Origin of the sequence: Streptomyces cellostaticus (genome assembly GCF_023630175.1) — a bacterium.
In the GTDB taxonomy this organism is placed as follows: Bacteria; Actinomycetota; Actinomycetes; order Streptomycetales; family Streptomycetaceae; genus Streptomyces; species Streptomyces cellostaticus_A.
In genome coordinates, this window is record NZ_JALLIN010000054.1 from 1 (window position 1) to 46,952 (window position 46,952).

Genomic DNA, 46,952 nt, shown 5'->3' on the forward strand with positions numbered 1-46,952 from the left:
TGAGGCGGCCGGCATCAAGAGTTGGATCCAGCGCGCGTTCGACCAGGCGATGGGGCAGAGCGGCCACACCTTCAATGGCTCCGCCGTCGGCGACATCGAGGTGTACGAAGCCCACGAAGCCAAGCAGTACGCGAACCAGATCCTGGACGGCGACAAGCTTCAAGGCGATGACCTGAAGGAGTGGCAGCGCCTCATGCGCGACAACGCCCATGACAAGGCCTTCAGCCAGACCCTCCTCAACTCCCTCGGCGCGGACAGGACCCTCAAGCTCACCAACAAGATCGACGACTTGGCGTACTACGACGACACCAAGGGCAAGAACGCCTATCTGCAGATCAACGGAGGCCTGGCCGACTCGCTGGCGACCGCCACCCGTGTCCCGGACTTCAAGGACCCGAACGGCAAGCACCTGTCCTTCGGCTCGAAGGGGTACAACGACGCCTTCGACAACTGGCTGCGGACCAAGGACGCCCAGTTCTACATCAAGTTCGGCAACGACCTGAGGGAACACGGCACCGACGAGTACGACCTCAAGGCTGCTGGGGAAGTCAACAGGGTTGCCAAGGAACACGGCCAGCAGGTGCGGGGCTACCAGAGCCTGGTCACCCTGATGCAGCAGGGACACGGCAGCTACTCACCGCAGTTCCTCTCCGATGTCACCGACGGCGCGATCGCCGCGGAGAAGGACCACCCGAACGCCTGGGACCTTTATGGCAATTTCGACGGCAAGAACGGTGACGGCTGGTTCGCCAATGACCCGGTTGACGGCGCCCTGGGTATCATGGCCCGTGATCCGGAGGCGTCCGCCGGCTATCTCGATCCGCACGCCGATGGCAGCAACGACCGCCTCCACTACCTCCTCAAGGACCGGGACTGGAACGTCGTCAATACCACCGAATGGCGGGGTGAGCGTGAAAGCGTCGGGCCCGATGCCCTGGACGTGGACGGTCGCGAGGGACTGGGCGACGCCCTGACCGCGGCGGCCACGGGGGTCGACCCGCATGGGTCCCGCCCGGTGGGACCGACGTCGCACACGGACGCCAACGACAGGGTGTTCGTGCACGCGCTGGACCTCCTGTCCCAACAGGGAGAGGACATGCCGTCGTCCCTGCGCGACGACATGGCGAAGATCATGACCAATCACGGTCACGAGACGTATGTGGCGATGAGCGATCCGAGCGGCGATCGGCACCCCGCCGACGGCCCGAACCTGAGCCGTGACCAGGTGCTGGAGATGACGAAGTAGATATCGCGAAGCGAGAACTCCTACAACCTGCTTCATACGGGCATGAACTACGCCATCATGGACGACATTCACGACCCTTTGCGACGCCCGGAAGACACCCTCCACGCGGCCGGCAGCGCGGTCGGCTTCATGGAGGAGGGCAGGTACCTCGCGCTCAAGGGTAACCAGCACGACTACACGTGGGACAAGGCATGGAGTTACCACCTCACCGGTGGGATGCTGAACTTCGTCCCCGTCTACGGCGACGCCTTGCAGCGTGGAGCCGACGCGATCACCAGTGCCTGGATCATGGACGAACAGCAACATCAGGCGGACAAGCTGACCAGCGACAGTCAGGCGACCTTCCATCATCGCCAAAACCAGCTGAACGCCATTGCCCACCAGTGGTACGCGACCAACTCCCAATGGGCCGACACCCACACCGACTACTCTCACGACCAGGGTATGTACGACCAGATCAACGGGTCGGCCAATGACGGCAACGCACGGGCCCGCGGACGGGCAGGAGCTCAGTAGTGACGAATCCGAGGCGTAAGATGGCGGCCCTGTTGTGCGGCGCCGTCATGGCGTCGGCGGCGGGCTGCAGCACCCACGCCAGCGTCCCCGCGGACTTCTGCAAGGTCCCTGTGTCGAAGGCGGCCTTGTCACCACTCATCCCGGACAACGGATCCGTGAAGCAGACGCACACCGCCTTGGAATCTCAGCAGGGTTCGGCCTGCGCTCTGAGCGCCGGCGGTCAACGGGTGCTGTACGTCGACATCACCCGCTGGGACCGGGCCCCGGACCCAGCGGACTGGAAGGCCTCGGCAGCACCGTACAAATACGCCGCTGAGCGAGCCGTGTCATTCCCGGGACGTGCGGCGATCGGAAGCAACGGCGCCGTGGTCCAGGCCACCTGCACCTCTCGGGCCGCATACATGTCCTTCGGGGTCGATTTCTTCGGAGACCGCGTCGAGAATACTCCCACCGGCTACAGGAAACTCCAACGATTCGTCAACGACTTCGTCCCTCGCGCAACGAAGAAGTTCCACTGCACCGATTAGGCGGCAGGGGTGAAGTCCAGCAGGGTCATGCTGGCGAGCAAGGAGAGAGATGGCCGTGAATGAGCGAAGCCAGGCGCCGCCGCCAGGAATTCCGCGCGGCGAGCAAATCCTGCGAGATGTCGACCGAATAGAAAAGTGGTCGATTGTGTGGACGCTCGCGGCGATTGGTATGTGGTGTTGGTTTCTCTGTCTAATGCTTATCGGGTACGAGGCCGGCGGAGTCGAATGCCGAGCGCCACTGTTCCATGCCGAGCAGGACTACAGCCCCTGTGACAGCGGCATGCGCCAGTGGCCTGTGCTTCTTGGTGTGCTCGCACTGGCGGTGATTCCGACTGTCATTGCCGCGATCACAACACTGTACGCAAAGCTTCTTTGCCGTATCGCAAGTTCACCGAAACAGAACGCACATCCCTCTGCGGGATCGCCTCTGTGAACTCCCGGGCGACTGCTTGAAAGTGGACCGATCGCGCGACGGTCGGTCGAGTCGTGACTACGTCTGAGCGAGCCTGGGCGGCGAGGCGGTTGGCGACAACGGTGTCGCCCCGGGGAGGGAGGTGTGGAACTGGTGGACCACACAAGCGTCCTCCCCGCGTGTTTGCGAAGTCCATGGCATCGCGGTGGCTCTGCCGGCGTAAAGCCCGACTCGTCTGCCGCTGTCTTCGACTTTGCTTCGGAAAGGGCCTCCGGCTTGCGCCGGAGGTCGTTCTGCTGACCGGGCGGAGTCAGGGATGGGCCGGGCGCGATCAACCGCGCACCACTTGGAACGGCGAGGCGGGGAAGCCCGCGCTCGCCGAAGGGGGAGCCGTCCTTGACTCGTCCTGCCGCTGCCCGAGCGACAGCCGGTGAGAGGCCGTCGCGTGTGCGGGAGCCGAGCCGCGAGCAAAAGGGAATGCGGGTGTCCGAGCCGCTGGGATACGTTCCTCCCTGTTCGAAGGGGGAGCCGAAGTGGCGAAACTGAACCAGATCATCGCTGTCGAAAAGGGCGTCAAGAGCAAGTCGCTCCAGGACATCACCACCGCGCACCACAAGGTGCAGAAGCCGGCTCTGCTGGCCGGTATCTCGCGCACCTACCAGCCGAAGGACGAGGAGGGCGAGCAGCTCCCACCCGAGTCCACCCGCGTCCAGGTGCAGGGCGAGGACGTGCTGCGGGAGATGTCCGCTTCACTCACCCGGCTCTTCGACGTGACCGCCACCAAGGACTGGGCGAACTGCGCAGCCCGCGCGGACGTCACGGTCGACGGCCGCACCGTTGTCGCCGACGTCCCGGTCGGCTACCTCCTCTTCCTGGAGAAGCAGCTCGCGGACCTGCACACGTTCGTCAGGAAGCTCCCCACCCTGGACGCCGCCGAGTCCTGGTCCCACGACCCGTCGACGGACTGGTGGAAGACGGACCCGGTCCGCACGATCCGGACGAAGAAGGTCCCGCGCAACCACGTCAAGGCGGAAGCGACCGAGAAGCACCCGGCGCAGGTCGAGGTGTATTACGAGGACGTACCCATCGGGTACTGGACGACCGTGAAGTTCTCCGGTGCGCTGCCGGCGCGGCGGGTGAACGAGTTGGTGGACCGGGTGGAGAAGCTCCAGCAGGCGGTGAAGTTCGCCCGTGAGGAGGCCAACGGCACCGAGGTCACCGACCAGCGGGTTGGTGACGCGGTGTTCGGCTACCTGTTCGGCTGAGAAGGGCCGACGCGTAGCATTCATGATCGCCCCCGCGTGCGAGCGCGGGGGTGCGCGACGGGCGCGGGCCGGAGTGAGGACCGGTTCGCGCGAAGAGCGCAAGCTGACACTGAAGTTCAGCCTGAAAAACGCGGTGACAGTGAAGGTTCGAGTCCTTCCCCCGGCACAGCATCACCTACGGGCCGGGGTAGCCCAACACGGCAGAGGCAGCCGCGCTCAATCTCAGACTCTCGCTCCAGTCTCAGCATCGCCGCCGATCGCCGGATCGAACGGGGCCGGACGAACGCCGTCGGATGCGAGTTCGAATCTCGCCTGCAGCTCTCACGTGCTGCGGTAGTTCAAAGGAAGAACACGACCGCATGATGACTGATCCGTCCTCTTAAACGCCGCCGGCGTGCGCAATTGGGTGGCATCCCCAGGGGCCCGGGAGCTGGATACGACTCCCGGGCTCCGCCACGTTCCGCGGCCCGGCGAAGGACGGCATCGTACAGAGGGCACGACCAGGTCACCGAAGCCGGACAGCGCGTCGTTCCGAGCGTCGACCCTGCTCGCCGGCGGTGCCTGCCGCGGCGTCGCCGACGCCGATTGGCGGGTCCGAGGGGAGCCGGAGGGCCGGCTCACGCCGGTGGAGCCGGCGGGCGCTCCCGTACGCGCTCCAGATGCCGTTCGAAGACCCCCTGCGCCTCCGGTGTCAGGGTGCGCAGGGCGACCAGCGCGGTGATGGCCACGTCGCAGAGTTCCGACTGGACGTCGTCCCACGTGTGGGTGACGCCCTTGCGGGGGTTCTGGCCGGTAGCGCCGATGACCGCCTCGGCCACCTCCCCGACCTCCTCGGAGAGTTTGAGGATGCGCAGCAGCACGCCCTCCGGGCCGGAGTGTTCACGAAGGGCCTCCAGGCGGGCCCAGAGTTCGTCCACGGCAGGCCAGAGGCCGGGGTCGGGCTCGGTGGTGCCGCTCGTGCCGGCCATGTTCTCAGAGGTCATGCCGCGCAGACTGCCATGCCGCGCGGACCGCCGTGCCACGGGACTGACATCGCGCGCGTACGACCGTGCCGCCGGCCGGTGTCGCCCCGCCGCCTGTCGAGCAGGTTCCCGGTACCCGGGCAGGTCCCCGCGTCCGGGCAGGTTCCCGGTACCCGCGCAGGTCCCCGCGTCCGAGCAGGTCCCGACGTCCCGAACGCCGAACGGGCCGCCGGTCCTCGGACAGGCGCGCGCCCCTACTCCTCGAACAGGGCCTCCTGCTCGCCCTCCTTCCGCTGCCGCAGTCGCCGGTTCCGGGCGCCCACCACCACGGCCGTGGCCGCCGCCGTCACACCGAGGGCCACCGGCACCATCCAGCCGCGGTCGACGACGTGGCGGAAGGCGTGGTCGAGGGAGAGGCGGCCGGGGCCGGTGACGGCCAGACCGGCCGCGGTCAGGCCCAGGGAGGCCGCGTGCTCGTAGCCGCCCTCCTGGGCGAAGAAGCCGTTGGGTGTGTGCACCGCCGACGCCCCCGCCATCGCGCCGGCCGCCGCCGCGCCCGCCGCCGGGGTCGCCAGGCCAAGCGCCAGCAGAGCGCCGCCGCCCGCCTCCGCAGCGCCCGCCGCCATCGCGCTCGCCTTGCCCGGCGCGTAGCCGATGGACTCCATGAACTGGCCCGTGCCCTCCAGGCCGTGCCCGCCGAACCAGCCGAACAGCTTCTGCGCGCCGTGCGCGGCCAGCACCCCGCCGGTCCCCAGCCTCAGCAGCAGCAGGCCCACGTCGCGTCGGTCGTAACAGGTCACGGTGACTCTCCATCAGCAGGCGACAGGTCCCCCTCCGCGTTCCCACCGTCGCACCCCTCACCCCACCGGGCCCGTCCTGGAGGGCGTTCGGGTGGCGGGGGCGGGGGACCGGTGTGAGCCTGGCGCCATGAGCATTCAGCCAGCCAAGCTGCGCGATCCTGCGGTCCGTGCGTTCGTCCACGCCGTCAACGCCCACGACCGCGAGAGCTTCCTGTCGCTCCTCGCGCCCGACGCGACGATGGCCGACGACGGCTCGGACCGCGACCTCGCCGACTGGATCGACCGGGAGATCTTCTCCTCGCACGGTCACATGGAGGTCGACAACGAGTCCAACGGCGGCCACACCCTCCTCGCCCGCTACCGCAACGACACCTGGGGCGAGATGCGCACCAGGTGGACCTTCACCGTCGGGGACGACGGGCGGATCTCGCGGTTCGAGACCGGGCAGGCGTAACCGGCGCGAGAACACGGGGCGTCGCCGAGAAGGCGGGTGGCTCACCGGATTCTCATGGGACGGCAAATTCCGGCCGTCTCCCCGGCTCCTGTGGGCAAACCCCTGTTCGACCCGGTGTACGGTCCCGGGGTGCGTGATTGTTCCCGGCTCAGCCGGCGTGCCGTCCTCGGGCTGACGGCCGCCGCCCTTCCCCTTTCGGCGGCCGCCCCGGCCGCCGCCACGACCGTCGTGGGCGGTGAGCGGCTGGCGCACGGCGGGGTCCAGGTGCGCGGTGCCTCGGCCCTGCCCAGGAAGCTCGACGCCCGCGCGTGGCTCGTCGCCGACGGCGAGAGCGGCGAGGTGCTCGCCTCGTTCAACGCGCACCGGCGCCTCGCTCCCGCCTCCACGCTGAAGATGCTCTTCGCGGACACCGTGCTGGGGAAGTTCGACCGCGGCGAGCGGTACAAGGTCACCGACGAGGACCTGGCCGACGTCCCGGCCGGTTCCAGCCTCGTCGGTATCAAGCCCGGCATCACCTACACCGTCGAGCAGTTGTGGCAGGGCGTGTTCCTGCGCTCCGGCAACGACGCGGTGCACGTGCTGTCGCACATGAACGGCGGCATCGCGAAGACGGTCGCCGAGATGCAGGCCAGAGCACAGGACCTGCAGGCCCTGGACACCCGGGTGGTCAGCCCCGACGGCTTCGACCACAAGGGGCAGCTCTCCTCGGCGTACGACCTCACCCTGTTCGCGCGGAGCGGCCTGAAGGGCGCCGACTTCCGGGGCTACTGCGGCACCCGGACCGCCGACTTCCCGGCGGGCGGCAGGAAGACCTTCCAGATCCAGAACACCGACCGCCTGCTCACCGGGGCTTGGGGCCTCGACGTGTACGAGGGCCTGATCGGTGTGAAGAACGGATACACCAGCCACGCCGGGAACACCTTCACCGGTGCGGCCACCCGGGGCGGTCGCACCCTGCTGGTCACCGTGATGCATCCCCACGCCGGCGGCAACGCGGTCTACGAGCAGACCGCCAAGCTGCTCGACTGGGGCTTCGAGCAGGGCAGTTCGGCACGGGCGGTGGGCGCGCTGGTCGAGCCGCTCAGCGCGGGCGGGGCGAGCGCGAGCCCGGCGCCGGGCGCGGACGGGAAGGCGGCCAGGGCCGCGGCCGGAGCCCCCGGCCCCGGGCACCCCTCGTCGTGGCGGCTGCTGGAGGGCGCCGCCGGTTCCGCGGCCCTGCTGGGCGCGGGAGCCTGGGCGCTGCGCCGACGGCTGACCCGGGGGCTGGCGGCCGCGGCCGAGGACCGGCCGGAGAGCGGAACCGGCGGGCGCCGCCGGACCTGAGCCGCCGTGAGCCGAAGGGGCCCGGAAGGCGGTCTGCGGCAGCCGTTCCGCCGTCCGGTGCACATCCCGCGGTCGTCCGCGGGGTCCACCCCCCAACCTGCGGCCGGTGGAACGGCTGCCGTCTCCCCCCTCGGTATGGCTACGGAACCCCAGCACTCCAAGTGTGAAGCTCTTGTGGAGAAGTTGAGCACAGGCGACCGATCGGCCGCAATGCCGCGGATGTTCGAACTCCGCTTGCCCGGCGGGCCTCAGCCGCGCCCGATGTAGGGCATCGCGGTCGCCAGCACCGTCGCGAACTGCACGTTCGCCTCCAGTGGCAGCTCGGCCATGTGCCGCACGGTGCGCGCCACGTCCGCCACGTCCATCACGGGCTCCGGAGCGGTCTGGCCGTTGGCCTGGAGCGCGCCGGTCTCCATCCGGGCCGTCATCTCGGTGGCCGCGTTGCCGATGTCGATCTGGCCCACGGCGATGCGGTACGGCCGCCCGTCCAGTGACAGCGACTTGGTCAGGCCGGTCAGCGCGTGCTTGGTCGCGGTGTAGGCGACCGACATCGGCCGGGGCGCATGGGCGGAGACCGAGCCGTTGTTGATGATCCGGCCGCCCTGCGGCTCCTGCCGCTTCATCCGGCGGTACGCCGCCTGCGCGCACAGGAACGCCCCGTTGAGGTTGGTGTCCACCACGTGCCGCCAGGCTTCGTAGGGCAGGTCCTCGACCGGCACCCCGCCCGGCCCGAAGGTGCCCGCGTTGTTGAACAGCAGGTCAACCCGGCCGAACCGCTCGACGGCCGCGGTGAAGAGCGCGTCCACGTCCTCGGGCCGGGACACGTCGGTGCGCACCGCGAGCCACGGCCCTCCCGGCACCAGTCCGGCCGTCTCCTCCAGTGTCTCCGGGGGCCGGCCGGCCAGGACCACCGACCAGCCGGCGCGCAGCAGTTCCACGGCGACGGCCCGCCCGATGCCGGAACCGGCGCCGGTCACCACCGCGATCTTCGATTCCCTGTCAGTCATGGCTCCGCAGCGTAGGCGGAGAGTCCGCCATGCGGAATCGACCGTCCGCCATACGGTCGCAACGGCAACGGCAACGGCAACGGCAACGGCAACAGCAACGGCAACGGCAACGGCGACGTCAGCAGCAGCGGCAGCAGCAGCGGCAGTCGCAGCCGGGGACGGGCCGGGCCGTGGCCTGGGGCAGGCCCGGCCGGTGTCAATCCGCTCGTGCTCAATACACCTGGGCCGCGCCCGCGGCCGCGGGCGCGGCCGTCTCCGCGGGATACCGCACGCCGATCCGCTCCCGGATCGCGTCCAGCGTGCGCATCACCGCGAGACTGCCGTCCAGCGGCACGAGCGGCGACTCCCGCTCGCCCGCCCGCAGCGCCCGCATCACCTCGGCCGCCTCGTGCCGCAGGCTGGTGCGCGGCCCGTCGGCCGGGTCCGCGGTGAACTCCTCGGCGTCGCGGCCGTCCCGGTGCAGCACGAAGCGCTCGGGGTGGAAGAAGCCGGCGGGGACGTCGATCCGGCCGAGGGAGCCGGTGACCGAGGCGGTGGTCCCGGTGCCTCCCGCGATGGAGCAGTGCAGCGCGGCCAGCGCGCCGCTCTCCCAGGTCAGCAGGGCGCCGGTCTGCAGGTCGACGCCCTCCGCCGAGAGCACCGCGCTCGCGGTGACGGCGTCCGGCTCGCCGAGCAGCAGCTGCGCGAACGACACCGGGTAGACCCCGAGGTCCAGCAGCGATCCGCCGCCGAGCGCCGGGTCCCGCAGCCGGTGCGCCGCCGGGAACGGGCCGGCGAGACCGAAGTCGGCCCGCACGGTGCGCACTTCACCGATCGCCCCGTCGTCCACCAGCGCCTTCAGCCGCCGCACCAGCGGGTTGCAGTACATCCACATCGCCTCCATCAGGAAGCGGTCGTGCTCCTTGGCCAGCGCCACCAGCTCCCCGGCCTCGCGGGCGTTGAGCGTGAACGCCTTCTCGCACAGCACGTTCCGCCCGGCCGTCAGGCACAGCCCGGCCGCGGCCCGGTGCGCCGAGTGCGGGGTGGCGACGTACACGACATCGATGTCCGGGTCCGCGGCCAGCGACTCCCAGTCGCCGTGGGCCCGGGTCGCCCCGAAGCGCTCGGCGAACGCCTCGGCGGACTCCGGCCGGCGCGAGGCCACCGCCGCGATCTCGGCGTCCGGCAGATCCACCAGGTCCGCAGCGAAGGCCGCCGCGATCCCGCCCGTCGCCAGGATCCCCCACCGCACGCTCCGCTGCCCCATCCCGTCCCGCCCTCGCTCGTGTGTGCCTCGGCAGTGTGTACGAGCTGAGAGCATAGGTGCCGGGACGGAACGAGAGGGAGGGACGCATGCACGAGGACACGGCGGCATCGGCACCGGAAACGGAGCACCCGGCCGGTACCGCGCCGCACACGCCCGCCCGGCCCGGCCTGCTCCTCGTCCTCCTCCTCGGCGGCCTCACCGCCACCACCCCGCTGGCGATGGACATGTACCTCCCCTCGCTGCCGGAGGTCACCCGGACACTGCGCGCCCCCGCCGCCACCGTTCAGCTCACCCTCACCGCCTGCCTGGCCGGCATGGCCCTCGGGCAACTGGTCGTGGGGCCGATGAGCGACCGCTGGGGACGCCGCCGGCCGCTGCTGACCGGCCTCGCCGTCTACCTCGTCGCCACCGCCCTGTGCGCGCTCGCGCCGGACATCGGGACCCTGGTGGGTCTCCGGCTGGTGCAGGGACTCGCCGGCTCGGCCGGGATCGTGATCGCCCGGGCCGTCGTGCGCGACCTCTACGACGGACTGGCCATGGCCCGCTTCTTCTCCAGCCTGATGCTGGTCTCCGGGGCCGCCCCGATCCTGGCGCCGCTGATCGGCGGTCAGGTCCTGCGGGTGACGGACTGGCGGGGTGTGTTCGTCGTCCTCACCGCCGCCGGAGCCGCGCTCACCGCCCTGGTCTGGGCACGGCTGCCGGAGACCCTGCCGCCCGCCCGCCGGCACCGGGGCGGAGTGGGCGAGGCGCTGCGCGCGATGCGCGGCCTGCTCGCCGACGCGCCGTTCAGCGGCTACCTGCTGGCCGGCGGCTTCGCCTTCGCCGCGCTGTTCGCCTACGTCAGCGCCTCGCCGTTCGTCGTCCAGGAGATCTACGGCGCCTCCCCGCAGACCTTCAGCCTGCTCTTCGGCCTCAACGCGGTCGGGCTGATGGTCACCGGCCAGATCAACGGCAAGCTGCTGGTCGGCCGGGTCGCCCTGGACAAGGTGCTCGCGGCCGGCCTCGCCGTGACCGTGCTCGCGGCGTCCGCCCTGCTGCTGATGTCCGCCGGGGCCTTCGGTGAGGTCGGCCTGGTCCCGGTCGCCGCCGCGCTCTTCGTACTCATGTCGGCGATGGGCGTCACCCTGCCCAACGCCCAGTCCCTCGCCCTGCTGCGCACCCGGCACGCCGCCGGCTCCGCCTCCGCGCTGCTCGGCACCTCCTCCTTCCTGATCGGCGCGGTCGCCTCCCCGCTGGTCGGCGTCGCGGGGGAGCACACCGCCGTGCCGATGGCGGTCGTCCAACTGGCGGGTGCGTTGGTCGCGGTGGCCTGCTTCGTGGGACTGTGCCGTCCGTGGAGGGCACGTACGGGGTCGGAGGGGGACCAGAACTGAGCACGCCGAGACTGCGCCCCGGCACACCCGAACGAGCCGGGCTCGACCCCACGGAACTCGGGCACCTGACCGACGAGGTGCACGCCCTGACCGCCGGAGTGCGCCCCTGGGCGGCCGGCGCCGTCGTGCTGGCCGGACGCGGGCCGGTGGTCGTCGTCGCCGAGGCCGCCGGCTGGGCGGTGCGCTACTCCTCCTACGACCCCGAGACCGGCACCGGTGTCGAACTGCCAGACGGCGAACGGGTCCCCGCCGGTGTCGCCACGCCCTTCGACCTGGCCTCGCTCACCAAGCTGTTCACGTCCGTCGCCGCCGTCCAGCAGATCGAGCGCGGCACCCTGGGCATGGACGCCCGGGTCGGCGCCTACCTGCCGGACTTCACCGCGGCCGCCGAACACGGCATCACCGTGAGGCAGTTGCTCACCCACACCTCCGGGCTGCGCCCCGAGCTCCCGCTGTACGACGCTCCGGACACCGCCGCCCGGCTGGCGATGCTGCGGGCCGAGGCGCCGACGGCCGCGCCCGGCACCTACCTGTACTCGGACCTGAACATGATCCTGCTCCAGTTCGTCCTGGAGCGGATCACCGGCCGGTCCCTGGACGTGCTGATCGAGGACGGCATCACCCGGCCGCTCGGAATGACGGCGACCGGCTTCGGACCGGCCCCCGCGGCGGCGGCCACCGAGGACCAGCGGCTGCCGTGGGCCAAGGCGGAACGCGGGATGCTGCGGGGCGTGGTGCACGACGAGAACGCCTGGGCGCTCGGCGGGGTGGCGGGCCACGCGGGCCTCTTCTCCACCGCGCCGGACCTCGCGGTCTTCTGCCGGGCCCTGCTGGGGGGCGGCGCCTACGGTCCCGCCCGCATCCTCGGCCCCGACTTCACCGAACTCCTGCTGCAACCGCCCGGCCTGGGCTTCGCCGTGGACCAGCCGTGGTTCATGGGCGAGCTGGCCGGCCGGGGAGCGGCGGGCCACACCGGCTTCACCGGAACCTCCCTCGTGCTGGACCCCGCCACGGACACCTTCCTGGTGCTGCTGGCGAACGCGGTCCACCCCCGCCGGCGCATGCCGGACAGCAGACCGAGAGCGACCATGGCGAACCACCTGGCCCGGGCCGTCCGCGGGGCGTGAGCGGCGGTGCCCGGGCGTCCGGTGCCGCGGGGCCGGCCTCCCTGCTGCTCCCGCGCCGTGGTGCCCGGCCCCCGGGCGCGGTGCCCCGCGACGTGTTCACCGGGCCCGGGGTACGGCGTGCCGGGCCCGCCGGACCCCGGCGGCAGCGGTCCCGGCGGGCCTGGAGCGCTCCGGGCAACTGAGAGAATCGCGGGGTGAACGCCCCAGCCTCCCCAGCCGACGCCCTCCGTGCCTCCGTCACCGCGCTGCTCGACGGGCTGCCGCCCCGGCAGGCCGCCGGGGCCGTGGAGCGGCTGATCGCCAGCTACCGGGGCGACACCCCCACCCACGCCCCGATCCTGCGTGACCGCGCCGACGTCGCCGCGTACGCGGCGTACCGGATGCCCGCCACCTTCGAGGCGGTCCGCTCGGCGCTGGAGGCGTTCGCGGACGCCGTGCCCGGCTGGACCCCCGGCAGCCACGTGGACGTCGGCGGCGGCACCGGCGCGGCGACCTGGGCGGTGACCGCCACCTGGGACGGGACGCGGCCGGTGACCGTGCTCGACTGGGCCGAGCCCGCGCTCGCCCTCGGCCGGGAGATCGCCGCCGCCAACCCGGCCCTGCGCGACGCCAGCTGGGAACGCGCCCGGATCGGCACCGCGCTCACCCTCGGCCCCGCCGATCTCGTGACCGTGTCGTACGTCCTCAACGAACTCGCCGGGGCCGACCGCGCCGCCCTCGTGGACGCCGCCGCGGACGCAGCGCGGGCCGTCGTGATCGTGGAGGCCGGTACGCCCGCGGGCTACGAACGCGTCATCGAGGCCCGCGACCGTCTCGTCCGCGCCGGATTCCGGGTGGCCGCGCCCTGCCCGCACAGCGCCGCCTGCCCCATCGTCGCCGGTACGGACTGGTGCCACTTCTCCGCCCGGGTCAGCCGCTCCTCGCTGCACCGGCAGGTCAAGGGCGGCTCCCTGGCGTACGAGGACGAGAAGTTCAGCTACGTGGCCGCCACCCGGCTGCCCGCCGAGCCGGCCCCGAACCGGGTGGTCCGGCGCCCCCAGATCCGCAAGGGGCAGGTGCTGCTGGACCTGTGCGAGGCGGAGGAGCGGCTGGGCCGCACGACCGTCACCAAGCGCCACGGCGGCCTGTACCGGGCGGCCCGGGACGCCGACTGGGGCGACCCCTGGCCGCCCCAGGACCCGCCCGTCTAGGACCCCCGGCCCGGCCCGGCCCGGCCCGGTCCGGTCCGCTCCGCCACGGCCCGCACCGATCCGATCCGCCCCGCCCCGATCCGGCCCCGCCCGGTCCGCTCCGAACGCAGAGCCCGCCCGGCCGGGCTTGTTAGCGTCAGCCCATGGTCAAGAAGCCCGCCCCCGACGCCGCCCGGCGCAGTGAGAAGTCCCGCCGGGCGATCTACGCCGCCGCCCTCGCCCTGGTCGCCGAGAGCGGCTACCGCAGGACCACGGTCGAGGGGATCGCCGCCCGCGCCGGGGTCGGCAAGCAGACCATCTACCGGTGGTGGTCGTCGAAGGCGGACGTCCTGCTGGAGGCGTTCCTGGACCTCGGGGAACAGGCGGCGCGGGCGGCGGGACAGCAGCCGTACACCCTCCCCGACACCGGCGACCTCGCCGCCGACCTCAAGACGGTGCTGCGGGCCACGGTGGACGAACTGCTGGACCCGCGCTTCGAGGCGCCCGCCCGGGCGCTGGCCGCCGAGGGCCTGGTCGACGAGCAGCTCGGCCGTGAGTTCGTCGACCAGCTCCTGCGGCCCCAGCTCCAGCTCTACGTCGACCGGCTGCGCTCGGCCCAGGAGGCGGGCGCGGTACGCCCCGACCTCGACCCGCGCATCGCCCTGGAACTCTTCGTCTCCCCGCTGGCCCAGCGCTGGCTCCAGCGCACCGGCCCGATCTCCCACGCCTACACGGACACCCTGGTCGACTACGCCCTGCACGGCCTGGCCCCGCGCTGACCTCCTGTGAGGTGCGTCTCGTCCGGTTTCTCCGGATGGCCCCGGCGGCACCCGAAGGGCAGCGGGATGGGACGATGAGGCATGCTGGCCGCACCAGGCGAGGCGAGGGGACAGATGAGCGCGACGTTCGGCGGCCGTAGCGGCCGGCAGGGCAGACTCTCCCAGTGGCTGCGCGGACGCCGCCCGAAGGAGGAGTCCGCCGACCCCGGCGGCCGGGAGGCCCTGCTGCTGGCCGCCGCGGCGGCCGGTCTGCCGCTCGCGCCCGCCGCGCACCCGGGGGCCGGCTACGGCTGCTCCTGCGACCGCGTCGGCTGTCCCACCCCGGCCCGGCACCCGGTGTCGTTCGCCTGGCAGACCCAGTGCACCACCGACCGCGCCCAGATCGAGCGCTGGGCCCGGCACCAGCCGCAGGCCAACTTCATCACCGCGACCGGCATGGTGCACGACGTCCTGGACGTCCCCCTGAAGGCCGGCCGGGAGGCACTGGAGCGGCTGCTCGACTCCGGTGTGGAGGTCGGGCCGGTCACCGTGAGCGACGACGGCCGCATGATGTTCTTCACCCTCACCCGGGGCACCCCCGAGGACGAGGACGAGTGGTGGCCCTGCGAGCTGGACTGCCACCCCGAGACGATGGACGAGCACCCGGGCCTGCGCTGGCACTGCCGCGGCTCCTACGTCCTCGTACCGCCCGCCCGGCTGCCCGGTGGCGAGGAGCCGGGGCTGCGCTGGCTGCGCGGCCCGGAACACCCGCTGCCCGACCCGCTGAGCCTGCTGGAGACGCTGACCGACGCCTGCGCCCGCCACACCGGCGACCCCGCGGGCGGCGCCTGGCCCCTGCGGCACTGACCGCTCCGGGGCCGCGATCCCCGGCGCGGTCTACTCGCCCCGCGCCGCCGTCAGTCCCTGGACCCGCCCCAGCACCGACACCCGGCCGCTGTCCGCGGGGTCGAGGGCGGCCTCGTTGGCGGTGATCTCCAACGTCAGCGACTGCTTGGTCTCGCCCTTGGTCAGGGCCTGCACATCCCGGTTCGGGGTGGGCACCGAGGTGCCCGCGGCGGCGGTCTGCTTCTCGTAGTGGTGCGTGGTGAAGAACACCAGCGCCCCGCCGTCCGCCGTGCGCAGCGCGAGCGGCGCGTAGGCGCCGCTGGTCAGCGGCTCGTCGATGAACTGCCGGACCAGGCCGGGCCGCTTGGCCAGCTTCTTCCGGTTGGCGCGCAGAGCGGTGGTGTACGGACCGTCCGCGAAGGTGCTCCCGCCGGACTTCAGATGGTTCGTGTACCCCTTGCTCAGCTCGGCGGGCGGCACGGCCAGTTCCCCGGAGTCGGCCGGCACGGCCTCGGCCCAGCCGTCCGCGTCCTTCTCGAACTCCGGTACGTCCTTCGCCGCCACCAGCGTCAGATAGGCCACCTGCCACGGCTCGTCGAGGCCGTCGCGGGTGAACACCAGCAGCCAGCGTGCGTCTCCGCCGCCCTTGTTGGCCTTGGCGTCCGCGACGAACCAGCGGGGCCACCCGGCCTTCTTCGGGATGGTGAACTCGGCGTCCGTCAGCTCCAGCGGCGAGTGGTTCGCGTTGCCCGACGGGCTGTTGGCGTGCCCGGCCGTCAGCCGGGCGCCGTCGATGTCGGCGAGGGCGCCGGTGACGTACTTGGCGTCCAGGGAACGGTCGTAGGCCTTGTCGGCCCTGTTGTAGGCGTCCGTGAACTGCCGTAGGGCCCTGGCGGCCTCGGCGCGGCCGGTGGCCGGGAGCACCTCGCGCTCCCCGTGCACCACCACGCATCCGCTCGCCGTCAGCGACAAAGCGGTCAGTGCGGCCGCTACCAGCGCGTTGCGGTCACGCCGGCGAAGCCGGCGACGACTGCGATCCCTGCTCATGAGGTGCCTTCACCCTCCCCTTCCCGGAGGCGAACCCTACCGGGACGGGACGGCGCTCGGACGGCCGGTTCCCGTACTGCGCCCTGCCGTTGCCCGGGCCGCCTACTCGGACGCCGGGACCTTGCCCCCGGCCGGAGCCGCCGTGCCCTGCCCGCCGCCGCGCAGCCGGGCGCGGAACTCCGGGGTGAGCAGGAAGACGGCCAGCGTCGGCACCAGGTACAGGGCCCACACCGTGAGCTGGACGACCGTCGGGTCGGGCTGGAAGTTGAGCACGCCCTTGAGCAGGGTGCCGTACCAGCTGTCCGGCGGGATCGTGCCGCTGATGTCGAAGGCCAGGTGGTTGATGCCCGGGATCCAGCTCGCCTCCTGCAGGTCGTGGAAGCCGTACGCCAGCACGCCCGCCGCGACCACGACCAGCATGCCGCCGGTCCAGGTGAAGAACTTGGCGAGGTTGATCCGCAGGGCACCCCGGTAGAACAGCCAGCCCAGCAGGACGGCCGTGGCCAGGCCCAGCGCCACCCCGATCAGCGGGCGCGGGGTGCCGTCGCTCGCCGCGTGCACCGAGGCCCACACGAACAGGGCGGTCTCCAGGCCCTCCCGGCCGACGGCGATGAACGCGGTGGCGACGAGGGCGCCCGTGCCCATCGCGAGAGCCGCGTCCAGCTTGCCGTGCAGCTCCGACTTCAGGTGCCGGGCGGTGCGCCGCATCCAGAACACCATCCAGGTCACCAGGGCGACGGCGACGACGGACAGCGAGCCGCCGAGCGCCTCCTGCGCCTGGAACGTCATCTCCTGGGAGCCGAACTCCAGCGCGCAGCCGAAGCCCATCGCGATGGCGACGGCGATGCCGATGCCGATCCAGATCGGCTTCAGGGCGTCCCTGCGTCCGGTCTTGACCAGGTAGGCGATCAGGATGCAGACGACCAGCGACGCCTCCAGGCCCTCGCGCAGGCCGATCAGGTAGTTGGAGAACACGGGCTACGCCTCCTTCTGGAACAGCGAGCGCCCCCACCAGTCGCCGGAGTCCCGGACGCCGGGGGGAACCGCGAAGACCGCCGAACCCACGTGCTGGATGTACTCGTTGAGCGCGTCGTGCGCGGACAGCCTGCGCTGCAGCGGGATGAACCCCTTGCGCACGTCCCGCTGGTAGGCGAGGAAGAACAGGCCGGCGTCGAGGCGCCCGAGGCCGTCGGTGCCGTCCGTGAAGGAGTAGCCGCGGCGCAGGATGGTGGCGCCGTCGTTGGAGTCGGGGTGCGCGAGCCGCACGTGCGAGTCCGGCTTCATCGCCTTCAGGAACGGCTCGTCGTGCTCCTTCGCCTTGCCGACCGCGGCGCCTTCGCGCTTGTCGCGCCCGAAGACGTCCTCCTGCTCCTGCAGCGAGGTCCGGTCCCAGGTCTCGACGTTCATCCGGATGCGCCGGGCGACCAGGTAGGACCCGCCCGTCATCCAGTCCGGTCCGTCCCCGTCGGCGGCCCAGACGAACTTCTTCAGGCGGTCGCCCTCGGTTCCCGCGATGTTGCGGGTGCCGTCCTTGAACCCGAACAGGTTGCGCGGGGTCTGGGCGTCCGGGGTGGTCGAGGAGGTCTTGCCGAAGCCGAGCTGGGACCAGCGGATGGCGACCTTGCCGAAGCCGATGCGGGCCAGGTTGCGGATGGCGTGCACGGCGACCTGCGGATCGTCCGCGCAGGCCTGGATGCACAGGTCGCCGCCGGTGCGGGCCCGGTCCAGGTTGTCGCCGGGGAAGGCGGGCAGGTCGACCAGGGCCGCCGGCCGCCGGTCGTGGAGGCCGAACCTGTCGAACAGGGACGGGCCGAACCCGATGGTGAGCGTCAGCCGGGACGGCTTGAGCCCGAGCGCCTCGCCGGTGTCGTCCGGCGGCGCCTCGGCGAGCCCGCCGTAGGCGCCCTCGCCGACGGTCTTCCCGGCGGTCATCCGCCGGGCCGCGTCCGTCCAGTCCTTCAGCAGTCGCACGAACGCGTCGCGGTCGTCGGTCTTCACGTCGAACGCGGCGAAGTGCAGCCGGTCCTGCACCGGGGTGGCGATGCCGGCCTGGTGGGCGCCGTGGAACGGCACCGCCCCGCCCGCCTGGGCCGAGGCGGGGTCGATGTCGTCGCCCGCCCTGGCCATCGCCATCCCGCCACCGGCCACGGCGGCCCCGAGCGCCAGCCCGGCACCTCCCCAGCCGATCAGCGCCCGGCGCGACGGGCTGCCGTCGCGGGTCTCCTCGGTCTCCTGGGTCTCGGTCATCGCCTTGTTCCCCCTGTTCACTTCACGACGGCGGCGGCGAGCTTGGACAGCGGCTCGGCGAGCGCGTTCACCGCGTCCGACAGCTCCTTGCGCTGCTCCCCGGTGACCTTGTCGTAGGGCGTGAACTCGTAGGAGTTCTTGTCGGAGCGGTACTTGTCGAGCACGGCGTCGAGCGCCGAGAACTGCTTGTCCAGTTCCTTGGCCAGCGCCGGGTCGTTCTTGGCGGCGACCGGCTTCAGCAGCTCGTAGGCCTTCTGCGCGCCCTCGACGTTGCCCTTGAAGTCGACGAGGTCGGTGTGGGCGTAGCGGTCCTCCTCACCGGTGACCTTGCCGGTGGCGACCTCGTCCAGCAGTTCCTTGGCGCCGTTGGCCATGGAGGACGGGGTGATCTCCGCCTTGCCGACCCGGTTCTGCCAGTCCTCGAGGTCGGTGACGAGCTGATCGGCCAGGGTCTTCTCCTCGGCGCCGATCCTCCCGTCCTTCCACAGGGCCTTCTCCAGCCGGTGCCAGCCGGTCCACTTCTGGCCCTCCTCGAGTCCGTCCTCGCGGACGTCGACCTTCGGGTCGATGTCGCCGAAGGACTCGGCGACCGGCTCGGTGCGCTCCCAGCCGAGTCGGGAGAGCGGGTACGCCTTCTTGGCCGCCGCCACGTCGCCGGCCTTGACCGCCTTCACGAAGGTCCTCACCCGCGGCAGCGTCTCGTCGGCCTGGTCCTGCGCGTACTGGCGGTAGTCGGCGACCGCCCCGTCCAGCCGGGGGTCCCGCGGGGCGGCCTTGCCGCCGCCGGTGACGGTGAGCTTCTGCCGGACGCCGTGCCCCTTCATACCGGGGCGGCAGGCGATCTCGTACGTCCCCGCCTTCACCTCGGCGGTCAGCGTGTACTTGGTGCCGGGGCCGATGTTCTCCTTCTCGGAGACGATCCGGTCGTCCGGGAAGACGATCTCGACCTCGGTGGCCTTCGTGCCCTTGTTCTCTATCTTCAGCGTGACCTGGCCGGCCGGCACGGACTTGGCCGAGGTCTCGCACTTGGAGTCGGCGGCGGTGACCTCGATGGCCCTGCCGTCCTCGGCATCGCTCTTCGCGGTGCAGGCCGAGAGGGCGGTCAGAGCGGCCACGGCGGTGGCGGCGGTGACGGTCAGTCGGACGGCTCGCATGCAGGCTCCAAGACGGATCTGGTGTGGTGAGGCTGACCTAACATAACTGAGGCTTACCTCAGTGAGACACCCCGGGTCGTGATTCGACCCTCACGAAAAGATCACGGACACGGCTTGATCTCGGCACGTCAAAGGTGACGCCAGCGTGAGGTAAAGGGGAGGTCAAGGGATGATTCAATCCTCCAGTGACTGACTACGACGTGCTCCGCGTCTTCTGCGGGCCCACCGGCGGCTACGGCAACGAGCTGGCGGTCGTCCGGGACGGATCGGTGCTGCCCGAGCGGGACGACCGGCAGGCGCTGGCCGCCAAGCTCGGCTTCAGCGAGACCGTGTTCGTGGACGACCCCGAGCGCGGGGTGATCGACATCTACACGCCCACCCTGCGCCTGCCCTTCGCCGGTCACCCCTGTGTCGGCGTGGCCTGGCTGCTCGACGTACCCGAGCTGGTCACGCCCGCCGGGGTGATGGGTGCCCGGCTGGACGGCGAGTTCAGCTGGATCGAGGCCCGCGCGGAGTGGGCCCCGCCGCGCACCCTGCGCCAGTACGGGAGCGCCGCCGAGGTCGACGCCCTGGACGTGCCGCCGCCCGGCGAGTGGATCTACGCCTGGGCCTGGGAGGACGAGGCGGCCGGGCGGGTGCGGGCCCGCGCCTTCCCGGGCCGCGACGACGGCATCCACGAGGATGAGGCGACGGGCGCTGCGGCACTGCTGCTCACCGAGCGGCTGGGGCGGGCCCTGAACATCACCCAGGGCAGGGGCTCGCAGATCCTCACCGCCCCCCAGCCGCACGGCTGGGTGGAGGTCGGCGGCCGGGTCCTCCTCGAGCGCTGAGGGCGCCCGCGTGGTCCCCGGCGGGAGCGCCGGCCGTCAGGCGCTGCGCGCGAACTCCTCGCCGAGGGCCTCGAAGACGGCGGTGTTGAGGGCGAACGCGCGCTTGCACTCGGCCACGATGCGCTGACGTTCCAGCTCGTCCGCGTCGACCGCGTCCAGGCGCTCCCGGTATCCCCGCTTGAACGCGGCCGGGTTGGCGATGTCCTCGAAGACGTAGAAGCGGACGCCGTCGCCCTTGCGGGCGAAACCCCAGGTCCGCTCCGCCCGGTCCCGGATGATCTGGCCGCCGGACAGATCGCCCAGGTAGCGGGTGTAGTGGTGGGCGACATAGCCGCCGGGCCAGTGCTCGGCGCACTCCCGGACCCGGTCCGCGTACGCCTCGGTCGCGGGCAGGGCGGACGCCTCCGAGCGCCAGTGCGGGCCGCGCAGATGTGCCAGGTCCCGTTCCAGCGCGGGCAGCCGCAGCAGCTCGGACCGGACGAAGGGCCCGGCCACCGGGTCCGCCGCCAGTCGCCCGGCCGCGCTCTCCAGGGCCTCGTAGACGAACCACAACTGCTCGGTGTAGCGCGCGTAGGCGGCCACCCCCAGCCGCCCGCCGAGCAGGTCGCCGAGGAACGACGAGGTCTCCGCCGCCACGTGCTGCCGGTGCGACGCGGCGCGGATGACGGTCGAGAACGACTCCATGGGCCCTCCCCGGACTCGGGTGCGCGGCGGAACGCCGACCTGCTGCCGTAATTTTACCGACAAGGTGTCGGGAAAACACCGTGGGCGTGGAGGGGCGGCGGCGCGGGCCCGCCGCCACCGGGCGGCGGCGGGCCTTCAGTGCGTCGGGGCCCCGCGGGTCACGGCAGGGTCAGGATGTCCGCGCCCGTCTCGGTCACCACCAGCGTGTGCTCGAACTGCGCCGTCCGCCTGCGGTCCTTGGTCACGACGGTCCAGCCGTCGTCCCACGTCTCGTACTCGTACGTCCCCAGCGTCAGCATGGGCTCGATGGTGAACGTCATGCCGGGCTGCATGACCGTCGTCGCGTGCGGGCTGTCGTAGTGCGGGATGATCAGGCCGGAGTGGAACGAGGAACTGATGCCGTGCCCGGTGAAGTCCCGCACCACGCCGTAGCCGAAGCGCTTGGCGTAGGACTCGATGACCCGGCCGATGACGTTGATCTGGCGGCCGGGCCTGACCGCCTTGATCGCGCGGTTCAGGGACTCCCGGGTCCGCTCCACCAGCAGTCGCGACTCCTCGTCCACGTCGCCGACGAGATAGGTGGCGTTGTTGTCGCCGTGCACCCCGCCGATGTACGCCGTGACGTCCAGGTTGACGATGTCGCCGTCGTTGAGGACCGTGGTGTCCGGGATGCCGTGGCAGATGACCTCGTTGACGCTGGTGCACAGCGACTTGGGGAAGCCGCGGTAGCCGAGGGTCGACGGGTAGGCGCCGTGGTCGCACATGTACTCGTGGGCGACCTCGTCCAGCCGGTCGGTGGTGACGCCGGGCGCGATGAGCTTCGCGGCCTCCTCCATCGCCTGCGCGGCGATCCGGCCCGCGCGGCGCATCGCCTCGACCGTCTCGGGCGTCTGCACCTCCGGACCGGTGTACGGCGCCGGTGCGGGCTTGCCGACGTACTCGGGGCGGCGGATGTTCCCGGGTACCGGACGAGTGGGGGAGATCTCCCCTGGTACGAGCAGTGACTGGCCAGACATGCCAGCGAGTTTAGGCCCTCCCGCCCGGACGGTGCCGGGCCCGCTCGCCCGGCCCGGGCGAGCGGGCCTAACCGGCGGGCATGGGGGAATATGTGCGTGGCGAGAGGAGTCGTCCATGGCCTTGTTCAAGAAGCGCGCCGCCGGCAAGCCGGGGGAGTGGTACTACTGCCTGGAGCACAAGAAGGTCGAGGAGGGCCCGGACTGCCCGGGCAAGGACCGCTTCGGGCCGTACGCCAGCCCGCAGGAGGCGCAGCGCGCGATGGAGACCGCGCAGGAGCGCAACCTCGAATGGGAGACCGACCCCCGCTGGCACGACACCCCGGCCGGCGGCCGCGAGGCCGACGAGGACTGACCCGCACCGGCGCGGACACCGGACCGGGCGGGAGGATCACCAGGGGGCGGCGGGCGGCGCCGTCAGGATGTCCGCCAGCCGCGACAGGCGGTCCCGGAATCCCCGCCGGACCGTCGGAGAGCTGTTCTCGCCGGCCGCCGCGCTGACCAGGTGCTGCACGCTGTCCAGGTCCAGCTCCGCGCCCTCGGGCACCCCCAGCGTGTCGTGGGCCATCGCGGCCAGCTCGCCGTCGCCCGTGCCGAGCGCCAGCACCGTCACCCCGGCCCGGCGGGCCACGTGCACCCGCTCCAGCAGCTCGGCGGGCTCCTCGGGGGCCACCACGAGCAGCGTCTCGCCCCGCCGCGCCGCCTCGATCCGGCCGGGTCCGACGGCCAGGTGCGCGGGGTCGGCGGGGCGCGCGTGGTGCCGTACCAGCGTGGGCGCCAGCTCGGGGGTGCCGGACCAGGCGGCCTCGTCCACCAGGTGGGCGGCCAGGTGCCAGGGCTCGTACTCGGGCGTGCCCACCAGCAGCAGCCCGCCCCCGCGCGACACCACCGACCCGCGCAGCACCCCCGCGAAGCGCCGGGTGGCCCCCAGCCACTCGGTCCCGGCGAGCACCTCGCGCAGCAGCGCGACCCGTACGGCGTCCATGGGGCCGCATCCTGCCGCAACCGATCGCCCGCGGCCCGGAGTTCACCCCGAATTCGCCCGACCCGGGGACAGGGCGGCCGGCCCCCTGCCACGGCTCACCCGGCCCGTCGGCGCCGCCCCCGCGGACGTAGAGTCGGCGCATGACCTTTACCGACAGCGCACAGACTCCCGCCAAGGCCCCCGCGAAGGACCCCTGGGACCTGCCCGACGTCTCCGGGCTGGTCGTCGGCGTGCTCGGCGGCACCGGCCCGCAGGGCAAGGGCCTCGCCCGCCGGCTCGCCCTGGCCGGCCAGAAGGTGATCATCGGCTCGCGGGCCGCCGAGCGCGCGCGGGCCGCCGCCGAGGAGCTGGGGAACGGCGTCGAGGGCGCCGACAACGCGGAGACCGCGCGCCGCAGCGACATCGTGATCGTCGCCGTGCCCTGGGAGGGCCACGGCAAGACCCTCGAGTCGCTGCGCGCGGAGCTGGCGGGCAAGCTCGTCGTGGACTGCGTCAACCCGCTCGGCTTCGACAAGAAGGGCGCCTACGCCCTGAAGCCCGAGGAGGGCAGCGCCGCCGAGCAGGCCGCCGCGCTGCTGCCGGACTCCCGGGTCACCGCCGCCTTCCACCACCTGTCGGCCGTGCTGCTCCAGGACCCGGAGACCGAGCGGATCGACACCGACGTGATGGTGCTCGGCGAGGACCGGGCCGACGTGGAGACCGTGCAGGCGCTGGCCGGCCGCATCCCCGGCATGCGCGGCGTCTTCGCCGGGCGGCTGCGCAACGCCCACCAGGTGGAGTCCCTGGTGGCGAACCTGATCTCCGTCAACCGCCGGTACAAGGCGCACGCCGGGCTCCGCGTCACCGACGTGTGAGCCGTACCGGGCGATGGGGGACACTGGTCGGTGAAGCAGTACCGAGCAGTGTCCCCCGACAGGAGCCCAGCCCCATGCCCCGCATCGCCCTCTGCACCCTGATCGTCTGCGTCCTCGCCGTCGCCGCCGCGGTCGTCTCCTTCGCCCAGGGCAGCCTGCTGGGGATCGTCTGGGTGCTCCTCGCCGGCCTGACGTCCAACATGACCTGGTTCTACGTCAAGCGCGGCCGTGCCTCCGCCGGGCAGGGCAAGTCCGTCACGGGCTGACCACGCACAGCTCGGGGGTCTCGCTCCAGAAGCGGTAGAGCCAGTAGCCGCAGTCGGAGAAGCCGCCACTGACGTTCAGCGCGCGCAGGACGGCGTAGATCATGTCGAAGAACGCGGTGTTCACCGACGGCACCCACAGCAGCGCGAACACGAACAGCAGGCCGAACGGCGCGAACGGCTCCACCTGCCGTTTCACGCCGTACGGCAGCCACGGCTCGATCACGCCGTAGCCGTCCAGGCCCGGCACCGGCAGGAAGTTCAGGATCGCCGCCGTCACCTGGAGCAGGGCGAGGAACGCCAGCGCGTACCGGAACTCGCGGGGGACGCCGTCCACGGCGTGCAGCCAGAAGGGCGCCGTGCACACCGCGGCGAACAATACGTTCGTCAGCGGGCCGGCCGCGGAGATCAGGCTGTGCCGCAGGCGGCCCCGGATCCGGCCGCGCTCGATGAACACCGCGCCGCCCGGCAGGCCGATGCCTCCCATGACCACGAACACCACGGGCAGCACGATGCTGAGCAGCGCGTGCGTGTACTTCAGCGGATTGAGCGTGAGATAGCCCTTCTCGCCCACCGAGATGTCCCCGGAATGCAAGGCGGTGCGGGCGTGCGCGTACTCGTGCAGGCACAGGGAGACGATCCAGGCCGCCGTCACGAACAGGAACACCGCGACACCCGGCTGCTCGGCGAAGCCGGTCCAGGTGGCCCAGCCGGTCACCGCCGCCACGGCCGCGATGCCGACGAAGACGGGACTGACGCGGCGGTCGCCGCGGCTGGTGGTGGCGGTGGTCATGGGCGGCTCCTGTGGACGGCGCGGTCGGAAGGCCGACCGTACCCGGCGGCGGACATGCCGGGAAATCGCTTAGCGGTGGCCGTCCGGTTCCTGGATGGTGGGGGAATGGCACTGAAGAGGGTGTTCTACGAGGAATGGCAGATGGGCTGCTGCGGGGAGCCCTTCTCGGTGGGCGACGAGATCCACTGGCCGCTGGTCGACCTCGGCGAACGGCAAATCCTCGACGGGGACTGCCACGGCGCCGAGGCCCGGGTGGAGAACCACGCCGACGCCGCGCACCCGACCGGCGGCCGGGTCCGGGCCATCGACCTGGTGCACCAGGAGTACACGGTCGACCTGGACCTGCGCGACCTCGGGCGCACGCCGCCGCCGTACGGCAGGCTGACACTCCTCCCCGCCGCACACTCCCCGGAACCGGTGCCCGGCTCGGTGACGCTCGAACCCGTCGACCACTGCCCGAAGTGGTTCGCCGAGGAGGACTACGCACCGCCCCAGGGCCCGCACCGGGTCCGCCGGGCCCAGGGCGCTCTCGTCACCCTGGAGGTGCCGGACGGCGCGCCGCACCAACCCGGTGACCGGCGCTGACCGCTCCGGAGAGAATGGACCCCGTGCGCTATCGCCTCCTCGGAACCACCCAGGCCCACCGCCCCGACGGCACGCCCGTCCCGGTCGGCGGAGCGCGGCTGCGCGCCCTGCTCAGCGTGCTCGCGCTGCGGGCCGGCCGGACCGTCCCGGCGGGCGTCCTGGTGGACGAGGTGTGGGGCGCCGACCCGCCCGCCGACGCGGCCGGCGCGCTGCAGGCACTCGTCGGCCGGCTGCGCAGGGCGCTCGGCGCCGGCGCCGTGACCTCCGTGGAGGGCGGCTACCGGCTCGTCGCGGCCCCCGACGACGTCGACCTCACCCGCTTCGACCGGCTGACCGGCGAAGGGCTCGGCGCGCTGGCCGACGGCGACCCGGCGAAGGCCGCCGCCGTCCTGGACGACGCGCTCGGCCTGTGGCGCGGTCCCGTCCTCGCCGACCTGCCGGACCGCACCGCCGAGGCGGCCCGCTGGGAGACCCGCCGCCTGGACGCCCTGCGTGCCCGGCACGCCGCCGCCCTCGCCCTCGGCCACGCCGAGCGGTCGCTGCCCGAGCTGGCCGCGCTGTGCGACAGCCACCCCCTGGACGAGCCGCTGCAGGCGCTGCGGCTGCGGGCGCTCCGGGACCTGGGCCGCCCCGCCCAGGCACTGGCCGCCTACGACGACCTGCGCCGGCTGCTGGCCGACCGGCTCGGCTCCGACCCGGGTCCCGAACTGCGGTCGCTGCACGGCGAGCTGCTGCTCACCGAGACCACCCGTACCGCCCCCGCCCGCCGTACCGCCGCGGAGCCCGGGCGCACCCCGCCCGAGGCCGCCCTCGGCAACCTGCCGGCCCGGCTCACCTCCTTCGTCGGGCGCGAGCCGGACATCGCGGCCATCGGCGCCGACCTCGGCTCCGCCCGGCTGGTCACCCTGCTCGGGCCCGGTGGGGCCGGGAAGACCCGGCTGTCCCAGGAGGCCGCCGAGTCCGTGCGGCACACCGCCCGGGACGGGGTGTGGCTGGCCGAACTCGCACCCCTGGACGACCCCGGCGCCGTACCGCAGGCCGTGCTGACCGCGATCGGCGCCCGCGAGACCGTGCTGCACGGCGCCGGCGCCGAGGGCCTGCGGGCCGTCGCCGACCGGCACGACGACCCGGTCGAGCGGCTGGTGGAGCACTGCGCCCGGCGGCGGATGCTGCTCGTCCTGGACAACTGCGAGCATGTCGTCGGGGCCGCCGCCCAGCTCGCCGAGCGCCTGCTGGCGCACTGCCCGGAGCTGACCCTGCTCGCCACCAGCCGGGAACCGCTCGGCGTCCCGGGGGAGCTGGTGCGGCCGGTGGAGCCGCTGCCCGAGCCGGTCGCGCTGCGCCTGCTCGCCGACCGGGGCGCGGCCGCCCGCCCCGGTTTCCGGGTCGAGGACGACCCCGAGGCGTGCGCCGAGATCTGCCGGCGGCTCGACGGACTGCCCCTCGCCATCGAACTGGCGGCCGCCCGGCTGCGTATGCTGACGCCCCGTCAGATAGCGGACCGGCTGGACGACCGCTTCCGGTTGCTCACCAGCGGCAGCCGTACCGTGCTGCCCCGCCAGCAGACCCTGCGCGCGGTCGTGGACTGGTCCTGGGACCTGCTCGACACGGACGAACGCGACGTGCTCAGCCGGCTGTCGGTGTTCGCGGGCGGCTGCGACCTGGCCGCCGCCGAGGCCGTCTGCGGCCCGGTCGCGCTGGACGCGCTCGGCTCCCTGGTGGACAAGTCCCTGGTGGTGGCCGCCCCCTCGGCCGACGGCCAGATGCGCTACCGCCTGCTGGAGACCGTCGCGGAGTACGCGACCGAACGGCTGGACGAGACCGGTGGCCGTGCCGAGGGCGAACGCGCCCATCTGGCGTACTACCGCGAACTCGCCCGCACCACGGACCCGTTGCTGCGCGGGCCCGGGCAGCGCGCCGCCGTCGACCGGCTCCAGATCGAGTACGAGAACGTGCGCACCGCCCTGCGGCACGCCATCGCCGGCCGGGACGAGCAGGAGGCGCTCTGCATCATCCACTCCCTGGTCTGGTACTGGCAGATGCGCGATCTGCGCGTCGAGGCCCGCACCCTGTGCCGCGAGGTCATGGCGCTGGGCCCCGACCCGTTCGAGGAGCCCGTGCGCCGCGCCGCCCCGGTGTGGCAGCGCTGCACGGACCTCCCGCCCCCCTACACCGGCGAACTGCTCGACGAGGCCCGGCGCGGACTTCACCTGGCCCATCTGGCCTGCATGGACACGGAGCTGGACGCCTGGCAGACCCCCGCGGCCCAGGCGAAGCTGCGCGTCATCACCCAGGTCTACGAACCCGGGATGCCGCAGACCTGCCGTGCCCCGGGCATGCTCTGGTTCTTCGCCGAGCTGCTCACCAGCGGCGTCGACCGGCTGCGCACCGTCCTCGACGCCTGTGTCCGCACCTGCCGGGAGACGCCCGGATTCGAGTGGGAGCTGGCCGGCACCCTGCAGATGCGCGCCAACATCCTCGCCAACCGCACCGAGTGGGCGGGCGACGCCACCCGCGACGCGGACGAGGCGCTGGAGATCTTCGAACGCCTCGGGGACGCCTGGGGCGCCGCCGAGGCCCTCTCCGCCCGCGGTGAGTCGCGCGAGCGCAAGGGCCAGTACGAAGCGGCCGCCACCGACTTCCGGGCGGCCGTCGCGTACGCCGAGCGCCTCGGCGCCCGCGCCCAGGCGTCGGTGCTCGCCATCCGGCTGGGCGCCGTGCTGCTGGAGACGGGCGAACCGGAGCAGGGCGAGCGCATGCTGCGCGAGGTCATCGAGCGCACGGACGGCACCAACAGCGAGGCACTGCCCATGGCGCGCCTCTTCCTGTCCTCCCGGCTCAGCATGACCGGCCGGGTGGCGGAGGCACGTGAGCAACTGCGGCTGCTGCGCGAGGGGTTCGGGATCGCGCACTTCGTCGTCTTCGACGCGCTCATCCTCGGCCAGGAGGCCTGGGTGGACATCGTCGACGGCCGTGTCGAGGACGCCATGGACAAGGTCCGGCGGGCGCTGACGCGGGCCTGCGACCCGCTGGCCCTGGCCATCGCCCCGCACCTGCAGCCCCTGTACCTGACCGTCGCGGCCGCCGCCCTCGCCCGGGCCGACGGGGGCGGCCACGCCGCGGACGCCGCCCGCTGCCTGGGCGCCGCCCGTGCGCTGCTGCCCCCGGGCCATGTCGCGATGACCGTCGAGCGGGTGATCCTCGAGCACGCCGAGGGCGCCGTCCTCGCCGTGCTCGACCGGGCGGCGTTCGACGCCGCGTACGCCGAGGGCGGCGGCCTCTCCCTCGAGGAGGCCACCGCCCTGGTGTGACGTCGCCGGACGTCGGCTCCCGGCGCGGTACCCGCGTCAGGCCCTGGTGCGGAACTTGTGGATGGCGACCGGGGCCATCACCGCGGTGAGCCCCACCGACCAGATCAGCGTCACCCACAGGTCGTGCGCGACCGGGCCGCCCTCCATCAGGCCGCGCGCGGTGTCGGCCAGCGCGGAGAGCGGGTTGTAGTCGGTGAAGTTCCGCAGCCAGCCCGGCATCGAGGCGGTCGGCGCGAAGATCGACGAGCCGAACTGCAGCGGCATCAGCACCAGGAAGCCCATCGCCTGCACGGACTGCGCGTTCTTCATCACCACGCCCAGGGTGAGGAACACCCACATCAGCGCCGAGCCGAACACCACGGACAGGCCCACGGAGGCGAGCAGGCCGTCCCAGTGGTGGACGTCGTAGCCCACGAGGACGGCGACCAGCATCAGCACCGCGGTCGCGAACAGCATCCGCATCAGCTCCACCGCGATCTTGGCGAAGAGCACGGAGCCACGCCCGATGGGCAGCGACCGGAAGCGGTCCATGACGCCGGAGTTGAAGTCCTGGTTGAAGCCGGTGCCCACGCCTTGGGCCATGTTCATGCCCATCATGGCCATCAGGCCCGGCACGACGTACTGGACGTACTGGTCCTGGCCGCCGCCCAGGGACTTGCCGATCGAACCGCCGAAGACGTACACGAACAGCAGGGTGAAGATCACCGGGAACAGGATGGCGTCGAACATCGACTCCGGGTCCTGCCGGATCCACAGCAGGTTGCGTCGGACGAGCGCGCCGGTGTGCCGCAGGTGCGCGCGGACCGGGATCGGGGTGTCGCCCCTGAGCCGGGCGGCGGGAGCGACCGGGTCCGCAGGGGTGGCGCGGAGCGCCTCGTCCGGGACGGTCCCGCCCGGGGTGGTCTCGTCCAGGGTGGTGGTGGGCGACGGGTGGGCGCTCATGCGGCGGCCTCCTCGGGGGCTTCGGTGGGCGTGGGGTCCTGCGGGGCACTGGCGCGATGGCCGGTGAGGGAGAGGAACACCTCGTCCAGGCTGGGGAGTTCGGTGCTGATGGAGGAGATGGTGACGCCGCGTGCGGTGACCGCGCCGACCACCGCGGTGAGCTGTTCGTCGCTGAGGATCGGCACCAGCAGTGTGCCGGTCGCGTTGTCGACGGTGGTGCCGGCGAGCCCGGTGATGCCCAGCTCGTCCAGCATGTCGGCCAGCGGCCGCAGGTGCAGCGGATCCATCGGCCGCACCCGCAGCGAGCGCCCTCCGACGCGGGCCTTCAGCTCCTCGATGCCGCCCTTCGCGATGACCTTCCCGCGGTCCACGACGGTCAGTTCGGAGGCGAGCTGCTCGGCCTCCTCCATGTACTGGGTGGTCAGCAGCACGGTGACCCCGTCCCCGACCATGGCCTTGACCTCGTCCCACACCTCGTTGCGGGTGCGCGGGTCCAGCCCGGTGGTCGGCTCGTCCAGGTAGAGCACGGCGGGCCGGCCGATCATCGAGGCGGCGAGGTCCAGCCGCCGCCGCATGCCGCCGGAGTAGGTGCCGGCGGGCCGCCGCGCGGCCTCCGTCAGCGAGAACCGCTCCAGCAGTTCGTCGGCCCGGGCCCGGGCGTCCCTGCGGGACAGGTCCAGCAGCCGCCCGATCAGGTACAGGTTCTCCCAGCCCGGGAGCTTCTCGTCCACGGAGGCGTACTGCCCGGTGAGCCCGATCACCCGCCGGAGCTGCCGGGGCTGCCGTACGACGTCGTAGCCGGCCACGACGGCCTCCCCGGCGTCCGGCGTGATCAGGGTGGACAGGATCCGCACCAGAGTGGTCTTCCCGGCGCCGTTCGGCCCGAGGACCCCCATCACGGTGCCCGGCCGGACGTCCAGGTCGACCCCGTCCAGCGCCTTGGTCCCGCCGTAGTGCTTGACCAGTCCCCGTACGGTCACGGCGGGGCGTCCGCCGGCAGGGTTGTCGTCGATTCGCTTCATGGGCAGGACAGTGGCAGCCCCCGCCGACAGACCGCCGACAGCAGGCGTGCGGATACCGACACGGCACCGACGGATCCGACACGGCTCCGACAAGGCACCGACAGGGCAGCGGCGGGTCACCGGCGGTTGCTCCGGCGCGTCATGCGGGTGCCCCCACCTGCGACGGAGGAGGCCCCCGCGACGGCGGACCGGATCGCACCCCTCGCCCCGCAGCGGCGGCGGCAGCGGCGGGGCCGGCGCCGTGGACGCGGGCGCCGGCCCGGAGGAGGGGAAAGGGGGCGGCCCCTTCGACGGGGGAAATCGACGGGGCCGCTCTGGTGCCGGACTGGCTCCGGTGGACGCCGGCCGTCAGTGGACGGAGTGCTCCTCCAGCGGGAACGTCCCGCCGACGACGTCCTCGGCAAAGGCCTTCGCCGCGTTGCCCATGACCTCACGCAGGTCGGCGTACTTCTTGACGAACTTCGGCACCCGGCCGGAGGTGAGACCGAGCATGTCGGTCCACACCAGCACCTGCGCGTCCGTCTCCGGGCCGGCGCCGATGCCGACGGTGGGGATGTGCAGCACCCGCGTCACCTCGGCGGCCAGTTCGGCCGGGACCAGCTCCAGGACGACCGCGAACGCGCCCGCGTCCTGCACCGCCTTCGCGTCCCGCAGCAACTGGGCGGCCGCCTCCTCGCCGCGCCCCTGGACGCGGTAGCCCATCGCGTTGACGGACTGCGGGGTCAGCCCGATGTGGGCCATGACCGGGATGCCGGCCTCCACCAGCAGCCGGATCTGCTCATGAGAGCGTTCGCCGCCCTCCAGCTTCACCGCGCCGACCCCGGCCTCCTTCACCAGCCGGGTCGCCGAGCGCAGCGCCTGCACCGGGCCCTCCTGGTAGGAGCCGAACGGCAGGTCGGCGACGATCAGCGCGCGCTGGGTGCCGCGTACGACGGCCGCCGACAGCACGGCCATCTCGTCGAGGGTGACGGGCACGGTGGTCTCGTACCCGAGGTGACAGTTGCCCGCCGAGTCGCCGACGAGCATCACCGGGATGCCGGCCTCGTCGAACACGGACGCGGTCATCGCGTCGTAGGCGGTGAGCATGGGCCACTTCTCGCCGCGCTCCTTGGCGAGGGTGATGTCGCGGACGGTGATGCGGCGGGTGCCCTTCCCCCCGTACAGCGCCTTGCTGCCGTCGGAAGGCTTGGTGTGGGCAGCCGAAAGCTGCGTCATGGCAACGGCTCCTTCGGTCATCTCGAGGCGCCCTGACGGCGTCCCCGGATCGTCTCCATGGTGGCACTTGGTGCCGCCGAGGGCCAGAGGGCCCCTGTGATCCCTTCGCGGCGCCGCGCGCGGAGCGGAAGACTCCGGTGCGTAAGGTCTCGGCAAAGAATTTAGATACGAGACGGTGCCGTATTGAAATGGCCTTAGGCTCGGGTGCATGACAACTTCCGTCCCTGCCTCCCGGATACCGGAAGCGGTGCACCGGCGCCGCTGGGCGATCCTCGGCGTGCTGATGCTGAGCCTGCTCATCGTGGTGCTCGACAACTCCATCCTGAACGTCGCCATCAAGACCATCTCGACCCCGGCGCCCACCGGCCTGGGCGCCACCCAGAGCGAGATCGAATGGGCGATCAACAGCTACACCCTGGTCTTCGCGGGCCTGCTGTTCACCGCGGGCCTCATCGGTGACCGGCTGGGCCGCAAGAAGGTGCTGCTCGGCGGCCTCGTGGTGTTCGGCATCGGCTCGGCCCTGGCCGCCGAGTCCGGCTCCCCGAACCAGCTCATCGCCTTCCGCGCCGTGATGGCCCTCGGCGCCGCGTTCGTGATGCCGGCCACGCTGGCCGTGCTGATGAACGTCTTCGAGCGTGACGAGCAGCCCAAGGCGATCGGCATCTGGGCCGGCGGCGTCGGCCTCGCCATCGCCATCGGCCCGATCACCGGCGGCGCTCTGCTCGACCACTTCTGGTGGGGCTCGGTCTTCCTCATCAACGTGCCGATCGTGGTCGTCGCGGTCGCGCTGATGGTGTGGCTGGTGCCCGACTCCCGCGACCCCAAGCCCGGCCGCCTCGACCCGGTCGGCGTGGTCCTGTCCGTCGTCGGCCTGGTGCTGCTCGTCTACGGCATCATCAAGGGCGGCGAGCTGGCCGACTTCACCGACGCCAAGGTGCTGGCGACGATCATCGCCGGTCTCGCCGTACTGGCCGGCTTCGTGATCTTCGAGAAGCGCAGCGACCACCCGTCGCTGGACGTCACCTACTTCGGCAACAAGGTCTTCTCGGCCGCCATGGCCGCCATCGCGCTCGTCTTCTTCGCGCTGATGGGCGTCACGTTCTTCTCGGTCTTCTACATGCAGAGCGTGCGCGGCTACTCGCCGCTGGAGTCCGGCGTGATGATGCTGCCGCTGGCCGCCGCGCAGATGATCTTCGCGCCGCGGGCCCGGCTGGTCGTCGACCGGTTCGGCAACAAGATCACCACCACCGCCGGTCTGGTGCTGATCGCGGCGACCCTGGCCGCCTTCGCCACCTTCGAGACCGACACCCCGATCTGGCTGATGGAGGTCGTCTTCTTCCTCATGGGCACCGGCATGGCGCACATCATGACGCCGACCTCCGTCGTCATCATGCAGTCCCTGCCGCGGGAGAAGGCCGGCTCCGCCTCCGCGCTCAGCAACACCTTCCGCCAGGTCGGCGGCGCCCTCGGTATCGCCGTCCTCGGCTCGGTGCTCTCCGCCGCATACCGCAACGGCGTCGAGGGCAAGCTGAACATGCTGCCCGCGGCGCTGCGGGACACGGCCGGCGAGTCCATCGAGGCCACCCTCGGTATCGCCGAGAAGCTCGGCCCGCGCGGACAGGCACTGGTCGCACCCGCCGACGACGCCTTCCTGCACGCCATGCACGTCACCGCCCTGTGCGGTACGGGCGTCGCGCTCGTCGGCGCCGTCGTGGTGGCCCTGTTCCTGCCGGGCAAGCCGCCGGCCGGCCGGCAGGGGGAGAGGGAGCCGGAACTGGTGGCGGCCGCGGACTGACCGGGCAGCGCGACGACAGCGGTTCCACGGGGGAAGGAGGCGGCTGCGGGACAATTCCCGCAGCACAGTGGAAGGACGGACGACGTGAGCCTTGCCGGCAGCCGACCGCGACCGGACGGACCCGCACGGGGCCGCCCGCGCAGCGAGGCCGTGGAACGCGCCATCATCGAGGGTGTGATGAAGCTCCTGGAGGACGGTGTCCCCCTCGCCGAGCTCTCCATCGAGCGCGTCGCGCGCACGGCAGGGGTCGGCAAGGCCACGATCTACCGCCGCTGGAGCGGCAAGGAGGAACTGTTCGTCGACGTCATCCGCGCCGCCGAACCCCCCGACCCCGAACTCCCCGGCACCTCCATGCGCGACGATCTCGTCGTGCTGGTGGAGGCCCTGCGCCGGCGCGGCCTTGTCAGCCGCTCCTCGGCGATCCTGCACAACGTGTACGCGCAGATGAAGTCCAGCCCCAAGATCTGGGTGGCGTACCACGCGAGCGTCATAGCGCCCCGGCGCGTGCTGGTCATGGACGTGCTGCGGCGCGGGCAGGAGAGCGGCGAACTGCGGCCGGACATCGATCTGGAACTGGCCAACGACATGTTCGTCGGACCCATGCTGCTCCGCTCCGTCCTGCGCCCCGACACGCGCCCCGACGCCGACCTGTCCGAGGGGCTGTCCGAGCGCATCGTGGACACGGTCCTGGAGGGCCTGCGCCCCGGTACCCCTTGACGACTCCCGGGGGCCCGCGGACGCCGGGCGCGTGCGGGTGGCGGCCGGAAGCCCACCCGCCACCCGCTCGGCCGAGTCCGCACCCCGGGCCGGCCCGTCTCCGGGGTCATCCGTCCCCCCCTCGCCGCGGCAGGCCACCGCCCGCCGAACGCAGCGGACGGATGCGTGTCATGAGGGCGCATCAACTGACGAGCCCTCACATGTGCCCCGAGCGAGACCGGTCGGCGTGCGCCCTCCGCCGCCCCGGTGCCACGACGCGAACCCGCCCCGCCGGGGAGGGAGGGGGCGTCGGTTCCTCCCGCCACCCCCCGTCGAAGCCGCCGGGGGATCCGCACCGTCGCACCGCCATATGTGCACGTTCTGTCACAGACTCCGCCCGTACGGGGGGTAACCGGAACCTCCGGCCCCGCCCCGTTCGTCCTCGTCTTCCGTACGGCCGTCATGGGACGGCGGGAACGAGCCGATCATCCCCTAGGGTCGACACAGGCGCGGGGGGACGACGGCGTGCACGGCAGGCAGTGAGGCAGACGGTATGGCGCAGCAGGCGTACATGACGGAGACGGACAACGGCGGCTCGGGGCCCGAGCGACCGGGATCCCGGCTTCGACGCCTGACGCAGCGCCTCGTCACGGGCTGGCGCGGTGACCCACGTGTCTGGCGGCGGGGCATCGTGCTCGCCGTCCTCGCGCTGCTCCTCGCCCTGTTGATGCTGGTGCACTCGTACATCCCCAACCGTGTGGGCAACCTCGGCAGCCTCACCGAAACCTTCCTGCCCTGGCTGGGGCTGGCGATCCCGGTGCTGCTGGTCCTCGGTCTGGTCCGCAGGTCGGCGACGGCCCTGATCGCGGTGCTGCTCCCGGCGGTCGTGTGGCTGAACCTCTTCGGCGGCCTCGTCTTCGACAAGGCGGGCGGCGGCGGCGACCTCATCGTGGCCACCCACAACGTCAACGCCGACAACCCCGACCCGGCCGCGACCGCCAAGGGCGTCGCCTCCTCGGGCGCGGACCTGCTGGCCCTGGAGGAACTGCCCGCCTCGGCCGTCCCGGTGTACGAGAAGGCGCTGGCGGGGACGTACGGGCACCACGCGGTCGTCGGCACGGTCGGCCTGTGGAGCAAGTACCCGATGACCGGCGTCGAGGCCGTCGACATCAAGCTCGGCTGGAAGCGCGCCATGCACGCCACGGTGACGACCCCCGAGGGTCCGGTCGCCGTCTACGTCGCCCACCTCCCCTCGGTGCGGGTCAAGATGGAGGCCGGGTTCACCGCGCGTCAGCGGGACAAGAGCGCCGACGCGCTCGGCGAGGCCATCGCCGACGAGACGCTGAGGCGGGTGGTCGTGCTCGGCGACCTCAACGGCACCATGAACGACCGTTCGCTGAACGCCGTCACCTCCCAGCTCCGCTCCACCCAGGGGGCCGCGGGCAGCGGCTTCGGGTTCAGCTGGCCGGCGTCGTTCCCGATGGCGCGGATCGACCAGATCCTGGTCAAGGGAGTCCAGCCGGAGAGCTCCTGGACCTTGCCGCGCACCGACAGCGACCACCTGCCGATCGCCGCCCGTGTGAAGCTCGACACGTCCGCGTAACCGGCTGGAACACCGGCTCGGGGAGACTTTGTTCCGCACGAGAACATATGGTGCACTGGAACTCCGCTCTCCCTTCGAAAGGCACAGGCCCTTCATGCCCCTGGCCCTGCTCGCACTGGCCGTCGGCGCTTTCGGTATCGGCACCACCGAGTTCGTGATGATGGGGCTGCTCCCCGACGTCGCGGACGACCTGCACATCTCCATCCCCGCCGCCGGGCACCTGGTCTCGGCGTACGCGCTGGGCGTGGTCATCGGCGCGCCGCTGCTCGCCGCCGTGACCGCGCGCATGTCCCGGCGCAGGGTCCTCATCGCCCTGATGGTCCTCTTCGTGGCGGGCAACGCGCTCTCCGCCGCCGCCCCCGGCAACGACGCCCTGCTGGCCGCCCGCTTCCTCAGCGGCCTGCCGCACGGCGCGTTCTTCGGCGTCGGCGCGGTGGTCGCCACGAACATGGTCGCGCCGGAGCGCAAGGCCCGCTCGGTGTCCCTGATGTTCCTCGGCCTGACCGTCGCCAACATCGCGGGCGTCCCCGCCGCCACGCTGATGGGCCAGCACCTGGGCTGGCGGGCCACCTTCCTCGGCGTGAGCGCGATCGGACTGGCGGCGATAGCGTCGCTGGCCCTGCTGATCCCGCACGACCGGACCGCGGCGCCCACGACCGGGCTGCGCGGCGAACTGGCGGCGCTGCGCTCGGTACCGGTGTGGCTGGCCCTGGGCACCACGGTGGCGGGCTTCGGCGCCCTCTTCGCCGCCTACAGCTACATCACCCCGATGCTCACGCACGCGGCGGGCTTCGCCCAGGCCGACGTGACGCTGCTGCTGGCCCTGTTCGGCGTCGGCGCGACGGCCGGCAACCTCCTCGGCGGCCGCCTGGCGGACCACTCCCTGCGCGGCACCCTGTTCGGCGGCCTGGTCTCGCTGGCCGCCGTGCTGGCCCTGTTCCCGCTCCTCATGCGGGCGGAGTGGAGCGCGGCGCTGTCCGTCACCCTCCTCGGCACGGCCGCGTTCGTCACCGGCTCCCCCCTGCAGCTGATGGTCATGGAGAAGGCGGCGGCGGCCCCCTCCCTCGCCTCCTCCGCCAACCAGGCGGCCTTCAACCTGGCGAACGCCGGCGGCGCCTGGATCGGCGGCCTCGCCCTCGCGGCGGGCTTCGGCGTGACCTCGCCGGCGCCGGCGGGGGCGGTGCTGGCGGTACTGGGCCTCGGCGTGGCAGGCGTGGCGTACGCGGTGGACCGCCGCCACGAGGTCACCCACGAGGGGCGCGTGGTCGCCGCGCACGTGCCGGAGCGGGTGGGGGCGCTGCGCGGCTGACCAACGGCTCCGCCTCCCGGCGGGCCGGGGTTCGCACGCACGGCCTACGGACCCTTGCTCTCTGCCGACCTGCCGGACCTCAGCTCAGGTTCTGGCGACACTCGGCGAGCGTGAACGCCCCGAAGCTGTCCGCGACCCTCTGCATGTCTGCGTCCTGGACGCTCGGATTCCACGCGAACACCGGGTACTCACCGTCCTGGTCCGGCCGGGACGTGTCGAGCACGACGACTCCGAGGACGTCGTCGTGCATGACGACCAGGAACTGGTGCGGTAGACCGAGCTGGGCGCGGTCCTCGATCGTGTACGCGGACGAACCCAGAAGCTTTCTCCTGCGGACGGTTCGGAACAAGCCCGGGAACTCGGTGGGCGGCACCTCCCATGTGCCGAACTCCTCGATCAGCCGCCGATACGAGGGAGGGAAGGCAAGCCCCATCTCGGCCTCCGTGCCGGCGACCACCTCGGGGGCGCAGCCGTCACCATGATGGGCAAGGTCCTCGTTCGCGCGCACGAGGGCGATGACCTGCTGCCCCCAGACCACCCATATTCGAACTCCGCCGCCCTGCCCGGACGGTCAGTGTGACGGATCGGGCCGTCGCTCGGTCGGCCGTTCCTGGCAGACGAGTTGTTCGATGCCCTCTGCCAAGTGGTCCTCGCCGAGGCCGAGGCGCTCGGCGAGCACCTGATGGCCGGCGTACTGCTCCGGGGTCAAGGGCACCGACAGGACGCTCAGCAGCCGGAGGAACAGGCGGTAGCCGAGATCGGCGTCGACGCGGGTGACGACTTCCTGCACCGCGTGCGCAGCCGCCGTGCCCGGGATCGCCTCCCAGTGCGTACTGACCGCAGTGCCCGCGATCAGCGGCGTCGCCTCCCGCACTGTCCGCAACACCGCATCCACGAGCTCGATCCGGGCTGGTGGCGTGACAGGGGTATACGCGGGAGCGGCCTTGTTCAGGTGCTCCTGGCACACGTCACCGATCGTCTTGAGCCAGTCCCTCGCACCGATGCCGAGCCGGTCGATGTTGTAGCCGCGCCCCGAGGCGGCCAGCCACAGGGTGCTGAGTGTGTCGTCGTGCAGGGCGGAATCGAGTAGACGGCTTACGTCCACGAGGAGCAGAGCCGCTGCGGAGCCCGGGGTCTGGGCGCTGTCGTCGGCGGCCGCGGCCTGACGCACGCGCGTGTGTGCCGTGCCCTCCCAGGTGCCTTCGAACCACGATGTGAGCGCAGAGAGACCAAAGTCGCCCGATGCGTCGCGGCGGGTTGTGTCGAGGGGTGGCCACAGTACCTGGAGGCCGTCATACACCATAGGGCCTGGACAGCTGAACTGTGTGTCCAGCGCCATGAAGCGGTCGTACTGCTCCTTGCCGACGGGGAGCGCGTGCGCCTTCAACACGCGCAGGAGGAGGCGGAACCCGAGTTCCGCGTCGGCATGCCTGACGATGTCCTCCAGTGCCTGTGGCACCCGTTCGGGGAGCCTGGGGGCGCTGGTTCGTACCTCGGCGACGACGGCCTCATGCTGTCCCTCCTCGGCGCCCGGTCGTGGCCGCGGGGACCGGGAGGTGCGAGCCTCCCTGGGGGGCCGGGTGGGGTACAGGGCCGCGAGCCGCCCCAGCCACTCTCTGGCGTCTGTTCCGGAGGCGGCCGGATCGAATCGCTGCCGCGTGGCCGCCAGCCATGCCGTGCGGATCGCCTCCGCGGACACGGTGGAGTCCAGCAGGCAGCGCAGGTCCGCGCCCAGCTCCACCGCGCCCTCTCCGGCGAAGACGGCAGCCACCTCTGCCGCGAATTCCAGCACTTGTGCTTCGTTGACGGTGGTTGTAGAGGACGACAGCTTCTCCGTAAGTGCGCTGAGGCCGAAGTCGCCGTCGTAGAAAACGCCGCGCTGCTCTCGCCGGCTTGTCATGGTGAAGTGCCTCGCCTTGCAGAAGGGGGTGGGTGGGCCTGACCCGCAATGGGACGGGCCCACCCGGAAATCAGCGGTCCTGCTCACGGACTGTTCGTGCGCGAAGTTGCCTCAGTTCTTGGGCAGCGGGTACGAGGTGAAGACGATGTAACCTTCGTGGCCGGACTTGCCGGGCAGTCGCTTGAGAACCACTCGGACGCCGTTCCCCGCCGCCTCCGAGGTGCGGTCCGACTTGTACACCGTACCCAGGGAAGGGTACTGGTCCCACCTGCCCGTGATCGGGAACTCGTCCTTGTTGCGCCACTGCCCTCGCTTGTTGAGGAAGTTGTCCAGCGCCTCGAAGCTGGCCTTTCTCCGATTGCCGTTCGGGAAGAAGTAGTGAGAGACCACCCGTTCGACTGCCTGCTGGGCGATATCTGCATCGGTCCACACAGAGCTGATGGGGGACAGTCCCTTGCGCTCATTCTCGATGGCGTACTGAATGGCCTGCTGCGGGGTCACGTTGACATGTTTCTTGAGCGTGTGGGCTCCGGATTCCGGGAATCTCGTCTCGTCGCTGAGATTCACACAGTTGTGGACCAGCAGATCCTGAGCGTGCGAGCCTTCGGCGCGCACATAGAACGTGTGCAACCCGTCCACGGTCAGGTCGTAGACCCTGTGCGGTGCCCAGTCGGTGATGTCCCGCAGGCTGGTGATGGGATGGACCCTGCCGTCGGGTGACTGCAGCCGATCGCCTGGGTGCAGCTCCGACACGCGCGTCCAGCCACGCTCGGCGACGTAGAAGCGATGCCCGGCGGTGCTGCTCAGGCTGCTGCCGTCGGCCAGAGACCGCCGGCCGGCTTCTCGGCGAGGGCCCGGCGCCGCCCGCCCGCCGTGGAGGAACTGTGTCCTTGCTGTGTCGCACCTGTGAACACGGTCTCTCGGTGAGGAGGCGGGGGCTGATCGGAGATGGCCGAGGTTCGACCCCGGAAAAAGGGGCGGGTGTCGCGAGTTGTTCCAAATCCAGTGGAGCGGCACCGCCGACTGTCACTACTGTGCGGACGGACCGAGTCGTCTGAGCAAGGACGTGCCGTTGTACACCGTGTGAGACCCCCCGAGTGCTGATCGGTCGCGCGTCGCGCAGGTGCGCCGCGCTGCTTTCCGCTGCGGACTTCTCACTGAAGACGGTGTACTTCTGTGCTCAATAACTGGGTGGTCGTGCCCACCTGCCTGCCGTTGGTTCTCCGGCGTTGCCACGTGTGCGCGTCCGAACGCTTCCGGACGAGCGGCAAGTTCCGGGTCAACGCCAACCACAAGCTCATCGACGTCTGGCTCCTCGCGCTCTGCACCGCTTGCGGGGAGACGACGAAACTCACCGTGCTGGAGCGGGCGAACGTGCGCTCCGTACGGTCCGGTCTGCTGGCCCGGCTGCATGACAACGACCCCGCTCTGGCAGCCGAGTTGCTCCAGGACCCGGTCGTGCGGCGACGCAATCGCATCGCCCTCGACTGGGACGACGCCTGGCGTCTCGACACCGGGGGATCGGATCACCTGGACCGTGAGGTGATCGACGTCTCGGTCCGCTTCGCGGCCCGGATACCGGTCCGGCCGGTGCGGCTGATCGCCGAGGGCTGCGGTCTCTCGCGGGCCGAGGTCGAGCGACTGGTCGTCGAGGGGAGGCTCGTCTCGGCGGTCCGGCTGAGCGGCCGGCTCTCCGGCGACTTCACCTTCACACTGAAGCGCTGAGCCCTTTCGGGACCAGGGGCCCGTCCGGCGTGATCCGCCGGGCGGGCCCCTGGCCGGTCGTTCGCGGGGGAGAGCGGGAAGGCGCGCGCGTGCGGTACCGGTCGCCGATCACCGGAATCCCGACGGCTCGGCCGGCGCACCCGAGCGGGCGTCGGGCGGCGAGCACGCCGAGCGTGGGCCGAAGCCCGCCTGCCGTGGTGCTGGCGTGTGCCCGCACCGCGTCCGCGGTGCGTCGCCGGGCGCGTGGAGCGCAGTGGATGCGGCGCGGGGCGCCCCCGCGGTCCGCCCGTGGGGGTGAACAGCCGCACCGCGGATCCTCGGGGGTCGTTCACCGATCATGAAGAAGATTGTCTCTGTCTCTGTCTCTGTCTCTGTCTCTGTCTCTGTCTCTGTCTCTGTCTCTGCTCTCGCCGTCGTCGGCGTCGCCCTGGCCGCCCCCGCCCAGGCGGACGACGACTCGAACGTCCTCGGCCCCGTCGGCGCGGCCGACGACTGGAACTTCGCCACGGTCGACGGGGTACCCGAGACCTCCGGGCAGGAGATCGCCAAGGTTCCGGCGCTCGCCCCGTACATCGGCAACCAGAAGAGCGGTGCGGCGGACGGCAACGTGCTGGATCACGTGTCGCCGTAGCCCACGGCGAGTCCCGCCCCCTGCCTCTGCCCCTGAGGCGGGGCGGGTCAGTGGCCACTCCGCGCGGGGATCCTCGGCAGGACCTTCTCGGCGATGTCGAGAAGAGCGCTGTCGCTCGGGAGCGCGCCGGTCTGGCTCCACACGGTGAGGTCGTAGTAGCCGCCCTTGTCCTTGCGGTCGAGGGCCACGGACAGCGTCCTGGCCAGCGGGCCCTGCTGGGCCGGCGCGCTCTTCTGGCCACCGCCCAAGTTGAACTCGATCTTCATGGTGTGCTCCGAGGAGAAGACCGCGGGCCTGCCGAGAACCCGGGCCGTCCTCATGTTGCTCGCGATCCTGTCACCCGCCATGTCGATCAGCCTGATGTACTGGGCGGTCGACATCTCGTTGTAGGTGGCCGAGAGCTTCACGCTGTACGTGTCGAACGTGATCTGGGCATCCGGTTCGGCGACCTTCCCGTCGGTCAGGAGCGCGGTGCCGTTGCTGCCGGAAGCCGAGTTCGCGATCTCCTCGGGTGTTCCGAGGAGTCGTGCGAGGTCGGGCCGGTTGAGCGCCTCGCACAGATCCGAGCCGGTCACGGCCCGAGGCGTTCTCGCGTAGGCCTTCGGCGGTTTCTCGTCCTCCGCGTCGGAACAGGAGGCGGGCCGCGGGGTGGTGGTGTCGGCCGGCATCACGCGGTCGCCCAGCATCACCGCGGCCGCGAGCGCCCCGAACACGGCCAGGGCCGCGACCGCCTGCCCCCACGCGTTGTGGTCCTTCTCCGGCTTGCCCGGCGCGGGACGGGGTGCGGTTCCGGTCGGGCCCCCGGTATGGCCGCCGTCCGGTGCCGGTGCCGGTGCCGGAGCAGCAGCCGCAGCCGGCACCGCGATCGGGGCCTGGCTTCCGGCCGGGGCCGCCTGGGCCTGCGCCTGCGCATGGTCCTTCGCGTGACCGGAGGCATCGGTCCCCGCCCCGTCCACGGCGGCGGCCGACCCCGGAACGGGCTTCCGGCGGGCCCGAAACGCCCGCACCACCGTGTGGACACGTATCGCCGTGAACACGAGGAACGCCGCTCCGATGGCGGCCGCGACCCGATCGCTGTCGCGGACGGCGAGATACATGATGCGCGCGCCGAAGACGGACCCGACCACGATGAGCAGGGGCTCACGGACCCAGAAGGGCAGTACGCGCAGGAGTAGACCGAGCATCCGGTGATCTCATCAGGGACATGACCACATTTGCCGTGGTGGAGGCCACAGTTCCGGGGGTGTTCTGGCCCGGCCGGACCGGCCGTGACCAAGAGGCCGTCTCGATCGGCGTATCGGCTCATCGGTGCAGGTGAGTCAGAACCCCTTCGTTCACGGTGCAGGAGTTGCTGTGCGGCGTCCAGGTCACCTGCCGCGCTCAACCCATGTCGTCCGGCAACTGGTCGGCGGCATCCCGACACCTCACATGACCGGGAGCAGCGGTCGAAAATCGGTGGCCCCCTGACCTGACCGCCTCCACGCTGTACGCCATGGAAGAACCGCACCGCAGGATCCGCGCGCTTCAGACGGCGACCACGATCACCGTCTACCAGGCGTACTCCCCTGAAATCGGACTGCCCGCCATCCGCGACGGCCGTTTTCCCGCCGCGTGGAAGCCTGACCGCATGACGTGGATCAAGCCTAGTTTCCTGTGGATGATGTACCGCTCCAACTGGGGCACGAGCACCGGGCAGGAGACCGTCCTCGCCGTCGAGATCACTCGCGACGGCTTCGACTGGGCGCTGCGTCATGCCTGCCTGTCTGGCTACGTTCGCGGACTGCATCCCGATCGCGCCGCTTGGCAGCGTGACCTCAAGCGCTCGCCGACCCGTGTGCAGTGGGATCCCGAGCGCGATCTGCACCTGCGTCCGCTGCCGCACCGCTCGCTGCAACTGGGACTCTCGGGCGAGGCATCGTCGCGATACGCGAACGAGTGGATCGTTTCCATCCGCGACGTGACCCCGCTCGCCCACCAGATCCGTACCTTCGTCAGCAGCGGCGAACCGGACACAGCAACCCGACTGCTTCCTCGGGAACAGCACTATCCCGCCGGTGACGAGCTACTGGCCCACCTGCGTGGCTGACCGGCGGTCCGGACACGGCGGGACAAGGACCGCTTCTGTCCCCGCCCCTCAAGAGTGAGGTGTGTCGTGCGGGCAAGGGCCGCTGACGTGCGCCACCATGGGCACGGACATCCATGGCGGGGTCGAGTTCCGTCACCCATGTGCAGGCACCGAGGACTACGACGGTGAACCATGGGTGACCGCAATGGATCTGTGGCCGCTGTACGACGAGACCGACTACACGGCCTTCGGCCTGCTCTTCGCAGTGCGCAACTACGCAGGCTTCCCGCCCCTTGCGCCCGGTCGTGGTCTTCCTGTGGACCTGTCGAGCGCTATGCGCTCGCACCCGGCCTCCTGGGTTGCCCGGGGCGAGCTGGACGGCGCGAGCCGGGTCAGTTGGCGGGAGCTCGCTTCCCTCGATCCCGCGACCCGGCCTGAGTACTTCGTCGGCCGAGTGGCCTGGCACAAGACGTCGCGTCCGGGCCTGCCGCGTCGCCGGCTCGTATCCCATCAGTGGCCGGCGGAGGTCCTGTCGGTGGTCGGCGTGCCACCTGTGGAGGCGCGCAGCAGCCCAGAACGAGTCGAGTGGACCGCCGGCGATTTGGTCTGCGCCTACGAACCTCTGACCGCGGGCGCCGTGCTGGGTTCTGAGACCCACTGGACGCACGTCTTCGCCGTGATGAAGGCTCTGGCCGGCCCGTTCGGTGACGACGGCGTCCGCCTGGTCGTGGCCTTCGACTGACAGCACGCGACCCGGAGCCTCGCCCCACACGCGACGTTGGCCGACCGGCCTCCGCCCCCTGCGACGGCGGTCGAGGTCTGCGAACGCGGCATGATGATCCACGTCAAGCCACGCTCGTAGGCTCTGCGTACGACAGGTCGGACGCTCCGGCTCGGCACGGCCGTGGCCACTCTCCGGTCGTATCGACCAGCGGAGACGACTGAGCAGGTTGCTCTTGCTGGGCGGATATGCGAGGTGACCGTCGCTGGATAGAGTCTTCCCGTTACAACTGGTTGTGGGGACAACCAAAGCGCCTCGGGGAGGGCCTGCAACGCATGAGTCGTCGTTCTAATGGCTTGGTCGGCGTCTGGGCTGAGATGCAGAGGCAGCAGCAGCGCCAAGTGGAGGCAGACGCCAGGCGACAGAGACAAGAAGCGCAGCAGGCACGTGCCTACCAACGGCGAGCTGCCCAGAGTCACCGCGAGTACATGCAGGCAGAGGCACTACGTCGCACTGAAGAACTGGACGCGCAGGTTGCTTCGCTGCAAGGTCTTCTCGCCTCGGGTTGTCAGGCTCCGGCTTTCAGGGCTTCCTCCCTCATGCGTCCTGAAGAGGTTGAGCCGTTCACCCCAGGACCACTGGCGCAGCCCGTGCCAGTGCCGAACTTCGATCACTACCAAGCGCAGAGCGGATGGACTGCCAGTCGCCGTGCTCAGGCGCAGGCCGAAGCTCGGGCGCGCTTCGAGCGGGACTGGCATGCGGCCCAAACGGCGGAAGCACAGCGGCAGCACCAGTTGGCGGCATACCAGCAGCAGTACCAGCAGTGGGCCCATGCCCAGCTGGCCGAGGTGCGGCGACACAACGCCAACGTCGTCGAGCTGACCGAAGGAGTGAGGCGCCGCGATCCCGACGCTGTGGTCGAGTACTTCTCCGCTGCTCTCTACGCGTCGACTGCATGGCCGGAGGGATTTCCACGTCAGGTGGCAGCGGCCTACGACCCCGCAGCCGGGCAGTTGGTGCTGGATTGGGAGCTGCCCGCTTACGACATCGTTCCTGAGGCGAAATCTGTTCGGTACATGTACGGGGTGGACCAACACAAGGAGAGTCCCAGGCCAGTAACTCAGCGTCGGGCTCTATATAGGGAGGTTCTGGCGCAGTGCATGCTGCTCGTCCTGCACGAACTATTCGCCTCGGATGAGCTGGGCGCGCTCGAGTCAGTGACCTTGAACGGGTTCGTAGACGGGCACGACCCCACCACCGGCCGACCAGGCCACATCTACCTGGCGACCGTCATGGCCCCGCGCTCGAGGTTCCGTGACCTGCACTTGGCACAGGTGGACGCCTGCAGTTGCCTGGCCGATGCGCTGCGCGGGCAACTCTCGGCTCGTCCCGACCAACTCACGCCAGTGCGCCCGAGCCGCCGGCCGCAGGAGGTCGGGAACCGTGTTGTCACGCGTGGCAGCGATGAGGAACCCGACCTGTACCAGATGGATCCCATTGCCTTCGAGAACCTCGTTGCCGATCTCTTCCGGGCCATGGGGATGCAGGCAGTCACCACCCAGCGCTCGAACGACGGCGGGGTGGACGTCGACGCACTGGATCCGACACCAATCCGTGGCGGCAAGATCGTCGTGCAGGTGAAGCGCTACCGCAACACGGTGCCGCCCACCGCTGTGCGTGACTTGTACGGGACCGTCCAAGACGCCGGTGCCAACAAGGGCGTCCTCGTGACGACGTCACGGTTCGGACCTGGCTCCCATACCTTCGTCAACGGCAAGCCGCTGGAACTGATCTCGGGAACTGAGCTCGTCGACCTGTTGCACCGTCATGGGCTGCGAGGGCGCCTGGGCGACGGTGCCCGTCAATCTGCGGCTCAACCGACGTCGACGGTTCCGGACACTCGACTGCCCGACGACTACAACGTCCTGGGTATGTCGTGGGCCGGAAGCGTTGCCTTGGACGTGTGTGCTCTCGTTTGCCGAGGCAACCGCGTCCTCAGCGACGATCACTTCGTCTTCTACAACAACCCGCAGACACCGGACGGCTCCGTGCGCGCCCTTCCCCCCACCGCACCCGACAAAGCCGCGATCTGCGTCTCCTTCGACGCGCTGCCGGATGAGGCCGACCGATTCGTACTCGTGGCCGCCATCGACCCAGAGGTCAACCCGAACGCTGACCTCTCCGGCTTCACCAACGCGTCCATCCGTCTACTCGACCCGAGGCTGGCCGAACTGGGACGACTGGAAGTCTCCGACGGCCGGCCACACGAGACCGCATTGGTGCTCGGCTCCTTCCGTTGCAGGTCGAGCGGGGACTGGGACTTCGTCCTGGGTGGCAGGGGCTACACGGGGGGCCTGGAAGAGCTCGTACAGGATTTCGGCATCGAGGTGGAGTAGAACCAGGCCTTAGGGTTCCGGTCCCGCCGCGTTGGCTGGGGTCTGTCAACGCGGCATGATGACCCACGTCATCCGGTCCCGCTGCCACACCGCCGGGAAACGGCCATCCCGGGCGGCCGGCGGGCCGATCTTCGG

General features: G+C 71.4%; 45 protein-coding genes and 2 pseudogenes. 27 read left to right on the forward strand and 20 right to left on the reverse strand.

The annotated features are described in order from the left end of the window. The 5 genes and pseudogenes from MXD57_RS27250 to MXD57_RS27270 all read left to right on the forward strand — a co-directional run. A pseudogene (locus MXD57_RS27250) lies at positions 1-1,246 on the forward strand (hypothetical protein); the annotation flags it as partial. 42 nt (positions 1,247-1,288) lie between these two features. Beyond that, a complete protein-coding gene (locus MXD57_RS27255; RefSeq protein WP_250404695.1) occupies positions 1,289-1,762 on the forward strand; it encodes a hypothetical protein in 474 nt (157 codons plus the stop codon). Next, positions 1,762-2,289 (forward strand): hypothetical protein, encoded by a 528-nt coding sequence (locus MXD57_RS27260; protein ID WP_250404696.1) that lies wholly within the window; start codon positions 1,762-1,764, stop codon positions 2,287-2,289. The genes MXD57_RS27255 and MXD57_RS27260 overlap by 1 nt, the downstream gene beginning before the upstream one ends. A gap of 55 nt (positions 2,290-2,344) precedes the next feature. Next, complete coding sequence (locus tag MXD57_RS27265) at positions 2,345-2,722, forward strand: hypothetical protein (protein ID WP_250404697.1); 378 nt, start codon at positions 2,345-2,347, stop codon at positions 2,720-2,722. Positions 2,723-3,234: 512 nt separating this feature from the next. Further along, positions 3,235-3,966 (forward strand): DUF7873 family protein, encoded by a 732-nt coding sequence (locus MXD57_RS27270; protein ID WP_250404698.1) that lies wholly within the window; start codon positions 3,235-3,237, stop codon positions 3,964-3,966. A 617-nt stretch (positions 3,967-4,583) separates the two neighbouring features. Here MXD57_RS27270 and MXD57_RS27275 read toward each other — a convergent pair. Together MXD57_RS27275 and MXD57_RS27280 are read right to left on the reverse strand one after the other, a co-directional pair. Beyond that, complete coding sequence (locus tag MXD57_RS27275) at positions 4,584-4,949, reverse strand: MazG-like family protein (protein WP_250404699.1); 366 nt, start codon at positions 4,947-4,949, stop codon at positions 4,584-4,586. Positions 4,950-5,182: 233 nt separating this feature from the next. Further along, positions 5,183-5,728, reverse strand: a complete 546-nt coding sequence (locus MXD57_RS27280) for a DoxX family protein (protein WP_250404700.1) — start codon at positions 5,726-5,728, stop codon at positions 5,183-5,185. A 127-nt stretch (positions 5,729-5,855) separates the two neighbouring features. Here MXD57_RS27280 and MXD57_RS27285 point away from each other — a divergent pair, with 127 nt between their 5' ends. Together MXD57_RS27285 and MXD57_RS27290 are read left to right on the forward strand one after the other, a co-directional pair. Continuing rightward, positions 5,856-6,182 carry a nuclear transport factor 2 family protein gene (locus MXD57_RS27285; RefSeq protein ID WP_250404701.1) on the forward strand — a complete coding sequence of 109 codons (327 nt, stop codon included), beginning with the start codon at positions 5,856-5,858 and terminating at the stop codon, positions 6,180-6,182. Between the two features lie 129 nt (positions 6,183-6,311). Next, positions 6,312-7,505 (forward strand): D-alanyl-D-alanine carboxypeptidase family protein, encoded by a 1,194-nt coding sequence (locus MXD57_RS27290; protein WP_250404702.1) that lies wholly within the window; start codon positions 6,312-6,314, stop codon positions 7,503-7,505. A 248-nt stretch (positions 7,506-7,753) separates the two neighbouring features. On the opposite strand, the gene MXD57_RS27295 is transcribed toward MXD57_RS27290, so the two are convergent. Together MXD57_RS27295 and MXD57_RS27300 are read right to left on the reverse strand one after the other, a co-directional pair. Continuing rightward, the gene (locus tag MXD57_RS27295; protein ID WP_250404703.1) at positions 7,754-8,512 is read right to left on the reverse strand and encodes an SDR family oxidoreductase; all 759 of its coding nucleotides are present in this window, start codon (positions 8,510-8,512) and stop codon (positions 7,754-7,756) included. 211 nt (positions 8,513-8,723) lie between these two features. Continuing rightward, positions 8,724-9,758, reverse strand: coding sequence for a Gfo/Idh/MocA family protein (locus tag MXD57_RS27300; RefSeq protein ID WP_250404704.1), 1,035 nt, complete (start codon positions 9,756-9,758; stop codon positions 8,724-8,726). Between the two features lie 86 nt (positions 9,759-9,844). Between MXD57_RS27300 and MXD57_RS27305 the strand changes: the two genes are divergently transcribed. From MXD57_RS27305 to MXD57_RS27325, 5 genes are all read left to right on the forward strand, one after another. Next, positions 9,845-11,131, forward strand: a complete 1,287-nt coding sequence (locus tag MXD57_RS27305) for a multidrug effflux MFS transporter (protein WP_250404705.1) — start codon at positions 9,845-9,847, stop codon at positions 11,129-11,131. Then, complete coding sequence (locus MXD57_RS27310; RefSeq protein WP_250404706.1) at positions 11,083-12,258, forward strand: serine hydrolase domain-containing protein; 1,176 nt, start codon at positions 11,083-11,085, stop codon at positions 12,256-12,258. Before MXD57_RS27305 ends, MXD57_RS27310 begins: the two co-directional genes overlap by 49 nt. Before the next feature lie 194 nt (positions 12,259-12,452). Further along, positions 12,453-13,448, forward strand: a complete 996-nt coding sequence (locus MXD57_RS27315; RefSeq protein WP_250404707.1) for a small ribosomal subunit Rsm22 family protein — start codon at positions 12,453-12,455, stop codon at positions 13,446-13,448. Between the two features lie 143 nt (positions 13,449-13,591). Beyond that, the gene (locus MXD57_RS27320; protein ID WP_250404708.1) at positions 13,592-14,206 is read left to right on the forward strand and encodes a TetR/AcrR family transcriptional regulator; all 615 of its coding nucleotides are present in this window, start codon (positions 13,592-13,594) and stop codon (positions 14,204-14,206) included. 114 nt (positions 14,207-14,320) lie between these two features. Further along, positions 14,321-15,052, forward strand: a complete 732-nt coding sequence (locus MXD57_RS27325) for a bifunctional DNA primase/polymerase (protein ID WP_250404709.1) — start codon at positions 14,321-14,323, stop codon at positions 15,050-15,052. Between the two features lie 30 nt (positions 15,053-15,082). Here MXD57_RS27325 and MXD57_RS27330 read toward each other — a convergent pair whose 3' ends face one another. From MXD57_RS27330 to efeO, 4 genes are all read right to left on the reverse strand, one after another. Beyond that, on the reverse strand, positions 15,083-16,078 hold the full coding sequence (locus MXD57_RS27330) for a hypothetical protein (protein WP_250404710.1): 996 nt from the start codon (positions 16,076-16,078) through the stop codon (positions 15,083-15,085). Positions 16,079-16,180: 102 nt separating this feature from the next. Beyond that, entirely contained in the window at positions 16,181-17,053 is an 873-nt protein-coding gene (gene efeU, locus MXD57_RS27335) for an iron uptake transporter permease EfeU (RefSeq protein ID WP_250404711.1), read from the reverse strand. 3 nt (positions 17,054-17,056) lie between these two features. Continuing rightward, complete coding sequence (efeB, locus tag MXD57_RS27340; RefSeq protein ID WP_250404712.1) at positions 17,057-18,325, reverse strand: iron uptake transporter deferrochelatase/peroxidase subunit; 1,269 nt, start codon at positions 18,323-18,325, stop codon at positions 17,057-17,059. Positions 18,326-18,342: 17 nt separating this feature from the next. Next, a complete protein-coding gene (efeO, locus tag MXD57_RS27345) occupies positions 18,343-19,479 on the reverse strand; it encodes an iron uptake system protein EfeO (RefSeq protein ID WP_250404713.1) in 1,137 nt (378 codons plus the stop codon). Positions 19,480-19,664: 185 nt separating this feature from the next. Between efeO and MXD57_RS27350 the strand changes: the two genes are divergently transcribed. Then, positions 19,665-20,309, forward strand: coding sequence for a PhzF family phenazine biosynthesis protein (locus tag MXD57_RS27350; RefSeq protein ID WP_250404714.1), 645 nt, complete (start codon positions 19,665-19,667; stop codon positions 20,307-20,309). A 36-nt stretch (positions 20,310-20,345) separates the two neighbouring features. Here the strand turns inward: MXD57_RS27350 and MXD57_RS27355 are convergent, their stop codons facing one another. Further along, positions 20,346-20,993, reverse strand: coding sequence for a biliverdin-producing heme oxygenase (locus tag MXD57_RS27355; RefSeq protein WP_250404715.1), 648 nt, complete (start codon positions 20,991-20,993; stop codon positions 20,346-20,348). A 158-nt stretch (positions 20,994-21,151) separates the two neighbouring features. Further along, entirely contained in the window at positions 21,152-22,009 is an 858-nt protein-coding gene (map, locus tag MXD57_RS27360) for a type I methionyl aminopeptidase (protein ID WP_250404716.1), read from the reverse strand. 115 nt (positions 22,010-22,124) lie between these two features. Between map and MXD57_RS27365 the strand changes: the two genes are divergently transcribed. After that, positions 22,125-22,361, forward strand: a complete 237-nt coding sequence (locus MXD57_RS27365; protein ID WP_250404717.1) for a hypothetical protein — start codon at positions 22,125-22,127, stop codon at positions 22,359-22,361. A 36-nt stretch (positions 22,362-22,397) separates the two neighbouring features. Here MXD57_RS27365 and MXD57_RS27370 read toward each other — a convergent pair whose 3' ends face one another. Next, positions 22,398-22,991 carry a hypothetical protein gene (locus MXD57_RS27370; RefSeq protein ID WP_250404718.1) on the reverse strand — a complete coding sequence of 198 codons (594 nt, stop codon included), beginning with the start codon at positions 22,989-22,991 and terminating at the stop codon, positions 22,398-22,400. Positions 22,992-23,131: 140 nt separating this feature from the next. On the opposite strand from MXD57_RS27370, the gene npdG reads away from it, so the two are divergent. Together npdG and MXD57_RS27380 are read left to right on the forward strand one after the other, a co-directional pair. Next, on the forward strand, positions 23,132-23,845 hold the full coding sequence (gene npdG, locus MXD57_RS27375) for an NADPH-dependent F420 reductase (protein ID WP_250404719.1): 714 nt from the start codon (positions 23,132-23,134) through the stop codon (positions 23,843-23,845). 74 nt (positions 23,846-23,919) lie between these two features. Further along, positions 23,920-24,111: a hypothetical protein gene (locus tag MXD57_RS27380; protein WP_250404720.1), complete on the forward strand. Its 192-nt coding sequence runs from the start codon at positions 23,920-23,922 to the stop codon at positions 24,109-24,111. On the opposite strand, the gene MXD57_RS27385 is transcribed toward MXD57_RS27380, so the two are convergent. Beyond that, positions 24,101-24,901, reverse strand: coding sequence for a site-2 protease family protein (locus tag MXD57_RS27385; protein WP_250404721.1), 801 nt, complete (start codon positions 24,899-24,901; stop codon positions 24,101-24,103). The genes MXD57_RS27380 and MXD57_RS27385 overlap by 11 nt on opposite strands. Positions 24,902-25,006: 105 nt before the next feature. On the opposite strand from MXD57_RS27385, the gene MXD57_RS27390 reads away from it, so the two are divergent. Together MXD57_RS27390 and MXD57_RS27395 are read left to right on the forward strand one after the other, a co-directional pair. Further along, complete coding sequence (locus tag MXD57_RS27390; RefSeq protein WP_250404722.1) at positions 25,007-25,486, forward strand: DUF6578 domain-containing protein; 480 nt, start codon at positions 25,007-25,009, stop codon at positions 25,484-25,486. Between the two features lie 14 nt (positions 25,487-25,500). After that, on the forward strand, positions 25,501-28,797 hold the full coding sequence (locus tag MXD57_RS27395) for a BTAD domain-containing putative transcriptional regulator (protein WP_250404723.1): 3,297 nt from the start codon (positions 25,501-25,503) through the stop codon (positions 28,795-28,797). Positions 28,798-28,833: 36 nt separating this feature from the next. On the opposite strand, the gene MXD57_RS27400 is transcribed toward MXD57_RS27395, so the two are convergent. From MXD57_RS27400 to panB, 3 genes are all read right to left on the reverse strand, one after another. Continuing rightward, a complete protein-coding gene (locus MXD57_RS27400; RefSeq protein WP_250404724.1) occupies positions 28,834-29,739 on the reverse strand; it encodes an ABC transporter permease in 906 nt (301 codons plus the stop codon). Further along, entirely contained in the window at positions 29,736-30,761 is a 1,026-nt protein-coding gene (locus MXD57_RS27405; protein ID WP_250404725.1) for an ATP-binding cassette domain-containing protein, read from the reverse strand. The genes MXD57_RS27400 and MXD57_RS27405 overlap by 4 nt, the downstream gene beginning before the upstream one ends. Positions 30,762-31,109: 348 nt before the next feature. Beyond that, on the reverse strand, positions 31,110-31,976 hold the full coding sequence (panB, locus tag MXD57_RS27410) for a 3-methyl-2-oxobutanoate hydroxymethyltransferase (protein ID WP_250404726.1): 867 nt from the start codon (positions 31,974-31,976) through the stop codon (positions 31,110-31,112). Positions 31,977-32,184: 208 nt separating this feature from the next. Here panB and MXD57_RS27415 point away from each other — a divergent pair, with 208 nt between their 5' ends. The 4 genes from MXD57_RS27415 (at position 32,185) to MXD57_RS27430 (ending at position 37,379) form a co-directional block, all read left to right on the forward strand. Beyond that, complete coding sequence (locus MXD57_RS27415) at positions 32,185-33,771, forward strand: MFS transporter (RefSeq protein WP_250404727.1); 1,587 nt, start codon at positions 32,185-32,187, stop codon at positions 33,769-33,771. A gap of 84 nt (positions 33,772-33,855) precedes the next feature. Then, a complete protein-coding gene (locus MXD57_RS27420; protein WP_250404728.1) occupies positions 33,856-34,488 on the forward strand; it encodes a TetR/AcrR family transcriptional regulator in 633 nt (210 codons plus the stop codon). A 532-nt stretch (positions 34,489-35,020) separates the two neighbouring features. Beyond that, complete coding sequence (locus tag MXD57_RS27425; RefSeq protein WP_250404729.1) at positions 35,021-36,070, forward strand: endonuclease/exonuclease/phosphatase family protein; 1,050 nt, start codon at positions 35,021-35,023, stop codon at positions 36,068-36,070. A 94-nt stretch (positions 36,071-36,164) separates the two neighbouring features. After that, positions 36,165-37,379 (forward strand): MFS transporter, encoded by a 1,215-nt coding sequence (locus MXD57_RS27430; protein WP_250404730.1) that lies wholly within the window; start codon positions 36,165-36,167, stop codon positions 37,377-37,379. Positions 37,380-37,458: 79 nt separating this feature from the next. Here MXD57_RS27430 and MXD57_RS27435 read toward each other — a convergent pair whose 3' ends face one another. From MXD57_RS27435 to MXD57_RS27445, 3 genes are all read right to left on the reverse strand, one after another. Beyond that, complete coding sequence (locus MXD57_RS27435; protein ID WP_250404731.1) at positions 37,459-37,917, reverse strand: SMI1/KNR4 family protein; 459 nt, start codon at positions 37,915-37,917, stop codon at positions 37,459-37,461. A 33-nt stretch (positions 37,918-37,950) separates the two neighbouring features. Beyond that, a complete protein-coding gene (locus MXD57_RS27440; RefSeq protein WP_250404733.1) occupies positions 37,951-39,279 on the reverse strand; it encodes a hypothetical protein in 1,329 nt (442 codons plus the stop codon). Positions 39,280-39,390: 111 nt separating this feature from the next. After that, the gene (locus MXD57_RS27445) at positions 39,391-40,296 is read right to left on the reverse strand and encodes an RNase A-like domain-containing protein (RefSeq protein ID WP_250404735.1); all 906 of its coding nucleotides are present in this window, start codon (positions 40,294-40,296) and stop codon (positions 39,391-39,393) included. A gap of 159 nt (positions 40,297-40,455) precedes the next feature. Between MXD57_RS27445 and MXD57_RS27450 the strand changes: the two genes are divergently transcribed. Continuing rightward, positions 40,456-41,004 carry a DUF1062 domain-containing protein gene (locus MXD57_RS27450; RefSeq protein ID WP_250404737.1) on the forward strand — a complete coding sequence of 183 codons (549 nt, stop codon included), beginning with the start codon at positions 40,456-40,458 and terminating at the stop codon, positions 41,002-41,004. A gap of 337 nt (positions 41,005-41,341) precedes the next feature. Then, positions 41,342-41,635, forward strand: coding sequence for a hypothetical protein (locus MXD57_RS27455; protein ID WP_250404739.1), 294 nt, complete (start codon positions 41,342-41,344; stop codon positions 41,633-41,635). 47 nt (positions 41,636-41,682) lie between these two features. On the opposite strand, the gene MXD57_RS27460 is transcribed toward MXD57_RS27455, so the two are convergent. After that, entirely contained in the window at positions 41,683-42,819 is a 1,137-nt protein-coding gene (locus MXD57_RS27460; protein WP_250404740.1) for a DUF6215 domain-containing protein, read from the reverse strand. A 308-nt stretch (positions 42,820-43,127) separates the two neighbouring features. On the opposite strand from MXD57_RS27460, the gene MXD57_RS27465 reads away from it, so the two are divergent. From MXD57_RS27465 to MXD57_RS27475, 3 genes are all read left to right on the forward strand, one after another. Beyond that, positions 43,128-43,721: a DUF4291 domain-containing protein gene (locus MXD57_RS27465; RefSeq protein ID WP_250404742.1), complete on the forward strand. Its 594-nt coding sequence runs from the start codon at positions 43,128-43,130 to the stop codon at positions 43,719-43,721. Between the two features lie 97 nt (positions 43,722-43,818). Next, positions 43,819-44,442, forward strand: a complete 624-nt coding sequence (locus MXD57_RS27470) for a hypothetical protein (protein ID WP_250404744.1) — start codon at positions 43,819-43,821, stop codon at positions 44,440-44,442. Between the two features lie 314 nt (positions 44,443-44,756). Beyond that, entirely contained in the window at positions 44,757-46,817 is a 2,061-nt protein-coding gene (locus MXD57_RS27475) for a restriction endonuclease (RefSeq protein WP_250404746.1), read from the forward strand. Between the two features lie 60 nt (positions 46,818-46,877). Here the strand turns inward: MXD57_RS27475 and MXD57_RS31900 are convergent. Beyond that, positions 46,878-46,952, reverse strand: a pseudogene (locus tag MXD57_RS31900) (DUF4291 domain-containing protein); the annotation flags it as partial.

Bases quoted from the DNA above. Each gene is read 5' to 3' on its own strand.
- MXD57_RS27255 (WP_250404695.1), top strand. From the start codon at position 1,289: ATGAACTACGCCATCATGGACGACATTCACGACCCTTTGCGACGCCCG.
- MXD57_RS27275 (WP_250404699.1), bottom strand. From the start codon at position 4,949: ATGACCTCTGAGAACATGGCCGGCACGAGCGGCACCACCGAGCCCGAC.
- MXD57_RS27285 (WP_250404701.1), top strand. From the start codon at position 5,856: ATGAGCATTCAGCCAGCCAAGCTGCGCGATCCTGCGGTCCGTGCGTTC.
- MXD57_RS27295 (WP_250404703.1), bottom strand. From the start codon at position 8,512: ATGACTGACAGGGAATCGAAGATCGCGGTGGTGACCGGCGCCGGTTCC.
- MXD57_RS27300 (WP_250404704.1), bottom strand. From the start codon at position 9,758: ATGGGGCAGCGGAGCGTGCGGTGGGGGATCCTGGCGACGGGCGGGATC.
- MXD57_RS27305 (WP_250404705.1), top strand. From the start codon at position 9,845: ATGCACGAGGACACGGCGGCATCGGCACCGGAAACGGAGCACCCGGCC.
- MXD57_RS27320 (WP_250404708.1), top strand. From the start codon at position 13,592: ATGGTCAAGAAGCCCGCCCCCGACGCCGCCCGGCGCAGTGAGAAGTCC.
- MXD57_RS27325 (WP_250404709.1), top strand. From the start codon at position 14,321: ATGAGCGCGACGTTCGGCGGCCGTAGCGGCCGGCAGGGCAGACTCTCC.
- MXD57_RS27330 (WP_250404710.1), bottom strand. From the start codon at position 16,078: ATGAGCAGGGATCGCAGTCGTCGCCGGCTTCGCCGGCGTGACCGCAAC.
- efeB (WP_250404712.1), bottom strand. From the start codon at position 18,325: ATGACCGAGACCCAGGAGACCGAGGAGACCCGCGACGGCAGCCCGTCG.
- efeO (WP_250404713.1), bottom strand. From the start codon at position 19,479: ATGCGAGCCGTCCGACTGACCGTCACCGCCGCCACCGCCGTGGCCGCT.
- MXD57_RS27355 (WP_250404715.1), bottom strand. From the start codon at position 20,993: ATGGAGTCGTTCTCGACCGTCATCCGCGCCGCGTCGCACCGGCAGCAC.
- map (WP_250404716.1), bottom strand. From the start codon at position 22,009: ATGTCTGGCCAGTCACTGCTCGTACCAGGGGAGATCTCCCCCACTCGT.
- MXD57_RS27365 (WP_250404717.1), top strand. From the start codon at position 22,125: ATGGCCTTGTTCAAGAAGCGCGCCGCCGGCAAGCCGGGGGAGTGGTAC.
- MXD57_RS27370 (WP_250404718.1), bottom strand. From the start codon at position 22,991: ATGGACGCCGTACGGGTCGCGCTGCTGCGCGAGGTGCTCGCCGGGACC.
- npdG (WP_250404719.1), top strand. From the start codon at position 23,132: ATGACCTTTACCGACAGCGCACAGACTCCCGCCAAGGCCCCCGCGAAG.
- MXD57_RS27380 (WP_250404720.1), top strand. From the start codon at position 23,920: ATGCCCCGCATCGCCCTCTGCACCCTGATCGTCTGCGTCCTCGCCGTC.
- MXD57_RS27385 (WP_250404721.1), bottom strand. From the start codon at position 24,901: ATGACCACCGCCACCACCAGCCGCGGCGACCGCCGCGTCAGTCCCGTC.
- MXD57_RS27390 (WP_250404722.1), top strand. From the start codon at position 25,007: ATGGCACTGAAGAGGGTGTTCTACGAGGAATGGCAGATGGGCTGCTGC.
- MXD57_RS27395 (WP_250404723.1), top strand. From the start codon at position 25,501: ATGGACCCCGTGCGCTATCGCCTCCTCGGAACCACCCAGGCCCACCGC.
- MXD57_RS27400 (WP_250404724.1), bottom strand. From the start codon at position 29,739: ATGAGCGCCCACCCGTCGCCCACCACCACCCTGGACGAGACCACCCCG.
- MXD57_RS27405 (WP_250404725.1), bottom strand. From the start codon at position 30,761: ATGAAGCGAATCGACGACAACCCTGCCGGCGGACGCCCCGCCGTGACC.
- panB (WP_250404726.1), bottom strand. From the start codon at position 31,976: ATGACGCAGCTTTCGGCTGCCCACACCAAGCCTTCCGACGGCAGCAAG.
- MXD57_RS27415 (WP_250404727.1), top strand. From the start codon at position 32,185: ATGACAACTTCCGTCCCTGCCTCCCGGATACCGGAAGCGGTGCACCGG.
- MXD57_RS27425 (WP_250404729.1), top strand. From the start codon at position 35,021: ATGGCGCAGCAGGCGTACATGACGGAGACGGACAACGGCGGCTCGGGG.
- MXD57_RS27430 (WP_250404730.1), top strand. From the start codon at position 36,165: ATGCCCCTGGCCCTGCTCGCACTGGCCGTCGGCGCTTTCGGTATCGGC.
- MXD57_RS27440 (WP_250404733.1), bottom strand. From the start codon at position 39,279: ATGACAAGCCGGCGAGAGCAGCGCGGCGTTTTCTACGACGGCGACTTC.
- MXD57_RS27455 (WP_250404739.1), top strand. From the start codon at position 41,342: ATGAAGAAGATTGTCTCTGTCTCTGTCTCTGTCTCTGTCTCTGTCTCT.
- MXD57_RS27460 (WP_250404740.1), bottom strand. From the start codon at position 42,819: ATGCTCGGTCTACTCCTGCGCGTACTGCCCTTCTGGGTCCGTGAGCCC.
- MXD57_RS27465 (WP_250404742.1), top strand. From the start codon at position 43,128: ATGGAAGAACCGCACCGCAGGATCCGCGCGCTTCAGACGGCGACCACG.
- MXD57_RS27470 (WP_250404744.1), top strand. From the start codon at position 43,819: ATGGGCACGGACATCCATGGCGGGGTCGAGTTCCGTCACCCATGTGCA.
- MXD57_RS27475 (WP_250404746.1), top strand. From the start codon at position 44,757: ATGAGTCGTCGTTCTAATGGCTTGGTCGGCGTCTGGGCTGAGATGCAG.